Below are 56114 nucleotides of genomic sequence, written 5' to 3'. Positions count from 1 at the left end.
ATGCCGCGGCCCGACCGCCGTGCGGCCGTCGGCCAGCGGCACCGGCAGCCCGGTCAGCCGCTCGGGGTCGACACCCGCGAGCGAGCTGTAGAGCCGCCACCACCAGTCCGGCTCCCGCTCGACACCGGTGAGCCGGTCCACGGCCTCGCCCAGCGGGACGCGCGGGACCTCCAGCACCCGCAGCTCGGTGCGGCGTTCGAGTCCGGCGGGCAGCAGTCCGGGGAACAGCTCGGCCAGCACCTCGACCGTCGCCGCGCCCGCGCCCTCGACGATCTCGGCGTCGCGGGGGCGCAGCGCGTACGGCTCGTCCGGGCCGGGAGCCTCCTCCAGCCCCTCCCCGGGCTCCTCCCCGGCGCCGCCGCGGGAGACGGCGCTCGCCAGGAACGGGACCTCCGGGAGCCGCTCCAGCACCAGCGCGCGCAGCTCGCCGTCCAACTCGCCCGCGCCCAGCGGCCCGGGCACCAGGTCCACGGTGCTGGTGGCCACCGGCCGCCAGTCGCGCAGCAGCGCGGCGTAGGCGTCGGCGGCGCGGGCCAGCAGGAAGCGGGTCAGCGGGCCGGGCGCCACATGGCGCCGGGTGGGCTCCAGCGGGAAGGAGGCCAGCAGCAGCGCCGGGAAGCCCAGCGGCTCGTCGGTGGGGGTCGGCGCGTGCAGGCACGCGGCGGTGCGCGGCTTGCGGGGCGCGCCCTCGGCGTCCACCGGCACCGCCCAGGTCACCGTCCAGCCGGGCCGGGCCCGCTCCTCCACCGGCCGGTCGGCCAGCAGCTCGGGCCCGGCCAGGCCGCTGTCGCCCGCCAGCCGCCACCGGGTGGCGCCTACGGCGGAGTCCTCGATCCGGACGTAGGGACCCTCCTGATGCCGGGTCAGGGTGCGGACCGGGCCGTCGCCGGTCTCGATGACGACCTCGGCGAGCCCGGGCAGTGCCAGCAGCAGCGCGTCGTCCACGGCGGCCAGCAGCCGCCGGGTCAGCGACTCGGCCGCCTCGTCCCGCAGCGGGAGCAGGACGGCGGTGTCGTAGCCCACCGGGACGACGGAGGCGTCGTACGGGGCGGGCAGCGGCAGCCGCAGCAGCGGCACCTGCCCCTCGCGCCGGTCGAGTTCGGCCGCGAGTCCGGGTTCGGCGGCGGCCGCCTGCCGGGTCAGCTCGCGTGCCTCGGCCAGCGACCAGCGCACGCCCTCGGCGGCGTCCGGCGCGGCGGCGCGGGTGACGACGGCGGGTTCGTCGCTGACCGCGAGTACGGCGGAGAAGCCGACACCGAAGCGGCCCACCGCGCCCTCGTCGGCGGTGTCCCGCTTGGCGGAGGCGCGCAGCGTCGAGAGCGACTCGACGCCCGCGGCGTCCAGCGGCTGCCCGGTGTTGGCGGCGATCAGCGTGCCGTCCGCCAGGACCAGCCGGAGCCGGCCGTCCGCTCCGGCACGGGCCGCGGCGTCCGCGGCGTTCTGCGCCAGTTCCACGACCAGCCGGTCCCGGTAGCCGCCCAGCGCCAGGTCCTGCTCGGCGTTGGCGTCCTCCCGGAACCGGGCCGCGGACGCCGTCCACGCGTCCAGCACGCTCCGGCGCAACCCCTCGGTTCCGAACGTGTCCCTCACGCCACCGGCCTCCTCGGCACTCGCATCCCGTCCCCTTGTCCCGCTCCCCCGCTCGCGGAGGGGCGGGCGGACCCGCCGCCCCCAGCGGCGAGAGGGAAGGTTACGGCACGCGGGCGCGGGCCCCGCTCCGCGTCAGCACTCCGGCCGCAGCCGCGGAGCTGCGGGAGACCGGCCGTCGGCCCGGCTGCCGACCGGCTGCCGACGGTGGTCCGGGAACGGCCCGGCACCGGCCCGGCCCCACGCCCGGGGACCGTACGGCGGAGCGGCGAGGGCCTGCCTCAGCCCTGCTCCCGCCGGGCGGGCGCGGACTCCTCCGGGGACGGGTCCGACTCACGGCCCAGACCGAAGGGGTCGCTCACGGTCTCGTCGACGACAGGGGGCGGCGGCTGGGGGGTGCGAGGCATGACAGCCGCCTCAGAGTGGCCGCCGCAGCCGAAGGCGAGGGAGACGACGTGGCCGTCGGCGGGGCTGTACTCGTTGGCGCAGACTCCGAACGCCTGCCGCAGCGAGCCCGCCAGCGGCACCAGGAAACCGCAGCTCACACAGTTGGCGGGGGCCGCCTGCGCCATCGGTGTCTTGGGGCCGTAGGACTCCTCCCAGCGGTCGGCCGCCGCGTGCAGCCCGTACCGGGAGAGCACCCGCGGGCGCTCCATGCCGATCTCCTCGGCGACCCCGCCGATGGTGGCGCGGAAAGGGCCCCGCGCTTCGGGCTGCTCGTCGGCGACGGGCGAGTCGGGCGGCGGCTCGTCCGCACCCGAGTAGCCGGGCTCCAGCCTCAGATCCTCGGCGTCGGTCGGCAACAGGTCGCCGGGGCCCAGGTCGCCGGGGCGCAGCCGCTCGCTCCAGGGCACCCACTCCGGGGCCAGCAGCGCGTCCGGGCCCGGCATCAGGACGGACTCGTCGACGGTGACGTTCTTGGCACGGGAGGCCCGCGCCACGGTCACCGCCCAGCGCCAGCCCCGGTAGCCGGGTTCCCGCGCCTCGAAGAGGTGGGTGACCACCCGGTCCGCGCCCGGGTCGGCGACGGCCTCCAGCCACGGCCCGACGGAACCGGGCGCCGCCGCTTCCTCGGCCGCGGCCCTGGCCTGCTCCACGGCCTCGGCACACAGTCTGTCGGGGGCGCGCCGGCTCCGCGCGCCACGGCTCGTACTCCGCGTCGCGGCACTCATGCAGCACTCACAAGAATCGTCTCTCCTACGCCGTCGCGCCGTTGTCGGCGTGCGCTGCCCGTACGGCCACGAGTGGAGGGGCGGGGTCGGGGACGGAGCGGCACCGGATGGCCGCTGCGACGTCCGCGCCCGCGCTCAAAGGCCCTACGGTGCGCACCGTTCACCCACGCTACCCCACGGGGTCACCCGAACAATCCGCAGCCAGCCTTCCCCGCACGCACCGGGGACGGCCACAGGAGCCGGGAGCGGCCCGGAAGCGGACCGCAGCCGGGCCGGGAGGCGGCCGGGAGGAAGGGGAGAAGCAGTGAGAAAGGGGGAACTGAACGGCGTGTTTCGGGGCACACTGACGGCGTGCCTGTCGACAAGCCCGGCAAACCCCGCACACGCGGCGAACCCAGCGTCATGGGACGGGCGGCGCGCGCGCTGCGCCGCCCCCCGGCCGCGCTGGCCCGCCGCGTCCGGAGCGCCACGCACGCGGAGGGCGCGGGTGAATCCGGACTCGGCAAACTGATCGAACTGCACGCGGTCAACTCCGCGGGCGACATGCTCATCACCGTGGCGCTCGCCTCCACCGTCTTCTTCTCGGTCCCCACCGGCGAGGCCCGCGGACGGGTGGCGCTGTACCTGGCGGTGACGATGGCGCCGTTCGCGCTCCTCGCACCGGTGATCGGCCCGCTGCTGGACCGCGTCCCGCACGGGCGGCGCGCCGCGATGGCCGCGGCGATGCTGGCCAGGGCCCTGCTGGCGCTGACCATGGCGGGCGCCGTGGCGACCGGCGGGCTGGAGCTCTATCCGGCGGCGCTGGGGGTGCTGGTCTCCTCCAAGGCGTACGGGGTCATCCGCTCCGCCGTGGTGCCGCGGCTGCTCCCCCCGCGGATCTCCCTGGTCAAGGCCAACTCCCGGGTGACACTGGCCGGGTTGCTCGCCACCGGTCTGGCGGCACCGGCCGGCGCCGGGCTGCATCTGCTGGGCGAGCGGTGGCCGCTGTACGCCGCCTGCGCGGTGTTCCTCGCCGGGACCTTCCTGTCCTTCTCGCTCGCCCCCAAGGTCGACTCCGCGAAGGGCGAACGCCCGGCGCGGCTGGCCCCCGCGGCCGCGGTACTGCCCGTGCCCGGCGGCGCACCGGGGGGACACCGGTCCCCGGCACAGCTACCGCCCGGCCCTGAGCAGTCCGGCCCGGAGCAGCCCGCCGCAGAGCGGCCCGGCCAGGAGCGACCCGGTTCGGAGCGGTCGGAGCGGTCGGAGCGGTCCGGTTCGGAGCAGCGGTCGCGTCCCGGGCTGCGCACCGTCGGCGCCTCGGTGCTCAGCGCCCTGTTCGCGAACTCCGCGCTGCGCGCCCTCTCGGGGTTCCTCACCTTCTTCCTCGCCTTCCTGCTCCGCGAGCACCCGTTCGACGGACTCGGAGCCGCCGTCTCGCTCGGCCTGGCCGGGGTCGCGGCGGGCGGCGGCAACGCGCTGGGTACCGCCATCGGCGCCTGGCTGCGGGCCCGCGGCCCCGAGGTGATCATCACCTGCGTACTGTTCTGCGCCCTCGCGGCAGCGGTCGCCGCCGCCGCGCTGTACGGCACCGTCACGGTGACGCTCCTCGCCGCCACCGCCGGGATCGTGCAGGCCCTCGGCAAACTGTCGCTGGACGCGCTCATCCAGCGCGACGTCCCCGAGGAGGTCCGCACCTCGGCCTTCGCCCGCTCCGAGACGCTGATGCAGATGTCCTGGGTCGTCGGCGGCGCGCTGGCCATGGCGCTGCCGCTGGTCGGATGGCTGGGGATGACGGTCGCGGCCGCCGTGGTCGCCACCGGGGTGCTCACCGCCGTCCGCGGACTGCTGGGCGCGGCCCGGCGCGGAGCGGCCCGCCCGCGGGTCGCCTGACGCACCCGGCGCGCCGTTCCGGAGGGGCGCCGGACCCGGACCGGGCCGGAAGCCGCCCCGCCCCGTCCGGAAGGTGCCCGGCGCCCGCGCCCGGACACGCCGTCCGCACGACGCGCGCGGCACGCCGTACCCCCACGTCGCACAGCGGTACGGGCCCGATAGCCTGCCCGCATGAGCAAGCTCGCGCGGCAGGGCCGCATGTCGTCACAGTCGCCGCGGGGTGTACGCACCGCCGCCGCCCTCGGTGCCGCCTCGCTCGGCCTCGTCGCCCTCAGCGGGTGCGAGCAGCCGCGCCCGATGGCCACCGCGACGGTCGGCGGTGACTCGGTCTCCGCCGAGGCCTCCTGCTACAACGACGGGAAGACCATCCCGAAGGACGAGCTGCGCAAGTGCCTGAGCGAGGCACCCAGCAAGACGATCTCCGTCGACGCGGCCGAGAAGGTCCGGCTCGGCGTTCCCCCGGAGACGGCCGACGCCGGCTGGCAGATCTTCGCCGACGGCGAGCCGATGCTCTCCGAGACGCTGAAGAAGACCTACTACTCCTTCGTCGGCGAGGTGTTCTTCCAGCCGCGGTCCCAGCAGCCGGGTGAGAAGCCCTCGGGCCCGAAGAAGAGCATCAATCTGACCCTGGTGCAGACCTCCGGCGGCGACTTCAAGGGCGTCTGGCACTTCACCCTGAAGAACACGGCGGGCGAGTAGGCGGCCGTCCCCGCCCGACCGCCCCGGAAGGCCACCGAAGCCGCTCCGGGGCGCGGCTCACGGCGATCCATCCACCCAGGAGGCGGTGCAGTGCTGTCGGCGTTGTCGGCGTACCGGCGTGTGCTGGTGGTCGCGGCGGTCCCGGCGGAACGCGAGGCCGTCCTCGCCGCCACCGGGGACGCCCCGCAGCTCGACGTGCTCGCCGGCGGGGTGGGCCCGGCCGCGGCCGCTGCGGCGACCGCGACCGCGCTGGTGACCGCCGCCGAACGGGCGCACCCCTACGACCTGGTGGTGTCCACCGGTATCGGCGGCGGCTTCGCCGCGAACGGCGTGCAGGTCGGTGACACCGTGCTCGCCGACCGCATCGTCGCAGCCGACCTGGGCGCCCGGACCCCGGACGGCTTCGCCTCGGTGGCGGAGCTGGGGTTCGGCACCGCCGAGCACACCCCGCCCCCGCATCCGGTGCGGGCTGCGGCCGAGGCGACCGGGGCCCGCACCGGTGCCGTGCTCAGCGTCTCCACGGTCACCGGCACCCGGGAGCGCACCGAGGAGCTGCTGGCCCGGCATCCGGACGCGGCCGCGGAAGCGATGGAGGGCTTCGGCGTCGCACAGGCCGCGGCGGCGCACGCGGCGGCCCGCGGCACCGCGCTGCCGGTGCTCGAACTCCGTACCGTCTCCAACGCCGTCGGCCCCCGGGACCGGGCGGCCTGGCGCATCCCGGACGCGCTGGCGGCGCTCACCGCCGCATTCGGCAAGCTGGTCGCCTAGCACCGCACCGCAGCACTCCCGGCACCGCCCAGGCCGGCTCCCGGCACCGCACAGAAGGGCTTCCCCATGGACACGAACGCCACAGCAGCGCCGCTCTCCCTCGCCTTCTCGCCCTGCCCCAACGACACGTTCGTCTTCGACGCCTGGGTGCACGGGCGGGTGCCGGACGCGATGCCGCCCGAGGTGACGTTCGCGGACATCGACGTCACCAACGGCATGGCCGAGCGGGGCGAGCTGGACGCGCTGAAGGTCTCCTACGCGGTCCTGCCCTGGGTGTTGGAGGAGTACGCGCTGCTGCCCTGCGGCGGGGCGCTGGGCCGGGGCTGCGGGCCGCTCGTGCTCACCCGGCCCGGAGCCGCGGGCGGCGGCACGGCGGACGACGACGCAGTGGGCGACGGCGCGGTGGGCGCCGCGACGCTGAGCGGCAGACGGGTGGCGGTGCCGAGCGAGCGGTCGACGGCGTATCTGCTCTTCCGGCTGTGGGCCGCGGCCGAGGTGCCCGGCGGCGTGGGCGAGATCGTGGTGCTGCCGTTCCACGAGATCATGCCCGCGGTGCGGGACGGCAAGGTGGACGCGGGCCTGGTCATCCACGAGGCCCGGTTCACCTACCAGGACTACGGGCTGCACAGCCTCGCCGACCTGGGCGAGCACTGGGAGGCCACGACCGGGCTGCCGATCCCGCTGGGCGCGATCATCGCGAAGCGGTCGCTGGGCGCGCCGACGCTGCGCGCGCTGGCCGCGACGATCAGCGCCTCGGTGCGGGCGGCCTGGCAGGACCCCGCCGCCTCCCGGCCGTATGTGCTGGAGCACGCGCAGGAGATGGACCCGGCGGTGGCCGAGCAGCACATCGGCCTGTACGTCAACGAGTTCACCGCGGAACTGGGCCCGGACGGCTACGCCGCCGTGCGCGGGCTGCTCGAACGGGCAGCGGCCGAAGGCCTCGTACCGTCCGTGGCACCGGAGGCACTGGCCTTCCCGTGAAGCGGTTCGGCGGGACGGTGCCGCGGAGCGGTCCCAGGCCGTTCCGCGCTCCCAGGCCGTTCCGCGGAGCCAGGCCGTTCCGTGGGGCCAGGCCGCGAAGCCGACGCGGGCCGGGCGCGGGGTCCGCGCCCGGCAGGTCCCCGCACGGGACCGTCCGGGGCCGCCGGGTCAGACGTCGAGCTGGTCGGCGACCGCGCGCAGCATGCCCGCGATCTTCCGGCCGTGCTGCTTGTCGGGGTAGCGGCCGCGCTCCAGCGACTGCGAGACGCCGTCCAGCAGCGTCGTCAGGTCCTGCACGATGGAGGCCAGTTCGTCCGGCTTGCGGCGCTGCGCCGCCGCCACGGAGGGTGCCGGGTCCAGCAGGGTGACGGAGAGCGCCTGGTCGCCGCGCTGCCCGGCGACGACGCCGAACTCCACCCGCTGACCCGGTTTGAGCACCTCGACGCCGTCCGGGAGCACCGACGAGTGCACGAAGACGTCGTCGCCGTCGTCGCGGGAGAGAAAGCCGAAGCCCTTCTCGCTGTTGAACCACTTGACCTTGCCGGTAGGCACGTCTGTCCTCGTCCTCGTACTCGTCCGGATGCACCGGGCTGCGGCTGCTGGAAACTGGCTGGTCCTGCTGCGTCGGGGCGGTGTCCACGCCCCGAGATCTTCCCCGTACCCGACCCCCGATCCCCCGGAACAGCAGTCGGGCGGGCCGTAGGACCCGCCGCCACCAAGGTTAATGGCCCGGGGCACCGTGGCAAGGTGCCACCGGAGGCGGGGTGCCGTCGGGTGGCTCCCGGCCGGGATGGCTCCGGGCGGCCCGAGTGCCCGCTGGGTGGGCACTCGCTCCCGGACCTACCCTGTGTGGGTGAACACTGAAACTCCGGCCGCCGGTGATCTTCTCGTGCGTATCGGCGGAATCGTCTTTCTCGTCGGCGCGGTGGCCACCCTGGTCACGGTCGCCCCGCTGTTCCTGGGCACCGACCCGTTCCCGGCGCCCGCGTACTTCGTCTGCATGCTGATGGGCCTCGGGTTCCTGCTGGCGGCCGCCGGGGTGGTACGCACTGCGGTCGCACAGCGGCGCCGGGCCGCACGGCACGTCTGACACCGCGGGGGCATACCGCACGGCACCTCCGACATCGGCACACCGATCGGCACACCGCCGGGCGGCGGCAGCGCGCCGGGCCGCGTCAGCTCAGGTGCCCGGCGCCCGAGGGGTGCGGCGATCGGCCGCCGGGCGCCTCCCCGCGGGTGAACGCGGCGAGCCAGGACGGGAAGCCCCTCAGGTCCGGCAGCACCACGTCGGCGCCCGCCGCGGCCAGCTCGGCCTCGGGGCAGGGCCCGGTGGCGACCGCCACGGACCGCGCGCCCGCCGTCCGCGCGCCCCGCACATCGCCCACGTGGTCGCCCACATAGGCGGCGGCCCCGTGCGCGGTCAGCGCCTCCGCCTTGCCCTCCGCCCACAGCTCGCCGACCAGCACGTCGGGGGCGAGGCCGAGGTGGTCCAGGTGCAGCGCGGCGCTGGGCCGGTGCTTGGCGGTGACGACCAGCGTGCGCCCGCCCGCGGCCCGTACGGCGTCGAGCGCCGCGCGGGCGCCCGGCAGCGCGGTGGTCGGCGCGATGGCGTGGTCCGGGTAGAGGGCGCGGTAGCGCGCCGCCATCGCCGGGATCTCCTCCTCGGGGAACCAGTACGCCAGCTCCTGGGCGAGCGGCGGGCCGAGCCGGGTGACGACCAGGTCCGCGTCGATGCGCACGCCCGTCTCGGCCGCCAGCCGCCGCCAGGTGGCGTGGATGCCGGGGCGGGAGTCGATCAGCGTCATGTCGAGATCGAAGCCCACGGTGGGGCCGGTCCCGGTGTGCGGCGGCGCCGGGGCGGGTGGCGGGACGGGCGTATCCATACGGTCATTGTGCCCGGCGCGCGGCCCCGCGCTCGGACCCGCCCCTCGTCCACGACTGCCCGACCCCGGCCCTCGGGGGGGGGCGGCGCGGCCGGGTCCGTCCGACGCGGCGCCGGCCGTGGCCTGCCGGCCGGCGGCTCACGGCCCGCGGCTCACGGCCGATGACTCACGGCCGACGACTCACGACGAGGCAGGGGACTTGCTGGCCGTGGTGACCTGGCAGGAGTAGACGAACCGCTGGTTGTTGGAGTACGAGGCGTGCACCGAGACCGTGCGGTCGGCAGCGCCGCGCACCGTCACGGTCTTGAAGCTGGTGCCGACGGTGCGGGTCGCGATCGTGGAGCTGGGCGAGGAGCCCACCTTGAACCGGACGCTGAAGCTGTAGCGGAACGCCTGGTCTGCGGAGGCGTTCTGGATCTTCACCTGGTAGGTGATCCGGCCGCTCGACCGGGAGTAGTCGCAGCTCTCGCCGTCGACCTCGCCGATCGCGCTCGGGTTGTAGGTCGGCGGCGCGGACACGGTGGGCGTGGGGCTGCTGCCGCCGGTCAGGCCACCGGAGTCGGACCCGCTGCCGGAGCCTCCGCTGTAGCCGCCGCCCGAGCTGAGTCCGGGGCTGCCGGAGGGCGAGGGGAACGAGGGCGCGGACGGCGCCGACGGCACGTCGTCCAGATCCCCCAGGCCGCCGAACGCCTTGTCCTTCGGGTCGTCGGCGCAGCCCGCGAGGACGGCCGTACAGGCAAGGACGAGACTGGCGGCGCCGATGGCGCGGCGTGTACGCATGTGATCCCCCGGTGTGCGTGAGCGCGTGGACTGGACAGCCCCGTCCAAGCTTGTACTGGAACACCGTGCTGCCGTCATGGCCGTTGCGAGTTCATGACAGTCTCGGTGCACTGGGGCGGAAGAGTAACCGACGGGGAACGCCTCGGGCTCTCCTGCCGCCCAGGGACTTCCGCGCCCGGGCACCTTGGGTATTTTGGGCGTTCAGAGCTCAGCTCGGCCGACGCTTCACACACGTCGGCCGACGCTTCACACACGGGGGAACGATGAGTCAGCCCTGGCCGCCGCAACAGCCCATGCAGCCGATGCCGCCCGCGCCGTCCATGCAGCCGATGCAACCCATGCAGCCCGGCTATCCGTACCACCCCGGCGGGCCCGGCTTCCCGCCGCAGCGCAGCGGCAGCGGGGTCAAGGCGTTCCTGTTCGGCTGGCTCATCTCCGGCGCCGGAGCGACGGTGTTCGCCGTGCTGCTCCTCGCCAGCTACGAGGACCTCTCGAAGGTCGGCCTGCGGATCATGTACGTGGTCTTCGCGCTGGGGCTCGCCCTGCTCGTGGGCGGCGTGGCCGGCAAGGTGGGCGGGCCCAACCCCGCCGCGTACGTGGTCCCGTCCCTGTTCGCCATGGCCGCGGTCTTCCTGGGCACCACCAACGGCTTCGTGTTCGTGATCCTCAACGCGGGCGGCAGCGAGGTGTTCGAGTCGATGATGGAGAACGAGCCCGGCGCCCCGGCCGAGTTCTGGTGGAAGGGCCTCAAGGGCGGCATCGCGCTGCTCGGGCTCGCCGCCGCCGGGGGCGGCACCTTCGGGATGGCGTCCCTCGTCGGCCGGCGCCGCTGAACGGCCCGCCGCGCGCACACGTCCCCGAACCGCGGGCCGCCCCACCTCCGGAACGCCCCCGCGGGCGGCCGGGGTGGTGCTGGCAACACCCCACCGCCGGGTCCCAGCGCCCTCGTACGCCGCCTCCCCCGCTGGTTGCCTGATCTCCGGGCGGGCGACGGACCCGCCGGACGGCCGACTCGGGCGGCCGCAGGACAAGGGGGACGGACGATGCGCATCCGTACACGGACGACTCGCAGGGGGACCGCCGCGCTGACGGCGGCGGTACTCGTCGGGCTTGCCGGGGCCCAGTACGCGGATGCCGCCGGCACCGGGGACGGGCCGGACCGGCGGCACGGCGGCGACCGGCCGGGCACCAGCCGCACAGTGCTGCGGCACGACGTGGCGGCCGTCCGCACGGCGGGCGGCGGCAAGGTCAAGGTGCTGGCCGAGGTGCGCGACGGCCGCACCAGGGTGCGGGCCCGCGCCGGTTCCGGCAGGCCCGTACCGTGGAACGCCCGCTTCCGCGCGGCCAGCACCACCAAGACCTTCACCTCCGTGGTCCTGCTCCAACTCGCCGACGAGGGGAAGCTGTCGCTGGACGACACGGTGGAGAAGTGGCTGCCGGGCACGGTCGCGGGGAACGGCAACGACGGGTCCCGGATCACGGTCCGCGACCTGCTGCGGCAGACGAGCGGGCTGTACGACTACGTCGAGGATCCGGAACTGGCCGGGGTGCTGCGGGACTTCGACACCCACCGCTACGACGCCACCCCGGCGGCCTCCTACGTGGCCGTCGCGATGCGCCACCGGCCACTGTTCACCCCGCGCCCCGGCGGCACCCCGCGCTGGGCGTACTCGAACACCAACTACCTGCTGGCCGGGCTGATCGCCGAGAAGGCGGGCGGGCTCCCCTGGCGGGAGCAGGTCGAGCACCGCGTGATCGCGCCGCTGGGTCTCCGCGGCACCCGGGTCACCGGTGCGAACCCGTTCCTGCCGGGCCCGCACACCCGGGTCACCCTGCCGATTCCGGGCAAGGACGGCAAGCCGCTCGACGTGACCGAGCACAGCCTCCAGAACGGCGCCGACTCCGCCGTCATCAGCACCACCCGGGACCTCGACACCTTCTTCCGTGCCCTGATGACCGGCAAGCTGCTGCCCCGGGACCGGCTCGCCCAGATGAAGGAGACGGTGGAGCGGACCGACGACCCCGAGGACCGCGCCGCCTGGCCCGAGGGCGGCTACGGCCTGGGCCTGCGCGACAACCCGCTCTCCTGCGGGGGACGTTACCGGCACCACGAGGGCGACGGCTTCGGCTCCTACACCCGCACCGGGGTCACCGAGGACGGCCGCCGCGCGGTCACCGTCTCGATCACCAGCAACGGCGGCCTCCCCGACCAGGAACGGCTCAACACCGCCACCCGGAAGCTGGTCGACCACGCCCTGTGCGGCACGGACGGCTGACCGACGGCGCGGTCACCCCGCGGGGCGGCTGTCCTGCTCCGCGGGCCAGGGCAGCCGCCCCGCAGGCTCGGCCCTCCGCGCCCGGCGCGCGGGGCTCTCACTCCGGTACCGACCGCCGGGCGCGCCACACCAGATAGAGGGCACTGGCCACCGCCGCCAGGCGCAGCAGCACCGGAAAGGCGTCACCGATCGCACCGCTCAGGGCCTCGCTGCCCTCGGCGAGCGGTTCGCCCCACCGGCCGTCAGCGCGGCCCCACAGCCACACCCCCGTACCGGCCACCACCAGGCCGGGCATGCCCAGAGCAGCCCACTTGCCCTCGTTGCCGCTCAGCTTGGGCGACCACCAGGCCGCCAGCCATCCCAGGGCCAGCGGGATCAGGGAACCGAGCACGGCGCCCGCCACCAGCAGCACCACAGCGGCCCACTCGACCACTCCGCCCCGCCCGGGGCCGCCCTTGCCGCGCAGCCGCCGCCCCAGCAGCACGGCCACGCCCAGCCCGGGAGTGGTCGCCGGAGCCGGCTCGGCGGGCGGAGCACCCTGCGGGGCCACCGGGACCTGCCCGGCCGGCGCGGGCGCGCCCGGCGCCTCCGGGGCGTCCCCCGGCGGGGGCTTGAGGACCTCCGGCAGTTCGATCCCGCCGACGAAGCCGGGCACCGGCTCCCCGGCCGCCACGGCGTTGGTGCCGCCGGGACCGGTGCCGAACGGGCTGGGGTCGACCCGCCACCAGTCGGGGTCGGAGTCCTCGGGACCCAGTTCGTCGAGGCTCGCGAGGTGCGGCGAGGAGGCGCCGAACGCGGCGGTGGGGGTTCCGCCGCCGGTGCGCTGGGCGGGCAGCGAGGGCGCCGACGGCTCCGCTCCGGAGGTCCGCGGCACCTGCGGGCCCGCGCCGCTCCCGCCGTCCGCCGCCGCCTCGGACGGCGTCGGCGCCGCGGGCCGGGGGACCTCACCGCCGTTCGCGGAGGCCACCACGTCCTCGGGGCGGCCGAACCGGTCCAGGATCTTCCGCACGGCGGCCTTGGTCACCGCGCCGCCCTCCGCGGCCCGCGCCCGGTCGATCTCGCCGCGCAAACCGCCGACGAGCTTGGCCCGTTCGGCAGCGGTCATCCGCGTACTGTGCGCCAGGTCCCCGACCCGGCTCAGATAGTCGAAGACAAGCTGATCGCTCTCGATCCCCACCAAGTCCCCGCAGCCCACTAGCCCTTCAAGCCTTCCAGCCCTCCGCACAGACGGTACCGCGCGAACCCGCCCGGAAGGGAGTACCGACCGGTGCGGCGCCCGCCGTTCGGCGGAACGTCCCGCTCCGGTCCGAGGACGCGTTTCCGGGCGCCCGCAGCCCGCACTCCGGCAGCGGTGCCCCGCCTGGCGGCCACCGCGCAGCGCCCCGGCACCCCCGGCGCCCCTCAGCACGTCGCACCCCGGGTACCCGGTCGGCGGAGCCGCGGCGGAACGGGCGCTTCTGGGGCGACACGCGAAGGGGCGCGCCCCGGGAGGCGACACGCGAAGGGGCGCGCCCCCGGAGGGGACTCCGGGGCGGGACTCCGCGCTCCGGGAGCGACCCGCCGAGGGGCGCTCCGGGACGGGTGCCGGGCGGGCGCTCGAGGCAGGGGTGCCGCCGCGTGCCGCTACCGTGGGGAGGATGAGCAGTGAGCACAACGGGGGCTCTTCCTCACAGCCGGACGCAGCTCCGGGAGCGTCAGCGTCGTCCGGGCCCCGCACCCTCGCGGAGGACCTCCGCGCACGGGACGACAGCGCGCTCGCCGCGCTGCTGCGTGCCCGCCCCGACCTCCTCTCCCCCGTTCCGGGCGACCTCACCCAGCTCGCCACCCGGGCGGGTACCCGCGCCTCCGTCGTCCGCGCGTTGGAGCACCTGGACCGGTTCACGCTGCAGACGGCCGAAGCGCTGGCGGTAGCCCCCGGCGCTACCCCGCCGCACGGGGCGGTGCCCCAGGAGGGCGCGGCCGCGGCCGAGGCGGCGCTGGCCCGGCTGCTCCCCGGCGCGGAGGCGGCCGCACGGCTGCGCCCGGCGCTCGCCGAGCTGCGGGCCCGCGCCCTGGTGTGGGGCCCTCCGGAGCGGCCGCGGCTCGTCCGCACCGCACGGGAACTGCTCACCTCGCCCTCCCCCACCGGCCTGGGACCCACGCTCGCGGAGGCGGTGGCGGCGGCCGGACCGGCCAAGCCCGCGCCCTCCCGACTGCAGGAGATGCTGGCCGCGGCGGGACTGCCGGGCACGCACGACCCGGTCAGCGCGCTGGCCGCGCTGACGGCGCTGTTCGACGACCCCGACCGGATGACCGAGCTGCTCGCCGGGGCCCCCGAGGGGGCCGAGGCAGTGCTGCGGAAGCTGGAGTGGGGGCCGCCCTACGGCACGATCGACCTGGAGGCACCGCCACCGTCGGTCCGCTGGCTGCTGGACCGCGCCCTGCTGGTGCCGACCGGCGCCGAGCCGGGCGGCGGCTCCGGGGCGCCCGGCAGTGTCGTCCTGCCCCGGGAGGTCGCCCTGCACCTGCGCGGCGGCCGGGCGCACCGGGTGCTGGAGCCGACCGCGCCGCAGGTCGAGGTGGCGCGCACCTACGAGCCGACGACCGTGGACGCCACGGCGGCCGGGCAGGCGATGACCGCGGTGGCGACCGTCGAGGAGCTGTTGGGGCTCTGGGAGGCGGAGCCGCCGCCGGTGCTGCGCGCGGGCGGACTGGGCGTCCGCGACCTGAAGCGGACCGCCGCCGCGCTGGATGTGTCCGAACCGGCTGCCGCGGGCTGGATCGAGCTGGCGTACGTGGCCGGGCTGGTGGCCTCGGACGACGAGGCCGACGAGGTGTACGCGCCGACCCCCGCCTACGACGAGTGGCTCCGCGCCGCGCCCGCCGAGCGGTGGGCGGCACTCGCCGCGGCCTGGTACGCGGCGACCCGCACGGCCGGGCTGGTGGGCGAGCGGGACCCGCGGGGCCGGAACCTGGCGCCACTGGGGCCCGGACTGGACCGCGGCCCCGCCCCCGAGGTGCGGCAGCGCGCCCTCGCGCGGCTCGCCGAGCTGGCGCCCGGATCGGCCCCGGACCGGGACACGCTGCGCGACCGGCTGCGCTGGGAACGCCCTCTGCTCGGCAACCGGGCGGCGGCCCGCGCGGCCCAGCCCGCCGGACAGCCGTCGGGGCAGCCACCGGGGCAGCCTCCGGGGGCGGCGGCGGCCGGAGCGGGCGAGGGCGACGGCGGCCGGCAGTTGCGGTCCCGGCTGCTGGACTGGGCCCTGGACGAGGCGGAGACCCTGGGGGTGACCGGCCGGGGCGCCCTCGCCTCCTACGTACGCCCCCTGCTGGTCGCGGAACAGGACGGCGGGGCGGCGCACCGCGCGCCCGGAGCCACCGACGAGGCCGTACGGGCCGTCGCCGCGAAGCTCGCCCCGCACCTCCCCGAACCCCTGACCGAGGTCCTGCTGCAGGCGGACCTGACCGCCGTGGCGCCCGGGCCGCTGGAGCGCGAGCTGGCGGCGTTCCTGGCCGTGCTGGCGGACGTGGAGTCCAAGGGCGGCGCCACGGTCTACCGCTTCACGCCCGGTTCGGTGCGCCGCGCCCTGGACACCGGACGCACCGCCGCCGACCTGCACACCTTCCTCGCCCAGCACTCCAGTACGCCGGTGCCACAACCGCTGACCTACCTGGTCGACGACGTGGCCCGCCGCCACGGACAGGTCCGGGTGGGGGCCGCCTCCTCGTACGTACGCTGCGACGACGACGCCCTGCTCACCGAACTCCTCGCCGACCGCCGCTCGGCACCGCTGCGGCTGCGCAGGCTCGCCCCCACGGTGCTGGCCTCGCCCGCGCCGCCGGACCAGCTCCTGGCCAGACTGCGGGAGGCGGGATACGCACCCGCGGCCGAGTCCGCCGAGGGCGATGTGCTCCTGGCGCGCCCGGACGCGCACCGCGCACCGCCCCGCACCCCGCCCGAGCCGGTGCCGGAGGGCCCGCCCCCGCCCGACGGGTCGCTGCTGGCGGCCGCCGTCCGCGCCGTCCGGGCCGGCGACCACGCCGCCACCCTGGCCCACAAGCCGAAGGCCCCCACCACCGCACCGCCCGAGGGCGGCCCGCCACGCACGGTCATGGCCGAGACCCTCGCCACGATGCAGTCCGCCACCCTCTCCGGCACCCCGGTGTGGATCGGCTACGTCAACGCCGACGGCGCCGCCTCGCAGCGCGTCATCGCCCCCGTGAAGGTCGAGGGCGGCTTCGTCACCGGCTACGACCACACCGCGGAGGAGGTCCGCACCTACCCCCTGCACCGCATCACCGGTGTCGCGGAGGTGGCGGAGGGCTGACCGCCACTCGGCGGCGGGGCAGGGGCCGGCACGGGCTTCCCGCGTCCGGCGGGTGAGGCCGCGTCCGGCGGGTGAGGTGCGCAGCACAGGCGGGTGAGGTGCGCCGCACAGTGGGACCGGACCGTGGCCGGGCTGAGCCCCATGGACGTTCGGCCCGCAGAACCGGAACGTCGAAAGGGTGACGCGTGAACGGTGGCCCTGATCGTGCAGGCGATCAAGTGCGGTACACATACTAAGCTCCGTGCCACCCGAGCCACGTTCGCGGAGCACACGGCCTAGACGACTGGCGCTCGGCCCTCAATGGCTGGCGGTCGATGACCGGATATGCCGCCTGCCTGGACATCACGCGGTCAAGGGGGGATGCGAGTGCTTCCAGCGAAGGGCCGGTTCTTCCCCTCCGAGCCAGTACGACCGTTGGTCGTTGGTGATCTGCTTGCCGCCGATCCAGTAAGCGTGTGCGTCCCGCGTAACCGCCATGCGGACAGAGGTGATGTCGGGCTCTCCTGCCTGCTGCCAGGCGATGATCGTCTCTTCGATGGCGTCCCAGATGGCGACCGGGCCGCCCTGTCGGACGTTCCACTGGTCCCCGTCGGCAGTAAGGGCTGCGAACGCCTCCCGGCCGGTATCGAACAGATAAACCGTCTCTCGGCTGTCGCTGATCGCACGGACTAGCTGGGCGCCCGGGGCGGCGAGCTGGGCCAGGAAGGCGGGCATCCAGTCGTTCAGCGTGTCCGGGGACAGGCTGGCCTTCCGCTCGGTGTCGGCGTACGCGGCACGGGCCGCAAGGTCCCCTGAGAGCGGGACCACCGCCTCCGCGCGGGCGGGCATGAAGGAGGTACGGCCGATGATGCGTCCCTCCGCTGTCCCGTCGTCCTTCACTGTGAGCTTGGCCAGTCCGGTGCCGTAGGACCAAGAGCTGGGGCCGAGGGTGGCCAGGATGATGCCGCCGGGTTTGGTCTGCCTCACCCACGAATACGGGATACGGCGGAGTGCGCACGTGGCAATGGTGCGGTCGTAGGGTGCCCGGTGGGGGTGGCCCAGGAGCCCGTCCCCGGTGACGGTCCAGGTGGAGTATCCGGTGGCTTCCAGGGCATCGTCCGCCCGCCGTGCCACCTCGGGGTCCACTTCCACACTGGTGATGTTGTCCTCCCCCAGGCGGTGGCACAGCAGGGCTGTGGAGTAGCCGGTCCCGGTGCCGATTTCCAGGACGGTCATGTCCTCTTCCACGTCCAGGGCTTCGTTCATCCCGACCACGGTTGCGGGCATCGTGGAGGAGGAGGTGGGGAAGCCGGTCTGCGGTCCGTCTGCGGTGTCGGCCGTTACGTGGTCGTCCAGCTGGGTCACCCACGTTTCGTTCCGGTAGACGAGAGCCAGCCACTCCTCCTCGTTCGTGTCCGGGCTGATGGGTGTGTAGCGGAGGTGGCCGTCAGGGCCGGGAGCGTCCTTGAAGAAGAACCGGAGGAACTGTTCCCGGGGCACCTCTTCGACTGCCTTTCGCCACGCGGCGGTCTTCAGGACACCTCCCTGTTCCAGGAGGTCCGCCAGGCCGTGGCGGAGGGTGGTGGAGTCGGGACGGGTCACGTTGTGGCTCCTTGCTCCAAGAGATCAGCGAACGCGGCGGCGATGGGTAGTCCGGTCTCGTCTTCGAGCCAACCCCATTGGCCGTTCGGGTTCAGCTCCAGCCAGTGGAGGTCATCGTCACGGGTGATGCAGAGGTCGTAGCTGCCGGAGGCCAGGCCGAAGTGGTCAAGGTGCGCGGTCAGGGCCTTTTCCACTGCGGCGGGGAGGGTCATGGGGGTGTAGGTCAAGGCGCTGTAGTCCGCGCGCCAGTCCAACAGGTCGGAGTCGATACGGACGGCGAACACCTTCTGGCCGACCACGACCACCCGCACGTCCGCGACCTTGGGTACCTGGGCCTGGAAAAGGTGGGGTACCACGGTCACCCTCTCGTCCACGTCATCGACCGAAACTGGTTCGGTCCACGTGGTCAGACCCACACCGTTGGTCCGGCGGTAGGGGGTCCAGCGAAGCGTCTTGAAGACAACCGGGGCGTGTTCGGTGATGAAGGACCGGATGGCCTCCAGGTCGTTGGAGATCAGAGTGGGCGGGACCACGAGGCCCAGGCGTTGGGCAACGGCCAGTTGAAGGGGCTTGTGTTCGGCGGCACGGTTGCTCAGGGGGTGATTGACGTAGCGGCAGTTCGGCAGGGCGTAAAGCGTCCCGCCGAGTCCGTGGCGGACGTGGGCCTCCGCGTACCGAGCGTCTTGGGCGTCCAGATGCTCAAAATGGGGCCAGGTGGGACGGCGCCAGTACATGGCCCGCACCCCCTCCAGGTTGGCGATTCTGGAAGGGGTACGGAGAGTGCCGGCCGGGGTGGCCGAACCGGCGCCGAACCGGGCGGAGAGCGTAAGACGGTCGCCTGTCTCGGAAGGGTCGAACCGCACGACGGGGACACCGCGCTTGTTGAGTTCAGCAATCACCATGTCCGCGGTCACGTCGTCCACTTCGGTGACGACCGCGACCGGTTCAGCGCCGCTCATCAGTCCTGCTCGTCGTCCTGGTCGTGGTCGGTGTCGTTGCGGCTGTCCAGGTTGGTGGACTGCGGGCTGGTCTCGGTGCCCTTGGCAGTGCCGTGCTTGCCCATCTCCACGACGCCGCCGCGCTCGTCACGGAAGACGGTGACCTGGGTTGCGGGGTCCAGTTCGGCAGTGGCGTACCCGGGCTGGTAGGTACTCGGGTAGGGGCGCATGCGAGTGATGCCCCAGGGGATGAGGGGACGATCCAAGGCGGTAGCCGACATGAAGTGCCCTTCTCTTCGCGGCGCGGCGAAGCCGCCGCGCTCCAGTTGTCCATCCTTCGCGGTGGTACTACCCGCCTCCGCCGGACCTCCGATGGGAGTGGGAGAACCTCTCGGTGTCGTCGGCGGAGGCGGGGCGTTAACGGCCTGTCTCTGCCGGTGAGAGCGCACACCTTGGTATCCGGCAGGGACAGGGGTCTAGTGGCCGACTCGGACAGCTTGACCGATGACGAACCCGCACGATCCGCTGACGGCCACGATGAGCAGGGGACCGGCATACGCGGCCACACCGTGGTAGAGGCGCTTCACTGGGCACCGCCTCCGCCGGTCAAATGCTCGCCGTACAGCGGAGCCGGCTGGCCCACATGCTTGCGGTCTCCCGCGCTGTAGCGGACCTTCAAGCCGAACAGTCCGCCGCCCCACAACTCGTAGCCGTACTGATTGCAGAGCGCCACCAGCTCCTCCTTGAACTGGTCTGCATGAGGCCGGTGTTCCGGGTCGGGGGTTGCGTATCGCTCCCACTCAGCCATGGTTAGCTCCGTCGCCGGTGGGCGGTTGATCAGACAGAGAGAGGCGGGCGCGCATCCGGTCCAGGAGGTCCGCACGGCTCGCGTTCTGCTCCCTTACTGCCTGGTCGTCCTTGTCCACGATGCTTCCGCCGTTCGTCTTCCCGGACGGTCGGCGGAGGTGCTGGGGCCTGCTCACAGGACTTCCCTCCAGATCTGGAATGTCATGGCCGAGGGTCTTCTGCCGGGGCAGGAGGGGCGCCGTGGTCGGGGTGTCGGCGGAGCACCCCTCGGCAGTCCTCGGCCCGGGACGCGTCCCCAGCCTCTTCGGCTTGGGCCAGCCTCTTCTTCAGTTGCTGGCACGTCGGGCACTTCACGTCAGCCCCCGGCGTCGGGCGCGGTGGAGACGGGCCAGGGCGCGGAGCTGGTGCGCGTCCCGTGAGGTGCCGGAACGTAGTCGGCGGTATTGCGCTTCCCAGGCCAAGCCGCTGGGACGGTCCACCGTGACCAACTGGCCGACCACCTGTCGGGCGACAGCCACCATTTCCTTGTCGCGGTCGAAGACCACAGTCCCGGGGCGGATTTGGGCCGGGGAACGGAAGTACGCAGGGGCAGGTCTCTCGCGTGCGGCCGTCACTGGTCCGGCTTCCGCTGGTGGGAGTGTCCGGCGATCACGGCGTTGCAGCTCCGGACGGTGAGCGTGTGCCCGTCTGCTCGGGCGTCTTCCCTGTCTTTGGCGAGTAGTTCGCACACGTCGCACTCGGGTACGGGGACGGGCTCCAGCTTCGGGGTGCACTCGGCGGGAACCACGGGGGCCTCTTCACGAATGCTCACGGGACGCCTTCCTCAGCCCGGCCCTCACGCGCCGCAGGAGGGTCCGGTCCGGTGCGCAGTACGGATCGCCCCCGCCGGGCACGTCCACACGGGAGGGCGCCCAGGCATCAGGGGGGAGGCGTTTCCACTCCCACGCCAGGACTCGTTCGTCCCGGGGCGTCAACTGCATCGACGGACGCGGTTTCTGGGCACGGGTACCCATAGGAATCTCCTCTGCCGGACTGGTTGAGCAACGTTCCCCCCAGGAGCGCGCCGAGCGGCCACCACCGCGGGCTCACGCTGTGCGGTGGACTGGTCACAAGAGTGGGGCAGGACTCGGTACGCTGGCGAGCGTTCCAACTTCCAACCTGGGATTTGGCACTGGCGGCATATGCACAAGCCACTGACCGCCGAGAACAGCAACGCCGCAAGGTGCGACCAGAACTGTGGTCAGGGGGAGATATGAGCGCAGAGGCCCCGGAAGATGCGCAGGACCCGCGCCGCCGGTTCGCGGAAGAGTGTCGAAGCGAACGGGAGTTGTACCCGGGCAAGCCGCTGACACAGACCGACTTGGCCAAGATGACCCGCACGTCGAAGAGCACGCTTTCGCGCGTGGAGAGGTGCGAAGGACCTATCCCGGCGGCTCTTCCTCCGCTCTTGGACCAGGTGTTCAAAACGGACGGGAAGTTCAAGCGCCTCCACGAAGAGGCAATCGCTTCCTCGTTCCCATCCCTGTATCGACGACGGATGGCGTTGGAGCGCTCCTCCGTGGTCATCCGGGAGTGGTCCCCTACCATCGCCCCTGGTCTCTTTCAGACGCCTGACTACGCCCGCTACCTCGTCAAAGGTGGCTCCCCTCTCGCAGGTGAGGACGAGGTGGCGGGGTTCGTGGACAACCGGATCACACGGCAAGCGATCTTCGACAGCGAGACGCCACCCGATGTGCGCTTGGTGCTGTGCGAATCAGTCCTGCGTCGTCGTTTCTGCCCGTCGGACATCATGCGCAGCCAATTAAAAGCCCTGTTGGACGCAGGGGAGCGTCCCACGGTCCGGATTCAGATCCTCCCGCTTGACGCTCCGGCGCATCTGTTCATTGACTGGCCGGTCACGCTGCTCACCTCACCGAGCCAGGCTGTCTCGGCCTGTGTGGAGAACTACCGAACGGCGGGCATCGTTGAGGATTCCGCTTACGTACAGACGGCGTTGCGGACCTACGATGCACTCACCAGCGACGCGCTGTCGCCCAGGGAGAGTGCGCGCCTGATCGTAAAGCAGATGGAGACTCTGGCATGATGATCGGACCAGCCCAGTGGGTTAAGTCGAGCTACAGCAGCCCCGAGGGCGGCAACTGCCTGGAGTGGTCCCCCAGCGTGGCCCAGACGACGGGTGTCGTCCCTGTGCGGGACAGCAAGGACCCGGCGGGCGCTGTCCTGTCGTTCCCGTCTGACTCGTTCGCTCAATTCGTCGTGGGCGTCAAAGCCGGGGAGTTCCTTTTCTGACCACGGAGCGCTTCCGTCGGCCTAGCTGTGCGAGAGCAGCAGTACGGCCCCCTTGTCGCGTGACAAAGGGGGCCGTTTGCGTGCTGCTGGCCGGCCGTGCGCTTCAGCCGGAACGGATGCTGTCCTTTGATGCGGCTTGCGACGGTCACCACCGACAGCACGCCACTGCGAAAGGGAGCGTCGCCCGAGCACCTGCACGTGTGCCCCCGCAACCACCCACCTTCATCAGCCGTCGCTGAATACCAAAAGCGCGGTCTCGTCCACTTCCACGCAGTGATCCGTCTCGACGGCCCGGATGGAAGCGATAAGCACCTCCCGGCCAGTGCATCACTCGACGCACTGACGAACGCGGTCCTCAACGCACGCGGCCGTGTGCGCCTGACCGTGGATTCCACCACCCTGGGCGCCCTCCGCGATGTCCGCCGCGCCTGGCGAACCGCCCAGACGCGCGCCCAGCTCGGCCTCGCCGACCGGGACGAAACAACGCTCGTCGTGGAGTCCTCCTGGGCCTTCCTCGGCACCGGCTACGCCCCTGGCGAGGAACTGCTGGCTGCCACCGTCCGCGAACAACGCGCCCTTGCCCTCCAGCTCAAGCACGAAGGGGAAACAGGCTGATGAGCGGCGATGCTGACAGCCTTTCGGGACACTTCCATGTCCCTGGCGTCTCCAAAGCTCAGCGCCATTCGCTCTCGGTCTGGGCAGCGACGACCGATCTCTGACACGTCGGGGCGCAGGTTGCTCGGACCATGGGCGGCTCTCCCGTGGATTCCGGACATCAGCACCGCCAGCGGTTCGAGATCGTCACGGGGACTACGGCAGTTCGGGCTGTGCTCGACGGAGAGGCCGCCGTCAGTGCCCACATGATCGCCGCCAAGCCCTGTCGGCCTCCGCAACCGACCACTCGGCTCATCTTCCATCTCGCGGAGAGCTACGGCCTCGGTCACTTCCGTCTCGACTCCACGTCATGGGACTTTGCCGAGGGAGCCTCACGCATCGGTATGCCCTCGCTGCGACCACGGGAAAGGCGCTCTGTGACCTCGTCTTGGAACGGGTTGAGTTCACCACCCGTGACGGTCGCTCGCTGTCGTACCTGCGTCCCGTCCGCAAGATCGTGGGGGCCTGGGAGACGTAAGGCGAGACGTAGAGCCTCCGGCCGCAGCAGCACGAAGCCCCCGACGTAGAGCAGACCTCGACGGCGGGGACTTCGTCAGCTCGCGTGCGGCTTACCGGGCCTCTTCGGGCTCTCCGTCCGCGTCCGTGGCCTCCTTGCCACCGGCCGCAGCACAGGCGCATATGGCCCTCTTCGCCGAAGTAGACCGCCAGCCGCGACGTGTCCAACGTCTTGCCCAAACGGGTGGCGGGTGCGACCTCTACATACGCCCCGGCGTTGAGGAGCAGATCACGCCTTCCTGCCGTGTCCGACGCCTGCCACAGCTCGGCGTACGTCTGGCCCGTCGGCACCTCCTCCGCCCCGGTGGGTTTGGCGTCGCGCTGCTTGATCTTGAGTGAGGCAACCCGTTCTTCGAGCTGGCCGTACTGCGTGGCGAAGCGCTCGGCGCCCTCATCCCCCTTGAACAAACCGCGCTCGTAGCGGTCCTTCTCAAGATCACTCAGAGCTTCCTGCGCTTGCCGGATCTGAGGCCGGAAGTCCTCCCCCGCGTGCTCGATCAAGCGCGTCACAGGCAGGGCTCCGTATCGGCCTGTGAACTTCTCCACCACATGCTCCTCCATCGCCGCCGCCGCGATCGTCACGCCATAGCAGTCGATGCTTCCGCCACCTTGGCGCTTATTCAGCCGACCGATGCAGCGGTACCGGGTGCGCCCCTTGGCCATGAACGTGTACATGCGGTAGCCGCACAGTCCGCAGTGCACCACGCCGCGCAGGAGTGCCGTCCCCTCACGGCGCCGCTCGCCCGGGTTCGCCCGCCGCTTCAATTCGTCCTGCAACGCGTGCCATGTGTCCACGTCGAGGATCGGCGGACGGGTCACCAGGGGGAGGCCATCGGTCCGCAGGATCGGCTGTCCGTCTTCGATCACCTGTCCCAGCAACTGCGGGCTGACCAAGAGGCTCCGGAGCGTAGTCGTATACCACCGCTTGGAGTCGCTGCGCTTCCCCGTACCCCGTCGGGAGCTGTGGCCGGGCGGCGGAATTTCGGCGTGGGTGAGATCCGTTGTAATGGCCATAAGTGATTCCTTAGCCAAGACCCTCTGCACGATCTTGCGGACGGTTTCGGCTTCCTCCTGGTTGACCACGAGGATTCGACCGGCACCGTTGGGGTTGGGCGCAACCTGGTAGCCATAGGGGATACGCCCACCAGTCCACCGTCCGTCTCGGCGTAGATGCTCATGGGCGCTGGAGACGCGCATCCCAATCGTGTCGGACTCCAGTTCCGCGAAGACGGAAATCGCACCCTGACCATGGCCCGCCCCATGGAGGACGTGAGGTCGAGCGGCTCAGTCGTAGAGGCGAGAGCCACACCATGGTTCTCGGCAAGCTTCATGATCTCGGCGAAATCCACAGTTGACCGCGCCAACCGGTCGATCCTGTAGAAGACGATCACGTCGAACTCCGAGAGCCACCGCAAGATCCATTGCAGCCCTGTCCGGTCCAGCCCCCCGCGAGAAACCGGAAACGTCAATGTCCTCCTCGACAGCCAGAACATCCCAGCCTCGCGCGTCGCACAGAGACTCGCAGGCTGCGCGCTGGCGCTCAGGGGACGTAGACTCGTCCGTTTCGCGCGATAGGCGAACATAGATGGCGGCGCGCGTCCCTGGCCCGCTGACGGATACGCCCTTCCGGCGCCGGGCACGGGGCATGGCGGCCGGGGCCGTGCGGCTTGGTGTCGGTCACTCTGGAACCCTAACTGTGGAGGTATGCGTGTCCTGCTTGATTGTCCAGAGCGACAAGACGCTGCTGCTCGAAGTCGATCACGAGCTGGCCGAGGCGTGTCGGAGGGCCATCGCGCCGTTCGCGGAGCTGGAGCGGGCTCCGGAGCACATGCACACCTACCGGGTGACGCCGCTGGGGCTGTGGAACGCGCGGGCCGCCGGGCACGACGCCGAGCAGGTGGTGGACGCGCTGGTGGAGTACGCGCGCTACCCGGTGCCGCACGCGCTGCTGGTGGACATCGCCGAGACGATGGCCCGGTACGGCAGGCTCTCGCTCAGCAAGCACCCCACGCACGGCCTGGTGCTGACGAGCACCGACCGGCCGGTGCTGGAGGAGGTGCTGCGCTCGAAGAAGATCCAGCCGCTGGTGGGCGAGCGGATCGACCCGGACACCGTGGTCGTGCACCCGTCCGAGCGCGGGCAGATCAAGCAGACGCTGCTGAAGCTGGGCTGGCCCGCCGAGGACCTGGCCGGATACGTGGACGGCGAGGCACACCACATCGCGCTGGAGGAGGACGGCTGGTCGCTGCGCCCCTACCAGCAGCAGGCCGTGGAGGGCTTCTGGCACGGCGGCTCCGGCGTCGTCGTCCTGCCCTGCGGTGCCGGTAAGACGCTGGTGGGCGCCGGGGCGATGGCCAAGGCGCAGGCGACGACGCTGATCCTGGTCACCAACACGGTCTCGGCCCGCCAGTGGAAGCACGAGCTGGTGCGGCGCACCTCGCTGACCGAGGACGAGATCGGCGAGTACAGCGGGACGCGGAAGGAGATCCGCCCCGTCACCATCGCCACCTACCAGGTGATCACCACGAAGCGGAAGGGCGTCTACCCGCATCTGGAGCTGTTCGACTCCCGCGACTGGGGCCTGATCGTCTACGACGAGGTGCACCTGCTGCCGGCACCGGTCTTCAAGTTCACCGCCGACCTCCAGGCGCGCCGCCGCCTCGGGCTGACGGCGACGCTGGTGCGGGAGGACGGGCGCGAGTCCGACGTGTTCTCGCTCATCGGCCCCAAGCGGTTCGACGCGCCCTGGAAGGAGATCGAGAACCAGGGCTACATCGCCCCCGCCGACTGCGTCGAGGTCCGCGTCAGCCTCACCGACTCCGAACGGCTGGCCTACGCGACGGCCGAGCCGGAGGAGAAGTACCGCTTCTGCGCGACCACCGACTCCAAGCGCCGGGTGACCGAGGCACTGGTGCGGCGGCACGCGGGCCAGCAGACGCTGGTCATCGGCCAGTACATCGACCAGCTCGACGAGCTGGGCGAGCACATCGGGGCGCCGGTCATCAAGGGCGACACCACCAACGCGCAGCGCGAGAAGCTCTTCGACGCGTTCCGCGCGGGCGAGCTGAACTGCCTGGTCGTCTCGAAGGTCGCCAACTTCTCCATCGATCTGCCCGAGGCGACCGTGGCCATACAGGTCTCGGGGACCTTCGGCTCCCGGCAGGAGGAGGCCCAGCGGCTGGGCCGGGTACTGCGGCCGAAGGCGGACGGGCACGAGGCCCGCTTCTACTCCGTGGTCGCCCGCGACACCATCGACCAGGACTTCGCCGCCCACCGCCAGCGCTTCCTCGCCGAGCAGGGGTACGCCTACCGGATCGTGGACTCGGACGACCTGCTGGCCTCGGGCCCGGAGGGCACCGGAAGTGCGGGCAGCGGGGAGAACGCGGGCAACGCGGAGAAGCCGGACGGGGTGTAGGGCGCCCGGGGGCCGGGCGGAGACCCCCTGCTGCCGGTCCCGACACCGCGGCGGCGGGGCACCGCACGGGCGGGCCCCGCACAGGCGGTGGCTCCCGCGGTCTCAGCGGCCTTCCGGGGAGGGTGCCTCGGGGGGCTTCATCGCGACGCGGCCGTCCGGGGTGATCGCCGCCGTCTCGCCGGTACGCAGCCAGCCCTCGTGCAGCGGCGCCGCATCCTCGACGTACGAGGCGGTGATCCACGGGCCGCGCAGCAGCAGCTCGCCCTCGGACTGCCCGTCCCAGGGCAGCGGCATCTGGTCGGGCCCGGTGACGCCGTACTCGACCGAGGCGGGGAAGCGGTAGTGGCCGGCAGCGGGCCGGGCCACGCACGCCGGGGAGAGCGTCTCGGGCGCCCCCCAGGCCGCCGCCGCGCTGATGCCGTGCCGCCAGCGCAGCTCCTGCGCCAGCAGCGGCCCGCCGGGCTCCGCGCCGGGCCCGCCCACCACCACGGCCTCCCGCAGTGAGGACAGGTCCCGGGGATGGGCGGCCAGCTCCTCCAGCATGCCGTCCCACACGGCCGGGTCGGCGACCGCGAGCGTGGGCCGCTCCCGCTCCGCCATCTCGGCGAGCGGCGCGGGCTGGTCGTAGGTGCCGGGCAGCAGCAGCGAGGCGCCGCCGGCGAACGCGGCGTAGGGGAGCCCCCAGGCCAGCATCCGGGACATCGGCACGACGGGCAGCACCAGATCGTCCTCGCCGATGCCGTACGCCTGCGGGGTCTGCGCCTGGAGGGCGTGCAGGTAGAGGGCACGGTGGCTGTAGGCGATCCCGCGCGGCGCGGTGCCGTCCCCGGACACGGCGTGGCAGAGCACCGCCGCGTCGCGCTCGTCGATCGCGGGCCAGTCGTAGTGTCTGCGCCGGTCGGTGATCAGCTCCTCGTAGTCGTACACCTCGGCGCCGTAGGCCGTACCGCCGCTGACGACGGCCGCGGAGTCGCTGCCGCCCGCGACGATCACATGCCGCAGGTGGCCGAGCCGGGGCAGCACGGAGGCCAGCGGCGCGAGTCCCGTCGGGTCGGTGATCAGCACCTGCGCGTCGCCGCGCACCGCGGCCGCGACGAGCTGGTCGGCCGGCAGCCACGGGTCGAGGGTGTGCAGGACGGCGCCCATCGAGGGCACGGCCAGATACGCCTCCAGGTGGTCGGCGGTGTTGGCCATCAGCGTGGCGACGGTGTCCCCGGGCGCGACACCGAAGTCGTCGTGCAGGGCGGCGGCGAGCTGGACGGCGCGGACGCCTGTGTCGAGGAACGTGCGGCGGTCGGGCTCGGCGCCACCCGTGGTCCCCGTCCAGGTGGTCACCCGGGCGGTCCCGTGCGCGAACGCGCCGTGCACGAGGAGTCGGTTCACGGTCAGCGGGATGTCCTGCATGGTGCTTCGCACACCGGCCTCCTCGGGCCTCTTCACGCTCTGGTCGGCGGCCGTCCCGGCGCCTGTCGGCGGGGTGCCTGTCGGCGGGACCGGCCGGAGGGCTGTCGGTCGTACCCGTGCTGCCCCTGCCACCCGTCGGTCCTCCGGTCTCCGGGGGCTGCTCCAGCGGGGGCGTCGTCCCCGGCCCGGCCCGCCGGGGGGCTCTGCCGGGCGGACGGCCGGCTGGTCGATCCGGCCGCCCCTGCTGATTCTTGCCCGGCGGGAGCGCAGTGTCAGCGTTGCGGAGCGGTCCGGCGCCGCCGCGCCAGGCACCCGGGGGGCCGGACGGGTACGGTCCGGCCGGGCGGCACGGGGGCCGGACGGTGCGCGGGCGGGCGGCGACAGCACGGCTACGGCCCGCGGAGAGGCGGGGCGGGCGCGTACGGCACGGAGCCGGGCGCGTGCGGCACGGAGCCGGGCGCGTGCGGCGAGGAGCCCGGCGCGTACGGCACGGAGCCGGGCGCGTGCTGCGAGGAGACGGTTGCGTCCGGCGGGATGGCGGTTGCGTCCGGCGGGATGGCGGGTGCGTCCGGCGGGATGGCGGGTGCACCCGGCGAGGTGGCGGACGGAGCGCGGGGCGGGCCGCGAGGCCATGGGCCACGCTGCGGAGTCCGCGGGTGCGGCGGGTGCGGCGGAGGCGGGGCCCAGGGGCGGTTTCGCGGCGTGCGCGGGCCCGGTACGCGGGGCGCCGCTGCCAGTCACCCGTGCCGCCTCCTCGCCACCGGGAGGACGGGCCGTCCCGGATCGCCGTTGATTGCCGCCGGGCGTCGACCCTAATCGAGTCACCGCCCGGAGACCGAAACAGCTCCGCCCGCGCCGCCGCCGGACAGCACCCGGAATCCTCCGCTCCGGGGTGCCCGCTGCGGGTCGAGGACCCGAAAAAGAGATCGCCCACTCGTCGGCCGGTGGCTACAATCCCCGGTCTGCCCCCTCCGCGCCCCTCTCGGCGCGAGGCGCCCGCCGCACGGAAACCGGTCGGGCTCACGCGTGGACCCGTACCCGGATCCGTTGTCCGCGGGCGGTGCTGCGCAGACCTGTCCGTCCGTACGCCCGCGCCCGCGTGCCGAGCCCGTGCGTCCCGCTCCCTCCCGCCTCGTCCGCGCCGCGCGCCCGTCGGGCCGCAGGGGGCCGGCCACGCGTGCCCTGTGTGCGGCCCGCGGGCGCCCGTACTTCCCGGAGGCAGCCCGATGACCGACCGATCCGCACCCGGACCCGGCGACGTGCCCGAGTCCGTTGCCGAGACCCAGACTCAGACCCAGACCGAGACCGAGACCGTTACCGAGACCGAGACCGAGGCCGCAGCCGCGCCCGGCGACGGGCCCGGCGACCGGGAACCGCCCGGCGACGGCCCCGCGTCCGGCGGCCCGCTCGCGCGGGAGCGGGCCCATCTGGCGGCCTCGCGTGCCGCGCTCCGTGCCATGCGGGCCGACGCCGAGGCGCTCGACATCCGCGACGTGACCGCGAACTGGGTGAACGCCGAGGCGCTCGCCGCGGGGATCGAAGCCCGGATCGCGGCGCTGGCCGATCTCGCGCACACGCCGCTGTTCTTCGGCCGGCTCGATCACACGGACGGGCAGCTCTTCCACATCGGCCGGCGGCATGTGCACGACGCGGACGGCGACCCCATGGTCATCGACTGGCGGGCCCCGGTCTCGCAGCCCTTCTACCGCGCCTCCCCCACCGACCCGCAGGGCGTGGCGCTGCGGCGCCGCTTCGGGTACACGGGCGGTGAGCTGACCGCCTACGAGGACGAGCGGCTCACCGCGCCGCCGGGCACCGACGGACCGGAGCAGGACGGACCGGAGCAGGACGGACCGGAGCAGGGCGTGCCGGAACAGGGCGTGCCGGGGCAGGGCCGGGGCGCGCCGGGGGCGCGCCGGACCAGCGCGCTGCTCCAGGCCGAGATCGAGCGCCCCCGGGTGGGGCCCATGCGGGACATCGTCGCGACGATCCAGCCCGAGCAGGACGAGATCGTCCGGGCCGGGATCGACGGGACGGTGTGCGTGCAGGGCGCCCCGGGGACGGGCAAGACGGCGGTCGGTCTGCACCGCGTCGCCTACCTGCTGTACGCGCACCGCGAGCAACTGGCCCGCACCGGCACACTGGTGATCGGCCCGAACGACTCCTTCCTGCGCTACATCGAGCAGGTGCTGCCCGCGCTGGGCGAAGTGGCCGTGCGGCAGACGACGGTGGAGGCGCTGGTGGCGCGGCCCGACGTCCCCGTACGCGCGGTCGACGGCGCGGAGGCCGCCCGGGTCAAGGGCGACGCGCGGATGGCCCGGGTACTGCGCCGTGCGGTGCGCGCGGGCGTGCGTCCGCTTCCGGCGGAGCCGTGCGTGGTGGTGCGCGGCTCGCGGCGCTGGCGGATCCCCGCGCACGAGATCGCGGAGCTGGTCGAGGAGTTGCTGGGGCGCGGCCTGCGGTACGGGGCGGGCCGCGAGGCGCTGCCGCAGCGGATCGCGCACGCCGTGCTGGTGCGGATGGAGCGGGCCGGTGAGGCGCCCGACGACCGGGTGCAGGACGCGGTGGCGCGGAACGCCGCCGTGAAGGCGGTGGTGCGCCAGGTGTGGCCGCCCGTCGATCCGGCCAGGCTCGTGCTGCGGCTGCTGTCCGACGCGGAGTTCCTCGCCGCGCAGGCGGAGGGGCTGCTCACCGCCGAGGAGCAGCGGGCGATCCTGTGGGAGAAGGCGCCGCGCGGTGTCGGGAGCGCCCGCTGGTCGGCAGCGGACGCGGTGCTGGTGGACGAGGCCGCGGACGCCGTGCAGCGGACGCCCTCGCTGGGGCATGTGGTGCTGGACGAGGCCCAGGACCTCTCCGCGATGCAGTACCGCGCGGTGGGCCGGCGCTGTTCGACCGGGTCGGCGACGGTGCTGGGCGATCTGGCGCAGGGCACCACGCCGTGGGCGACCGAGAGCTGGGAGGCCGCCCTGGAGCATCTGGGGAAACCGGGCGCCGCGGTGGAGGAGTTGACCGAAGGGTTCCGGGTGCCGCGGGAGGTGATCGCGTACGCGTCTCGGCTGCTGCCCGGCATCGCGCCGTCGCTGCGGCCCGCGACCTCCGTGCGGGAGTCGCCGGGGGACTTCGCCGTGCGGCCCGTCCCCGGCGGCACGGACGAACCCGGCGCGGCGGCCGACCGGATGGTGGTGGACGCGTGCCGGGAGGCGCTGGAACGCGAGGGGTCGGTCGGGCTGATCGCAGCGGAGGACCGGCTCCCGGCGCTGCGCGAGGCGCTGCGCGCGGCGGGGCTCGGCTGGCTGTCACCCGGTGCGGAGACCAGCGCGGCGGCCCGGTTGACGCTCGTACCGGCCGCGTTGGCCAAGGGCCTGGAGTACGACTACGTGGTGCTGGACGAGCCCGCGGCGGTCGTGGCCGGGGAGCCGGACGAGCGGACGGGGCTGCGGCGGCTGTACGTCGCGCTGACCCGGGCGGTCTCCGGGCTCGTCGTGGTGCACGCCCGGCCGCTTCCGGAGGCGCTGGCGGCACCGGCGCCGACCGGGTACGGGGCGGTGGCCGAGTACGGGGCGGTGGCCGCGAGGTCGTAACGTAGCCGTAACGTAGTCGTTTGTCCCTTCACGTCCGAGCACGTCCAGGAGTCGCGCCGTGCACCATCTTTCTTACGGAGATGTCAAGACCGCAGCCGACCGGGTTGCCACCGGCGTACGCCCCGTCGCGGTCGCCCGCGCGGACGTCGGGGCAGGCGTCGGCGCTGCGGCGACCGGGGGCCCGTCCGGTGCCCCGGACTTCGAGCTGTTCCTCGCTCTGGAGTTCATGCAGCACACCGGGAGTTTCAAGGCCCGGGGCGCGCTCAACTTCCTGCTCGCGCACCGGGAGCGGGAGGAACTCCCCGCGGCGGGCGTCACCCTGGCCTCCGGCGGCAATGCGGGGCTCGCGTGCGCGTGGGCCGCGCGCGGGCTGGGCGTGCCCGCCACGGTCTTCCTGCCGGAGTCCGCGCCGCAGGTGAAGGTCGAGCGGCTGCGCGCGTACGGGGCCGACGTGCGGCTGGTCGGCACGGAGTACGCCGACGCCGCGACGGCCTGCGAGGCGTTCGCCGCGGACACCGGGGCGCTGGCGTCGCACGCGTACGACCATCCGCTCATCGCGGCGGGCGCCGGGACGCTGGTGGAGGAGATCCGCGCACACGTACCCCTCGTGGACACGGTGGTGGTATCGGTGGGCGGCGGCGGCCTGTTCGCCGGGGTCGCCGCGGCCGCGCAGCACCACGGGATCCGGGTGGTGGCCGTGGAACCCGAGCGGTGCCGGGCGCTGAACGCCGCGCTGGAGGCGGGGCGCGTCGTCGATGTGCCGGTGGACTCCGTCGCCGCCGACTCGCTGGGCGCCCGCCGGGCCTCCTCGATGGCGCTGGCCGCCGCGGGCACCCGCAATGTGCGGTCGGTGCTGGTGAGCGACGAGGCCGTGGTCTCGGCCCGCCGGGAACTGTGGGAGCGGTACCGGCTGGCGGTGGAGAACGGGGCGGCCACCGCGGTGTCCGCGATCCGGGGCGCCGTCGCCGCACCGGACGGGGCCGACGGGCAGAGCGCGCCCTACGTGCCGTCCCCCGGCGAGCGGGTGGTCGTCGTACTGTGCGGCGCCAACGCCGACCCGGCCGGGACGGCCCGCTGACCGTACGGTGATCGCGGCGGACGGCGCCCGACCGATACTCCGGCCGGGCGCCTCCGGCGCGCGCGTTCACGCATGTCCGCGCGAGGCCGGGCGAGTCGCAGGACGGCAGGCGTGTCGCAGGGCGGCAGGCGCGCGGCCGCGGCAGCCGGACGACGAGGGAGCGAGGACGGATGAGGCAGCAGGCAGTGGTCGGCCCGGCGGGGGCGGAAGCGTATCTGCGGTGGGCGGAACTGCCCGGCGAGGGCGAGGGCGTGCGGGTCTTCCTGCACGGCCTCGGGGCCAGTGCGACGTTCGACTGCTCGGAGGCCGCGGCGCACCCCGCGCTGCGGGCGACCGGGCACCGGTCGCTGCTGGTGGATCTGCTCGGCTTCGGCTGGAGCGACCGGCCCGCGGACTTCGGCTACACGCTGGAGGAGCACGCCGACACCGTCGCGGCCGTCCTGGACGCGGACGGAATCCGGGGCGCCGAACTCGTCGGGCACTCCATGGGTGGCGCTGTCGCGCTCGCACTGGCCGCGCGTCGGCCGGAGTTGGTGGGGGCGCTCACCCTCGCCGAGGCCAACCTGCGGCCGGGCGGCGGGGCGTGGAGCAGGAAGATCGCCGCGTGGCCGGAGGAGGAGTTCTGCACCCGGGGCATGGCGGAGTTCACGGCCGGTGAGAGCGACCCCGGCTATCTGGCCACCCTGCGGGCCGCCGACCCGCTCGCGATCCACCGCAGCGCGGTGGGCCTGGTACGCGGTATCTCGCCCGGTCTCGGGCAGGTGTTCGCGGAGTACGACGGGCCCAAGGCATTCCTCGTCGGGGAGTTGAGCCGCCCCTACCCGGAGGAGGACGACGCGGTGGAAGCGGGCGCGCACATGCTGACCGTCCCCGCGGCGGGGCACCCCATGCCCGTGGAGAATCCGGACGGCTTCGCGCGGGCGGTGGCCGAGGCGTCCGCCCGGGCGGCGGCTGCCTCCTGATCCACGGCCGGACGCCGAGCCCGTCGCGGGCAGCCGGACACCGGGCGGCACCGCATCCGGCTCCTGTACCGCGGAGGCGGAAAGGGACACGGTGCAGCAGCTCGCCCGTTCCGGCTCGGTGCCTCACCCGCGGCGTTCGCGTGCGTTGAGGTAGGAGTCCAGTTCGGCGGCGCCGGAGAGCAGTGCCCGGGCCCGGGTGGCCAGTCGGCCGTGCCAGTCGCGCAGCGCGCCCTCCAGCGGCTCCGGCCCGCCGGCCGCCCGCACCTGGGCGATCAGCGGAGCGATCCGCTCCAGCAGGTAGCCGCCCCGCCGGAGTTGGTGGGTGAGCCGGGCGTCCCGTATCGCGGCCTCGTCGTAGACGCGGTACCCGGTGTGCGGATCGCGGCGGGGGCTGACCAGGCCCGCGGCCTCCCATTTGCGCAGCGTCGCGGGCCGGATGCCGAGCTCTTCCGCCAGCGGCCCGATGAACCTGCCCCCGGCGCCCGCGGTCCCGGGCGCTCCGGTCGCTTCCGCCGCTCCGGCGGAGCAGCCCGACCCGGCGGAGCGGCCCGGCCGGTCGGAGCGCAGCTCCCGCAGGGCGCTCTCCACGGCCTGGAGGGTCCGCCGGTCGTCGAGGAGTTGGACATGGGTCTCGTCGACGAGGCGGAGCGCCTCCTCGACGGCGTCCTCGTTGACGGCGCGCAGGATCGAGGCCGCCGTCCGGTGGCCGTGGCCGGGCAGCAGGGCGAGGAAGGCACGCAGGGCCTGCGCGTGCAGCGGGGTGTAGGTGCGGTAGCCGTGATCGGTGCGGCCGGCGGGCGGCAGGATGCCGTCCGCCTCGTAGTTCCTGACCGCCTGCGTGGACAGACCGTGTCCGCGGGCCAGATCGACCGGCCTGAGTCGCCCCGTACTTTGAAGGTTTTGCCCCATGGATCTGACGATACCCCGGCAGTGTCGCGGAAAAGTTTCCACCGAAGGTTCAACGATACCGTTGAGGGCATGGCTACTGGCATCGAGGATGCGGCCCGCGCTGTCGAAGCGGCCGCCGTCATGGAACTGCTCCCGAACCGGCCCCGGCTGCTCGCCCTGGGCGAGCCCACCCACGGCGAGGACTCCCTGCTGGAGGTGCGCAACACGCTCTTCCGGCAACTCGTCGAGCAGGAGGGCTACCGGACGATCGCGCTGGAGAGCGACTGCCTGCGCGGCCAGCTCGTGGACGACTACGTCACCGCGGGCACGGGCACCCTCGACGACGTCATGGAGCACGGCTTCAGCCACGACCGCGGCACCTCCGCCGCCAACCGCGCACTCGTCCGCTGGATACGCGCCCACAACGACGGCCGCCCCGCATCCGAACAGGTCCGCTTCGCCGGAATCGACGGACCGCTGGAGATCACCGGCCCCGAGAGCCCCCGGCAGGCCCTCACCGCACTGCACGACTACCTCGCGGCCCACGGGGACGCGGACCTGCTCCCCTGCACCGCGGAGACACTCGACACCCTGCTCGGCACCGACGACCGCTGGACCCATCCCGACGCGATGCTGGACCCGGCCCGCTCCTTCGGGCGGAGCACCGAGGCCGGGGAGCTGCGGCTGCTCGCCGACGACCTGGTGGCGCTGCTGGACGAGCAGACTCCCCAGCTGATCGCGGCGACCTCGCGGGACGACTGGGACCGGGCCCGGCGGTACGCGCGGAGCGCCACCGGCCTGCTGCGCTACCACTCCTCGATGGCCGACACCTCGCCGCACCGGATGACGCGGCTGGTGGGGCTGCGGGACGCGATGATGGCCGAGAACCTCCTCGCCCTCGCCGCCCGCGGCCCGGTGCTGGTCCACGCGCACAACTCCCACCTCCAGCGCGCGAAGAGCACGATGCGGATGTGGCAGGGGCAGGTGGAGTGGTGGAGCGCCGGCGCGCTGGCGCAGGTCCGCCTCGGCGCGGAGTACGCCGTCCTGGCCACGGCCCTCGGCACGATCCGGCACCAGGGCGTCGACACCCCGCCGCCGGACACCCTCGAAGGGCTCCTCTACGCACTTCCGCAGGCCCCCTGCGTCGTCGACCCCGCCACGCTGGCCACCGCCCTCGGCGAACCCCGCCCCGCCCCCCGCGTCTCCCCCTGGTTCGGCTACGCCCCGCTCGCCCCGGCCCAGTTGGGCGAGATGGACGGAGTCGTGTTCGTCAGGGACGCCCAGAAGATGGACGCCGCGGGAGGCACCGACCCCGGAGGGCGGGGCCGGAGTTAGTTCCGGGCGGCGTCAGGGGCCGGACGGCGCGGGCGCGGGCGCGGGCGCGGGCGGGGGTGCGGCGCGGGCGGACGGGAGATCGGCCGTGTGCAGCGTGTCGCGCGCGTGGTGGCGCAGCCATGTGGGGGCGTGCCGGTGGAGGGTGTGCAGGGTGCCGCGGAGGCGGGTGGAGCTGCGGGTGGAGGTGACGTCGGTCAGCAGGTGCGCTGTGCGGGTCAGGAGGGGGGCGGCGTCCGGCCAGGCGTCCGCACGGACGTGGGCGGTCAGCCCGGCCACCGCGTGGTGGAGGGCGATCCGGCCCGTGGGCGCGGTGGCGCGGACCCGCTGGTCGAGCGCGTGGAACAGCGGGAGGGCGGCCCGCGGAGCGCCCAGTTCCAGCAGCATCTCGGCTTCGTGGCCGAGGACTTCGGTTCCGTCCACCCACCAGGTCCAGGCGGGGTCCCGCCGGGCGACGGAGTCCTGCAGCGCGCCCCGCGCCCGGCGCATCACCGTCCGGGCCCGGGTCCGCTCACCGGTCTGCGCGAGGGCGCGGGCCTGCCGTACCCGGGCCAGCAGCGCCACTCTCGGCGGCACCCGGGGGCGGGTCAGGAGCTCTTCGGTGACGGCCAGGGCCCGATCGGGGCGGTGGCCGTCGACGGCGTGCATGGCCAGCATGTCCAGCGCGAACCACTCCCGCGGGGCGTCCCCGGCGCGGACGGCCAGCGTGCGCGAGTCGGCGAAGGCGCGGCGGGCGGCGACCGGCCGGCCCGCGTCGAAGAGGAGCCAGCCCGCGATCTGGGCGAGTTCCGCCACCTCGGCCGTGCGCCCGCTGTCGGACGCCGGGCCCAGGCGCGCCCGTTCGGCCGTCCACAGGCGGTGGGCGACGGCCGCGACCGCGTCGCCGCCGTGCCGGTCCTCGTGGCGGAGCAGCGGACGGGCCGCGGCCACCGCGCTGCCTGTTCGCCGGTCGCCCATCCGGCCAGGGTACGCAGGGCACGCCGCACCGAACCCCGCACGCGCCCGGGAACGCGCCCGCGCGCCCCGTCGCGGAAGGGGGCAGCCCTCAGCGCAGGAACGCCGCCGCGACGCCCGCGTCCACCGGGATGTGCAGGCCCGTCGTGTGCGTCAGGTCGCCGCCGGTGAGGGCGAAGACGGCGGCCGCGACATGCTCGGGCAGGACCTCCCGGTTGAGCAGGGTGCGCCGGGCGTAGAAGGCGCCGAGCTCTTCCTCCGGCACTCCGTACACGGCGGCGCGGCGCGCTCCCCAGCCTCCGGCGAAGATCCCGGAGCCGCGGACGACGCCGTCCGGGTTGACGCCGTTGACCCGGATGCCGTGCTCGCCCAGTTCGGCGGCGAGCAGCCGCACCTGGTGGGACTGGTCGGCCTTGGTGGCGGCGTAGGCGACGTTGTTCGGGCCCGCGAAGACCGCGTTCTTCGAGGCGATGTAGACGATGTCGCCGTCCAGCCCCTGCGCGCACATCAGCCGGGCGGCTTCGCGGGAGACGAGGAAGGAGCCGCGGGCCATGATGTCGTGCTGGAGGTCCCAGTCGGCTGCGGTGGTCTCCAGGAGGGGTTTGGAGAGCGAGATCCCCGCGTTGTTGACGACGAGGTCGACGCCGCCGAACGCGAGCGCGGCGGCCCGGAAGGCGGTCTCGATCTGCTCCTCGGCGGTCACGTCGACGGTGACGGCGAGCGCCCTGTCGCTGCCGCCCAACTCGGCTGCGAAGGCATCCGCTTCGGGTCCGTCGCGGTCCGCGACGACCACGCAGGCGCCCTCGGCGGACAGTCTGCGCGCTGTGGCCCTGCCGATGCCGGAGGCGGCTCCGGTCACCAGCGCGACCCGGCCCGCCAGCGGCGGCGGCTGCGGCAGCCGCCGCAACTTGGCCTCCTCCAGCGCCCAGTACTCGATCCGGAACTTCTCCGCCTCCTCGATCGGCGTGTACGAGGAGACGGCTTCCGCGCCGCGCATCACCGTGACGGCGTTCAGATAGAACGCGCCCGCCACCCTCGCGGTCTGCTTGTCCCGGCCGAAGGAGAACATCCCGACACCGGGTACGAGGACGATCGCGGGGTCGGCGCCGCGCATCGGGGGCGAGTCGGCGGTGGCGTACCGGGCGTAGTAGGCGGCGTACTCCTCGCGGTAGGCGGCGTGCAGTGCGCGCAGCCGCTCGATCGTCTCGTCCAGCGGCGCGGTGGCCGGCAGGTCGAGGAGGAGCGGACGGATCTTGGTGCGCAGGAAGTGGTCCGGGCAGGAGGTGCCCAGTGCGGCGAGCCGCGGGTGTTCGGCGCGGGAGAGGAAGTCCAGCAGGGGTGCGGTGTCGGTGAAGTGGCCGACCTGCCGGAAGTCGGTGGACACCAGTCCGCGCAGCACGGGTGCCAGGGCGGCGGCCCGCGCGCGGCGTTCGGGTGCCGGGAGCGCCGCGTAGCCCTCGCCGAGGGTGGGGCCGAACGGTTCCGCTCCGCCGCGTCCGGCCAGGAACTGCTCGGCTGTGCGGATCATCCACAGCGAGTTGCGCTCGCACTCCTGGGCCGTGTCGCCCCATGCGGTGATCCCGTGCCCGCCGAGTACGACGCCGACCGCGTGCGGGTCGGTCTCCCGGACCGCGGCGATCTCCAGACCGAGTTGGAAGCCGGGGCGCCGCCAGGGGAGCCAGGCGACGCGGTCGCCGAAGCACTCCCGGGTCAGCCGTTCGCCGTCGGCGGCGCAGGCGAGGGCGATCCCGGAGTCGGGGTGCAGGTGGTCGACGTGTGCGGCGTCCACCAGGCCGTGCATGGCCGTGTCGATGGACGGGGCCGCGCCGCCTCTGCCGTGCAGGCAGTAGTCGAACGCCGGGACCATCTCGTCCTCGCGCTCCGCACCGGGGTAGGTGGCTTCGAGCGCGCGCAGCCGGTCCAGCCGCAGCACGGCCAGTCCCTCTTCGGTGAGCGTGCCGAGGTCCCCTCCCGACCCTTTGACCCACAGCAGTTCGACGGGCTGCCCGGTGACGGGATCCGTCGCGCTGCCCTTGGCCGAGGCGTTGCCCCCGGCGTAGTTGGTGTTGCGTGGATCGGCGCCGAGTGTACGGGCGCGCCGCAGCAGGGCGGCCACGGCGGGGTGCTGGGGCGTGGAGGGCATGCGCTTCCTTCGGTGGGTGCGGTCGGCCGCGGTGTGGGGCCCGGCGGGTCGAGGCGGGGGCGAGGCGGGTACCGAAGTGCGGGGGCGGAGGTGCGGAGCAGGCGTGCGGGGCGGGCGTGCGGGGCGGGCGGAACGCCGGCGTGGTCTGTGGCGAGGCAGGCGTGAACCGCCGGTTGGACCGGCGGCGCGGACCGCCGACGGGAAACAAGACGTGAAACGATTCAAAAGGCAAGCTAGAGGGGGTTGTTGGGGACTGTCAACGGGGTGGACTGCTACGCGGCCGGGGTCCAGTCGGCGATCAGGGCGAGCAGGCCGGGGAACCGCGCCTCCAGGTCCGCGATGCGCACCTGGTTGCGGCGGGAGGGCCCGTACTGGCGCTGCCTGACGAGGCCCGCCTCGCGCAGGGTGCGGAAGTGGTGGGTCAGCGAGGACTTGGGGCGCTCCAGTTCGAACCAGGTGCAGGTGTGGTCGAAGTCGACCGACTCCAGCAGCAGCTTGCGGACCACCCCGATCCGGAGCGGGTCGCTGAGCGCCGCCATCACCGCCTCCAGCCGGATCTCGTCCCGGCCGGGCTCGGGCAGCGGCTCGGGCACCTCGGCGCCGGGCGGGGGCGGCGGGATACGGAACTCCCGGTCGAGGGCCGTGTCACTCACGGGCTCCTCCTTCGACGGTCGGCGGATGGCGGATGGCGGTCGGCACGTTCAGCGGGCGGCGGGCACATGACGGCGGACGGTGGTGCGGGCGACCGCACTGCACTGCACGGCACTGCACGGCACTGCACGGCAGCACAGTAGTACGACTTGCATCGTACTACTCGCCACTGGTACGAATTCTCTCGTACTACTTGTACGAGTCGACTCGTACTCCCTTGTTCCCTCCCCTCCCCTGCCCAGGAGCTCCCGCATGTCCGCTTCCGCTCCGCCGGTCGCCTCCACCCCCCGACGGGGCTGGATGTGGCTGGCCGCCTGGCCCGTCGTCGCCGTACTCGCCCTCTCCAACGAACCCGCGCCGCTCTACGTCCTGTGGCAGGACCGGATCGGCTTCTCCGCAGCCGCCCTGACGGCGGTCTACGCCGCCTACATCGCCGGGCTGCTGGGCACCCTCACCGTCGCGGGCACCCTCTCCGACCGCTACGGCCGCAAGCCGGTGCTGCTCCCCGGTCTGCTGCTCGGCCTGCTGGCCTCGGCGCTGTTCGCCACGGCGCACTCGGTGCCCGCGCTGCTGGTGGCGCGGCTGCTGAGCGGGATCGCCGTCGGCGCGTTCCTCTCCGCCGGGATGGCGGCCGTCTCCGACCTCGCAGACCGCACGCAGAAGCGCACGGCCGGACTGATCGCCTCGTCCTCCATGGTCGGCGGCGCCGCCGTCGGTCCGCTGCTGGCCGGGCTGCTGTCCGAGCTGGTCCCCGGCCCCTCGGTCACCGTCTTCCTGGTCCAGATCGGCCTGCTGCTGGCCGCGTTCGCCGTGGTGGTCCGGATGCCGCTGCCGCCGCGGGCCGACCCGGCCACGCCCGGCGCCGCCCGGCGCCTGGTCCGCATCCCCTCCGCGCCGCGGGCCAACCGCGGCCAGCTCCTGCTGGGCCTGGGCGTCTTCGCACCCGCGATCGCGGCGACCGGCTTCGTACTCTCGCTCGGCCCCACGCTGCTCGCCGACCTGCTGCACACCCGCAGCCGGGTCCTCTCCGGCGCGACCATCTTCGTCCTGTTCGCCGCCGCGACGGGGGTCCAGTTCGCCGCACGCAGGCTGCGCGTGCGCACGGACCTGCTCACCGGCGCCGGACTGACCACGGCGAGCATGGCCGTGCTCGTCCTCGCCGTCCGCACCACCTCGGTCCCCGCGCTCGTCGCCTCCGCCGTCCTCGCCGGGCTGGGCCAGGGCCTGACCCAGCTCGGCGCCCTGACCATGCTCAGCTCCGACGTCCCGGCCGCCCGCCTGGCCGAGGCCAACGCCGCCCTCACCGCGGGCGGCTACCTGCTGGCCGGGGCGCTGCCGGTGGCCGCCGGGGCACTCAGCGACGCCACCTCCCTCGACACCGCCTCCGCCGTGTTCGGCGCCACCGTCATCGCCCTCGTCCTGGCGGGCGCGACCGCCGTGCTCCGCAGCGGCGCCACCGGCACGGGCACCTCCCGCGGGGGACGTACCGTCCGCGCCGCCCTCGGCGTGCAGGACGGCACGCAGGACGGCGCGGCGGACGGCTCGCGGGACGGAGCGCCGGGTGCGCGGGGCACCCGGGACAGGCAGGGCGGCCTCGTACGGGCCAGGCGCCGCCGACCGGCCGGGACGGTGCACAGGGCGGCCCCGGCCGCCACGGCCACCGCGACGGCCACGACCGCCACGGCCACCACGACCGCCACGACCGCCACGACCGCCACGACCGCCGAGGACGCGGCGGGCGCCTCGGATACGGCGACGGCCGACGCCGCCCGGACCGGCTCCGAGTAGTACGCCCCTGTTCCCGGACCGGCTCCGAGTAGTACGCCCCTGTTCCGGGACCGGCGCCGCGCAGGGACCCCGGCGCAGCGCGGCCACCCGCCCGGCTCCGAGTGGTCCGGCCCCTCGGCTGCGGTCTGCCGCCGCTCCCGCCGCGGCGCCGTCAGTCCCGGTCGAGGGCCTGGCGCCAGGTGCGGACGGCGGCGGGGTCGACCGGGCCGGTCCAGCCGCGGGGGCGGGCGGCGCTGCCGATGTGGAAGGCGTCGATGCCGGCCCGGCGCAGTCCGGCGACGTGGTCGAGCGAGAGCCCGCCCCCGACCAGCAGCCGGGGCCCGTAGCCCGGCTCCTCCGCGGCGGTGCGGGCCGCTTCGGCACAGAGCGTACGGAAACCGTCGGTCACCCCGTCCGGGGAGCCGGCGGTGAGATAGGTGTCCAGGCCGGGCGTGTCGGCAAGCTGCTTGCGGAGGGCGTCGCGATCGGCGGCCCGGTCCAGGGCGCGGTGGAAGGTCCACCGGCACCCCGGTACGGCGGCCGTGACGGCCTCGACAGCGCGCAGGTCCGCCTGCCCCGCCTCGTCGAGGAAGCCGAGGACGAACTCCTCTGCGCCCGCCGCGCGCAGCGCCGCTCCGCGTGCGCACAGCTCCTCGATCCCGGCGTCGCCCCCGGCGCTGAAGCCGTCGGCGAGCCGCAGCATCAACCGGAGCGGGATGCTGACGGCGTCCCGGACGGCGGTGTAGGTCTCCAGGGACGGGGTGAGCCCGTCGGCGGCCATGTCGGTGACCACCTCCAGGCGGTCCGCTCCCCCGACCTCCGCTGCGGCAGCGTCTTCCGCGCTGAGCGCGACCACCTCGAGAATTGGTCTAGACATGCGCAACAGAGTGCCATACGGCGGAAGGCGCTGGAAGACGGCACTCCCTCGGGACCACAATTGCCCGATGTCGACGACAGAGCCCCCACCCGCGTCCGGCCGACCGGGCGACGGAACGGCCCGACGACCGGCCGACGGAACGGCCCGGGAGCCCGCTGAAACCGCACGCCCGGCCCCGGGGGAAGCGGGGCCGGCCCCGGACGCCGCGCGCCCGGACCCCGGCCCGGCACCTTCCACTCCGGACACATCGCACCCGGACCCGGACCCGGGCACGGACACGGATCCGCACCCGGGCACGGGCACGGGCACGGCCCGTCCGGACCGGGACACGGCGCCCGCCGCCCGGGAGGCGGCACATCCGGAACTGCTCGACCGCTGGAACACGCTGCTGATCGAAGCCCGCGAAGGGGCCGACGGCCCCGACCCGGCGCCCTACGGCGAGGACCTGCTCGGCCGCTGGGCCGAACCCCACCGCCGCTACCACGGCACGGCACACCTGCGCACCGTGCTGGACCGCATCGAGGAACTCGCCGCGCAGCTTCCCCCGGAGGGGGAGGCCGGTCCCGGAACCGGCACACGTGCCGACGCGGGCCCCGACCTCGCCGCCGTGCGGCTGGCCGCGTGGTTCCACGACGCCGTCTACCGGCCCGACCGCAGCGAGAACGAGGAGCGCAGCGCCCGCCTGGCCGAACGCGCGCTGCCCGAGGCCGGGGTGCCGACGGCCCGCACCGCCGAGGTCGCCCGCCTCGTCCGCCTCACGGTCACCCATGACCCCGCCGGGGACGACCTCGACGGGGAACTGCTCTGCGACGCGGACCTCGCCGTCCTGGCGGGCACCCCCGAGCAGTACGCGCACTACGCCGCCGAGATCCGCCAGGAGTACGCCTTCGTCCCCGACGCCGCCTTCCGCGAGGGCCGCGCCGCCGTCCTGCGCCAACTCCTCGGCCTGCCCCACCTCTTCCGCACCGGCTACGCGCGCGACCGCTGGGAGCCCGCAGCCCGGCACAATCTGACGACGGAACTGGAACTGCTGGAGGCGTGACACGGGGAAGTCCCGACATCCCCGACCCACACCGCTACGAGGAGGAGCGCACTCTTGGAAGCGAAGGAAGAGCAGACGGAGACGGTCTGCAGGGTCTGCGGATTCGACGGCCAGGTCGTCTGGGAGGGCGGCTGGCCGACGGAGTGCATCTGCCCCTGCTGCGGCAACGAGTCCGACATCAGTGACAGCAGTGTCACCGGAGTGCGCGTCTACCGCGGGTACTGGGTGGGCAACGGCGCCCCCTGGCACGACGGGCTGGAGGAGCGCAGGCGGCGGGCCGCCGGCTGGGACCTGCTGAGGCAGCTGGCGAACATCCCGCCGCAGTGGCGCTGAACCGGCGGCCCGCCACGGCCCGCCCGAACACCGACCGGGACCGAGACCCGGACCGAGACCGGGACCGGGACCGAGACCGAGACCGAGACCGGGAACGGGACCGGGAACGGGACCGGGACCGGGACCGAGGCCGGGACCGGGCTCGGGGCCTGTTCCCACTCCCGCTCCGGCTCCGGAATGCGCAGGTGCGGCGGCAGGGTTGAAGGTGTCATGCCTGACGATCTCGTAGGGGGCCGTCCCTCCGCCGCCCGTGTCCCGCCGGCCGTCCATGTGCTGGGCCTGTCCGTCTTCGCGCTCGGGACCTCCGAGTTCATGCTCTCCGGCATCCTGCAACCGCTGGCCCGGGATCTGGATGTGTCGATCCCCCAGGCCGGACTGCTGGTGTCGGCGTTCGCGGTGGGCATGGTCGTGGGCGCACCGGTGCTGGCGGCGGCGACGTTGAAGCTGCCGCGGCGGACGACGCTGGTCGCGCTGCTGGCCGCCTTCATGCTGGGGCAGGTCGCCGGCGCGCTCGCGCCCGGCTACGAGGTGCTGTTCGCCTCCCGAGTGGTCAGCGCGCTCGCCTGCGCCGGGTTCTGGGCGGTCGGCGCAGCGGTCGCGGTCTCACTGGTGCCGGAGAACGCCCGGGCCCGGGCCATGGCGATCATGGTGGGCGGGCTGAGCGTCGCCAACATCGCGGGCGTACCGGCCGGATCGTTCCTCGGCCAGCAGGCGGGCTGGCGCTCCGCGTTCTGGGCGGTGGCCGCGCTCTCGGCGGTCGCACTGGTCGGGGTGCTCGCGTTGGTGCCCCGCACCCCGGTGCCGACCGGCGCGGAAGCCCCCGATCTCCGGCGGGAGCTGCGGATCTACCGGGACAAGCAGGTCTGGCTGGCGCTGCTGACCATCGCGCTGAACGCGGGCGCCGTCTTCGCCGTCTTCTCCTATCTGGCGCCGCTGCTCACCGACGTCGCCGGGCTGCCGGAGAGCTGGGTGCCCAGTGTGCTCGCACTGTTCGGGCTCGGCGGTCTGATCGGCACGATCATCGGCGGGCGGATCGCGGACGCGCACCTGTTCGGCACGATGTACGGCGGCATCGCGGCGTCGACCGCCGTGCTCGCGTTGCTGGCGCTGCTGGCCGAGTACCGCTGGGCCGTGGTCGGGCTGGCCCTGCTGCTCGGCGTCACCGCGTTCACGACGGCGCCCGCGCTGAACGCCCGGATGTTCAACGCCGCCGACGCGGCGCCCACGCTGGCCGGGGCCACGACGACGGCCTCGTTCAACATCGGCAACACGCTCGGACCCTGGCTCGGGGGCCTGGCCATCTCGGCGGGCTGGGGGTACCCGGCCGTGGCCTGGGTCGGCGCGGCCCTGGCGGCGGTCGCGGTGCTCGCGACGGCCGTCTCCGCGCGGGTGCACGCCCGCTCGCGCGTGGTCGCCGCGTCGTATCCGCGGGTGGAGAAGGAGCAGGCTCGGGCATAGAGGCCCGGTAAGCACGGCGGACGGCAGGCACAGCCGCGGGAGCACGAACGCGGGCCCGCCCGGCTCGGACTGTCCCGGAGCCGGCTTCGGCCCGGTCCCGGCTCCGGCCCCGCTTTCGGTCCAGCGTCAGCACGCGCAGACCGGCCCCGCGAAGCGGCTCGCAGACCGGCCGCGCAGAGCAGCCGCGCAGACCGGCCGCGCGGGTCAGCGCTTGCGGCGCCGGAGGCCTGCGGCGGTGAGCCGCTGCAGCAGTTCCTTGGAGCCGACCGGGACGGCTCCGGCGGCCACCGCGGTCTCGTACAGCGTCGAGGGCACGTCGTAGTGGTCGCGGTCGAAGGCGCGCGGCGGGCATCCGAGGCCCGCCGCGAACGCGTGCAGTTCCTCGTACGAGAGATCGCTGACCACGTGCGACCACATCCGGCCGTGCCCTGGCCAGATCGGCGGGTCGATGTAGACGGTCACCGGCAGGGCCCCGCGCCCACGCCCGCGTCCGGGCCCACGCCCGCGTCCGGGTCCACGCCCGGGTCCGGGTCCGGGTCCGCGCTCACAGCTTGCTGCCCAGCGAGCCCACCCGGGCCACCACCGTGGACGTGGCGGCGCACACCCAGTGCGGCTCCTCGCCCAGTTCGGGTTCGACGTCGAGCGCGTGCGGATCGGAGCCGACGCACACCGGGCAGACGGGCCAGCGCCCGTACCGTTCGAGCAGCGCGTCCTGCACGTCCTGGGCCACCAGGCCGTCCACGAACGCCGCGCCCTCCGGCCACTCGCCGACCCACCACCGGCGGTGCGAGACCGCCTCCTCGACCAGCGAGACGATGTCGGCGTGCGCGACGTCGCTCGCCTCCAGGTCGGCGAGGATCAGCGCGCGGGCCGCGTGCAGCGACCGTTCCAGCGGGTCCTGGCGGCGGTCGCCCGGCGGGGGCTCCTCGCGGGGCGCGTCGCGGCGCTCCCGCTCACGGGGCGCATCGGGGGAAGCGCCACCGTGCGCTCCCTCTTCCGGGGGTCCCGAGTCGGATGCGGGTTCCTTCGGTTCCATACCTCCATTGCACCACTGCGCGCGCGGAGGGATCACACGTTCGTGCCGCGTCGAGCATTGACGGGGTGCCGCTATGAAAATATCTTCCGTCTGTGAGCAGTGACCTGAAGGAAAATTTCGCCTTTCGTCCGAGGCGCCGGCCGGCCGGGCCGGGCACCCAGCCCCCGGCCCCCCGGTCAGCGGGCGATGCCGACAGCAGTGTCCCCTCCCGACCAGCCAACCGCCCGGGACCCACGGCCCTCGCGGCCAAGGTCCGCACGATGGCGCCCTCGATGACCCGCTCCATGCAGCGGGTCGCCGAGGCCGTCGCCCACGACCCGGCGGGGTGCGCCCAGCTCACCGTCACCGGGCTGGCCGAGCGCACCGGCACCAGCGAGGCCACCGTCGTCCGCACCTCCCGGCTGTTGGGCTACCCCGGCTACCGCGACCTGCGCCTCGCCCTCGCGGGGCTCGCGGCGCAGCAGGAGTCCGGCGCGGCCCCCGCCGTCACCGCGGACATCGCCGTCGACGATCCGATCGCCGACGTCGTCGCCAAGCTGGCGCTCGACGAACAGCAGACCCTCGCCGACACCGCGGCGGCGCTGGACGTCGCGCAGGTCGACGCGGCGGTCGCGGCGATGGCGGCGGCCCGGCGGATCGACGTGTACGGCGTCGGCGCCTCGGGGCTGGTCAGCCAGGACCTGGCACAGAAGCTGCTGCGCATCGGGATGGTGGCGCACAGCCATGTCGACCCCCATCTGGCCGTCACCAACGCCGTGCAGATGCGGGCGGGCGACGTCGCGCTGGCCATCACCCATTCGGGGCGGACGGTGGACGTCATCGAGCCGCTGCGGGTCGCCTTCGACCAGGGGGCGACGACCATCGCGATCACCGGCCGGCCGGACGGCGAGGTGGCCCAGTACGCCGACCACGTACTGACCACCTCGACGGCCCGCGAGAGTGAGCTGCGCCCGGCGGCGATGTCCAGCAGGACGAGCCAGCTCCTCGTCGTGGACTGCCTGTTCATAGGGGTCGCGCAGCGTACGTACGAGACGGCGGCGCCCGCGCTCTCCGCCTCCTACGAAGCGCTGGCGCACCGCCACTCCCCCAGGCAGCGCACCCGCTGACGCCCCCGGTCGGCCGGACCCGGCCGACCGGTCCGCGGGCCCCACGGCACGCCCGCCGCGCAGCACCGTTCCGGCTGCGCACCACCGGGCCCGCACCGTCGGCAGCCCGCTGCCGACGGCACCAGCCGACCGCCGACCAGCGGACCCACCGGCCGCACCCACCGCTCCGCGGCCGTCCGGGCCCGCCGCCCCGAGCCACAGAAAGCCGCTCCCCGATGACCACCTCGCAGTCACAGACCGCCGCGTCCAGGACCGGCGACCCGAACCGCACCACCGGCACGGCCGGCTCCGTCCCTCCGGCGGGCTCCGGCACCGGCCGCTCGCACCACGACGAGCTGCGCCGGCAGTTGGGCACCCTCACCACCGAGGCGTTCCGCAGCGAACTGGCGGAGATCGACCAGCTGCCCACGCTGGAGATCGCCAAGATCATGAACGACGAGGACAGCACCGTCCCCACCGCCGTCGCGGCGCAGCTGCCCGTGATCGCCGAGGCGATCGACGGCATCGCCGAGCGGATGGCGCGCGGCGGCCGCCTCCTCTACGCGGGCGCCGGTACGGCCGGGCGCATGGGGGTGCTGGACGCCAGTGAGTGCCCGCCGACCTTCAACACGGCTCCGGGGCAGGTCACCGGAGTGATCGCGGGTGGTCCCGGCGCGCTGGTGAACTCGGTCGAGGGCGCCGAGGACAGCGCCGAGGCGGCGGCGGACGAGCTGGCGGCGCTGAAGGTGACGGCGGACGACACCGTGGTCGGGATCTCCGCCTCCGGTCGCACGCCCTTCGCCGTCGGCGCCGTCGAGTACGCGCGCTCCCGCGGAGCGCTCACCGTCGGGCTGGCCTGCAACGCGGACTCGGCACTCGGCGCGGCCGCCGAGCACGGTATCGAGGTCGTCGTCGGGCCCGAACTGCTGACCGGTTCCACCCGGCTCAAGGCCGGTACGGCACAGAAGCTCGTACTCAACATGCTCTCCACCCTCACCATGATCCGGCTCGGCAAGACCTACGGAAACCTGATGGTGGACCTGCGCGCCTCGAACGAGAAGCTGCGCGCACGCTCGCGGCGCATCGTCGAGCTGGCGACCGGAGCGCCGGACGAGGAGATCGAGGCAGCGCTGACGGCCACCGACGGCGAGGTCAAGGCGGCGATCCTCACCATCCTCGGCGGCGTCCCGGCCCCGGCAGCGGAACGGCTGCTCCGCACCTCGCACGGACATCTGCGCGCCGCGCTCCGGTCCGCCGCCGCTGGACACGACGACGGGGACCGGGCCGACGACGGGACCCGGACCGACAACGGCGCCAGCAACGGCAACGGCACCGGAAGCCCCACCGGCGCAACCCCCGACCCCGGCACGCACACGGGGTAGCGGCGCGCCCCGGGCCGCCGCCCCCGATCCGCACCACACCGACCGAACGATCACCGACCGAACGATCAGAGAACCACTCGACCGAACGACCATGGCACCACTCGAAGAAGAGCGACCGCACCATGAGCACACACAGCACCCGCAGCACCCCTGAGGACAATCCCGGCAGACAGCTCGCCGAGGCGATCCTCCCCCTGGTGGGAGGCGCCGCGAACGTCACCTCCGTCAGCCACTGCATGACCCGGATGCGGCTCGGCCTGGCCGACCGCTCCCTCGTCCAGGACGGGCCCCTCAGGGCGCTCCCGGGCGTGCTGGGCGTAGTGGAGGACGACACGTACCAGATCGTGCTGGGCCCGGGCAAAGTCGCCCGGATCACGCCCGAGTTCGAGGCACTCGTGCAGGCGGCACAGGACCGGGCGGCGGCCCCGGAACCCGCCTCGTCGGGCGCCGGCAGAACGGCCGCCGACCTGGCGGCCGAGGGCGCCGCGCTCCGCGCCGCGCGCAAGGAGAAGAACGCGACGCCGGTGAAGCTGATGCTGCGGCGTATCGCCAACATCTTCGTCCCGCTCATCCCGGCGCTGATCGGCTGCGGCATCGTCGCCGGCCTCAACGGGCTGTTCACCAACGCGGGCTGGCTCCCGGCGCTCACCCCCGCACTGGCGGCGATCGCCAGCGGCTTCATGTCGCTGATCGCCGTGTTCGTCGGGCTGAACACCGCGCGGGAGTTCGGCGGGACACCGGTACTGGGCGGTGCCGCCGCGGCCGTCATCGTCTTCCCCGGGGTGGCGGACGTCTCGGCGTTCGGCCAGGAGCTGGCCCCGGGCCAGGGCGGCGTGCTGGGCGCGCTGTTCGCGGCGCTGCTGGCGGTGTACGTGGAGAAGGGCTGCCGCCGCTTCGTGCCGTCCGCCGTCGACGTGCTGGTCACGCCGACGGTGACGGTGCTGGTCGCAGGACTCGTCACGCTGTTCGGGCTGATGTACGTGTGCGGCGAGATCGCCACCGGGATCGGGCATCTGGCCGACTGGCTGCTCCAGCACGGCGGAGCCGTCGCCGGATTCGTACTGGGCGGACTGTTCCTGCCGCTGGTGATGCTGGGCCTGCACCAGGCGCTCATCCCCATCCATACGACGCTGATCGAGCAGAGCGGCTACACCGTGCTGCTGCCCATCCTCGCGATGGCGGGCGCCGGGCAGGTCGGCGCCGCGATCGCCATCTACCTGCGGCTGCACCGCAACACCTCGATCCGCAGCACCATCCGCTCGGCCCTCCCCGCGGGGTTCCTGGGCGTGGGGGAACCGCTGATCTACGGGGTCTCGCTGCCGCTGGGCCGCCCCTTCATCACGGCGTGCGTGGGCGGGGCCTTCGGAGGCGGGGTGGTGGGCCTCTTCTACCAGTTGGGCACCTCGGTCGGCTCCACCGCGATCGGCCCCTCCGGCTGGGCGCTCTTCCCCCTCCTCAAGGGCAACCACAGCCTGGGCGGCATCGCCCTGATCTACGCGCTCGGGCTGGCCGCCGGCTATCTGGTCGGCTTCATGGCCACCTACTTCTTCGGGTTCAGCAAGCAGATGCTGACCGAGCTGAACGCGCCCGCGGAGGGCGAGGCGCCCGTCGCCGAGGGCGGGCACTCGCCCGAACCGCCGCCGTCCGGCGCCCCCGCCCCCGGCCCGGACCCGGGGCCGGACCCGGGTCCGGCCCCCGCACCCGCGGGAGGCGGCGGCTCACTCGTCTGACGGGATCCCGGACCGCGCCCGCCGTCGCGGGACCCCGCGCGCGGAGGCGGGGGACGCAGCGCCGTCCCCCGCCTCCGCGACGGCGGACGACGGACGACGGACACGCCCCGCAGCAACGCCGCTGCGGGGCGGGCGGAGCGTCACCTCATGTCCGGATCTCCCTTGATCAGGGCGAACGGCGCACCGGCCGGGTCCCTGAGCATCGCGAGGCGGCCCACGCCGGGTACGTCCGTCGGCGGGATCAGCACCTTCGCACCGCCGCCGGTCGCCCGCGCGCACGTCGCGTCGCAGTCCTCGGTGGCGAAGTAGGGGTGCCACTCCGAGGTCGACCCGGCGCTCAGGTTCTCCTGCGGGAGCTGCATGATCCCGCCCTGCCCGGTGTCGCCCTCCGTACCGCCACCGGGCGCCGAGACCACCGAGTAGACCAGGTCGTCACCCATCGACATGTCCTCGTAGGTCCACGAGAACACCGCCGTGTAGAAGCGCTTCGCCGCCGCCGAGTCCGTCGTGTACAGCTCCGTCCAGCACAGCGTCTCCGGCTCCATGAGCACTTCCAGACCACCGGTGTCCTTCGGCTCCCACACGGCGAAGTCGGCGCCGGTTGGATCCGTGAACTGCGCCAGCCGGCCTGCCGTGAACACGTCCATCGGCGCGACTCGTACGGCGCCGCCCGCCTCCTCCACCCGGGCCCGCACCGCGTCCGCGTCCCGAGTGTGGAAGTACGTCATCCACGCTGCGCTGTCGCCGTCCTCCATCAGCGGGCCGACCGCGGCGGCGGTCCTTCCGCCGCGCTGGAAGAAGCCGTATCCCCCGGCCTCCGGACCCGCCGACTGGAACTGCCAGTCGAAGACGCTGGTGTAGAAGGCGACGGCGGCGTCCACATCGGGCACGCCGAGGTCCAGCCAGTCGGGAGTGCCGGGAACGAAGTCGGTCGTCAGCATGCGGAACCTCCGAAGTACGAGGCGTGTGCTGGATCCGGGGCGCTGCACCCGGCGGCCCGGGCGCGCGGCCGCCACCCGCCGTCGGACCGTGCGGCCGCAGCGGCGGAACGCACCCGCTCCTCGCAGCCACCCACCGCCTCAGGATGGCAGCACTCCGGCCGACTCGCCCCTCGGGACGCCCCGCACCCCCGCTCCGACCACTACGTGACGGCCGCTCGCCGCTCCGGCCACCACGTCACCGCTGCTCCCGGCGCAGCAGCACCCGGCCCAGCCCGGCCTGCGCCACCACCAGCCCCCGCACCATCGGAACCGCTGTGAGCAGGAAGAACACACCGAGCGCCGTGTTGAAGGCGATGTCGGGCCCGCGCCCGTCCAGCCCGAAGGCCAGATCCATCACCCCGTCCTCGTCACCGCGGGGGATCGACCAGGACCACAGTCCGTAGGTGAGCCCGCCGACGCCGCCCACCAGCCAGGTCAGCGTGACCGAGAAGGTCGCCACCCGCACCGGGAAGGCCAGCAGCGCGTGCACCAGATCCCGCCACGCCTGCGGGTCCGCCACCCCCTTCCACCGGCTGCCCCCGCCCCCGGCGCCCTCGGCCGCCGCGCCGCCCGGACGAGCGAGGAGCGGACGGCCGGTGACGGCGGCGATCTGCTCCGCCTCCACCCGGGCCAGAAAGCGGGCCATGGACAGCGTCCCGGCCAGCACCGGCAGACCGACGACGAGGATGAGCGTCGAGACGCCGAGCGCGAACCCGGTCACCATCAGCACGAAGGCGGCGATGCCCAGCGGCAGCCCGGAGAGCAGATAGCCCACCTCCCTGCCGAAACGTCCCCGCCGCCGGGGGAAGGAGTCCGGGCCCTGCTGCGCCTGCGTTGTCATCGTCGCCATGGATCCACTGTCGCCGGGCGGCGGAGCCGATCCCATACCGCTGGAGCCCGGATCCGGGGTGGTGCTGGCTACACCCCGGACCGGGCGGAGCCGGGCCGGCGGAGGGGCGATCGGCGTCCCCGACCACCCCTCCGGCCACCATTTCGCGGCCTGACGATCACCCCCGCCGCGTGGCCTTCCGCCTGGCCTTTCGTCCGGGCTTTCGTCGGGCTTTCGTCCGGGCTGCTTCGCCGAGCGCTTCGCTCAGCGGACGGTCACGGTCACCGGGGCGGAGGGCAGACCGGCGACCACCGTCCGGATCCGGTTCACCCCCCTGATACCGAGCTTGACGCGCATCGAGTAGTCCAGTGACCGGTTGACGACCGACGTGGCAGGCAGCGTCTTCCACGCGCCGTGCTGCATCTGCTGGAGACGCACGGTCGTCCCCGCCTTGATTCCGATCACCTTTCCGCGCAGCCGGAACTCCTCCCACTGCCGCACCTGTTCCCGGTCGGCAGTCACGGTGTTGGTCCTGACCGCCGCCGAGGGACTGCCGGGCCTGATCGGCGCCGTGCTCGCCGTCGCACTCCCGGTTCCGGGCCCGGCTCCGTTCTCGTTCCCCCCGTTACCGGTCCCGGGGCCGGTCGCGGCAGCGGTCGCGGCAGCCGCACCGATCAGGCCCACGGCCAGGACACCGGCAACGGCGGGACGGAGGCGGAATGTTGCGCTCATCGTATGCGGCCTCTTCTCGTGAGAGCGATGTCGTCCACCCGCAACAGCGGTGCAGTGGCGGGCAATTCAGGCATCCCCACCCGATGAGCCGAATACTCCACAGAACAGACGAGCGGACACACAAGGGAGCGGGCGGGTGGGAGGTGTGCTCTCCCACCCGCCCGCTCCGTGGCGCGCTGCCGGGGTGTGGCGGTGGCGTTGCGTTCGTGTCCGTCAGTAGGCGGAGTCGACGTTGTCCATGCTGCCGTAGCGGTCGGCGGCGTAGTTGCAGGCGGCGACGATGTTGGCGACGGGGTCGGTGAGGTCGTCGGGGGTGCCCTTGACGTGGTACTGGTCGAAGGTGGGCTGGATGACCTGGAGGAGTCCCTTGGAGGGGATGCCCTTCTGGGCGTTGATGTCCCAGTCGTTGACGGCGTTCGGGTCGCCGGCGGATTCGCGGATGATGTTGCGCTTGATGCCGTCGTAGCTGCCGGGGATGTCGTGCTTGGCCATGACGGCGCGGGCCTCGCGGATCCAGCCGTCCAGGTTGTCGGCGTACTTGGCCTTCGCCTTGCTCTTGCCGCTGTCCTTGCCGCTGTCCTTGGCCGTCTTGGCGGTCTTGGCCGTCTTGGCGGTCTTGGCGGCGTGGTCGGCCTGGGTGGTCAGGTGCTGGGCGGTGGTGGCGGCCTGGTGGGAGGCCGGGGAGGCGGCGTCGGGGGCGGCGGCGTGGGCGGTGCCGGTCAGGGCGGTGGCGGCGATACCGGCCGCGCCCAGGGCGGTCAGGCCGCTGACGGCCAGCCGGCGGGTGGGGCGGACGGTACTCAGAGCGGTGAGGGTGGTGCGCATGGGGGCAGGAACCTTTCGCGGGGGGACGTGGCGCCGCACCCGGCACGGGGGCTGCCGGTGGTCTGGTTGCGGCGTGGGGCCCACCGTGCGGGAGGCACCCCCCACCCCGGCAACCATGTGACCTACGACCCGGTTTAGTCCCCCGCGCCCGCCCGGGCCTCCCGTCCCCACACTCATCCCGAACCAGGCATTTCGGACATACGATTCTGGTTCGTACGTGACGTGGACCCTATGGGCGGCCTCACACCACCCACCCGTCCGCATCACCGAGGGTAAGGGCGTTCTTCGCGACGGTGAGGGACTCCTCGGAGGGGCCCTGGCCAGGGTTCTCGGTGGCGAGGGCCTGGTTGAGCGCGACGAAGGGGCGCATGCGCTCCTCGTACCGGAGCAGCGCGTCGGCCACCGACGCGGGGGACGCGCCCAGCTCGCGGGCGAGGACGTACGCACCGACCAGGGCGAGGCTGGTGCCCTGGCCGGAGAGCGGCGAGGGACAGTACCCGGCGTCGCCGACCAGCGCGACGCGGCCCCTCGTCCAGTGGTCCATGCGGACCTGCGCCATGGGCGCGAAGTAGAAGTCGGGGGCCGTGCGCATCGCGTCCAGCAGGGTGCCGGTGTCCCCGCCGAGAGCGGCCGTGTTCGCGGCCAGCAGCGCCTTCTGCTGCTCGGGATCGCGGTGGTCGTAGTCGAGCGGCGGCGACATGAAGCCGAGCGTGGCGCGCAACTCGGTGTTCCCGCGGACGGGGCCCGCACCCCGCGGCCGGGCCGGCGCCCGAGGACTGGCGGGCCCGGCTGGAGCTGGGCGCCCGGGCCCTGTGGCGCGTGCACCGGGACCATCCCTGGCTGGCCCAGATCGGTCCGCTCACCCGTCCGCTGCTGCTGCCCAACCTGCTGACGTACTCGGAGTGGATGCTCGGCGCCCTGGACGGCTGCGGCCTTGCCCCGGCGACCGCACTCGACCTGAACGCCCTGCTCTACAGCCATGTCCTGGGGCTGGCCATCCAGCGCGAGCGGGAGACCGCCGCCGAGAGCAGCACCGGTCTGACGGAGGACGATTGGATGGCGCAGCAGGCCGCCACCCTCGCGTCGCTGACGGCCTCCGGGGCCTATCCGACGTTCGCGCGCCTCCTCGACTCGCTCGGGGACGACGGCTACGACCTGCGTCTGGACGGGCTCTTCGAGACCGGGCTCGCCGCCATGCTCGACGGCGTGTCCCGGCTCGTCGAGGGGCGGTAATCCGTTCGCGCCCGCTTCCGGGCTTGGGCACCCTTGGTCCATGGAAGCCGACATCTGGCCGCTGTACGGGCTGCGTCTGGCAACTCCGCGCCTGGAGCTGCGCCTTCCCGACGACCGGACCCTCGCCGAGCTGGCGCGGGTCGCCTCCGGGGGTGTACACGACGACTCCGAGATGCCCTTCAGCGTCCCGTGGACCGCCGTACCCCCCGCCGACCGCGCCCGCGGCTGCTTCCAGCACGTTCTGGGCACCATCGCGGGCTGGCGGCCGGAAGAGTGGACGCTGAGCCTCGCCGTCCTGCACGACGGCCGGGTGATCGGACGACAGGATCTGAGCGGCACCGACTTCGCCGTCGTACGGGAGACGCAGACCGGCTCCTGGCTGGGCACCGAGCACCAGGGCCGGGGTTTCGGCACCGAGATGCGCGCCGCTGCACTGCATCTGGCGTTCGACGGGCTCGGAGCGCGCAGCAGCGTCTCGGCCGCGATGACGGACAACCCGCGCTCACGGCGGGTTTCGGAGAAACTGGGCTACCGGCCGGACGGCCTGCTGACCGAGTCCGTACTGGGGCGGGCCCGCACTCTCGAACGGCTCCGGCTCCAGCGGGCCGACTGGGAGGCGCACCGCGCGGTTCCGGTGGAGACCGCGGGACTCGGAGCCGCCGCTCTGGCACTCTTCGGGCTCCGCGCACCGGACCCCGCGCCGGTCGCGGAAGCAGCAGCACCGGACTGACGAACCCGAGCGAGAGGACCGCGTCATGACCACGCCGAGCAAGGGCCACACGATCACCGTCGAGGAGAGCACCGAACGCGTGCGCGTCGTCACCCGCGACGGCCGGGTACTGGCGGAGAGCAGCCGACCGCTGCTGCTGCGCGAGACCGGCTACCCGGTGCGGTACTACCTGCCGCCCGAGGACGTCCGCACCGACCTGCTCGCACCGTCCGACACCCGCACCCGCTGCCCCTTCAAGGGCACCGCCGCGTACTGGTCGCTGGCCGACGGTACGGCCCAGGACGTCGCCTGGTCCTACCCCGAACCCCACGACCAGGTGGCGGCCATCGAAAAGCACCTCTGCTTCCCGGACGTCCAGGTCAGCTGACGGCCGCAGGAGCCGATGCCGGCTGAGAGCCGGAACCCGGAGCCGACGCCGGGCCGGACAAGCCGGAAGGGGGGGGGGGGGGGGGGGGGGGGGGGGGGGCCGGCCGCGCGCCCCCCGGGGGGGGGGCCGGGGGGGGGGGGGGGGGGGGCGGGGCGGGCGCCGGGCCCAGACCGCCGCCCCCGCGCCGCCCCCG

50 protein-coding genes and 3 pseudogenes (1 of these 53 cut by a window edge) are annotated in these 56114 nt (G+C 73.8%); 27 read left to right on the top strand and 26 right to left on the bottom strand.

Features of this window, described 5'->3' with window-relative positions; translation table 11 throughout:
• Positions 1-1590: the start of a sacsin N-terminal ATP-binding-like domain-containing protein gene (locus tag ACFYNS_RS15025; protein ID WP_388603102.1), read on the bottom strand. The gene continues 1599 nt to the left of window position 1, outside the view; only the first 1590 of its 3189 coding nucleotides appear in the window; its start codon is at positions 1588-1590; its stop codon lies beyond the left edge, outside the window.
• 278 nt (positions 1591-1868) lie between these two features.
• On the bottom strand, positions 1869-2759 hold the full coding sequence (locus ACFYNS_RS15020) for a DUF3027 domain-containing protein (protein ID WP_360301124.1): 891 nt from the start codon (positions 2757-2759) through the stop codon (positions 1869-1871).
• A gap of 402 nt (positions 2760-3161) precedes the next feature.
• Between ACFYNS_RS15020 and ACFYNS_RS15015 the strand changes: the two genes are divergently transcribed.
• The 4 genes from ACFYNS_RS15015 to ACFYNS_RS15000 all read left to right on the top strand — a co-directional run bounded on the left by ACFYNS_RS15015 (position 3162) and on the right by ACFYNS_RS15000 (position 7076).
• Entirely contained in the window at positions 3162-4628 is a 1467-nt protein-coding gene (locus ACFYNS_RS15015; RefSeq protein WP_388603269.1) for an MFS transporter, read from the top strand.
• A gap of 171 nt (positions 4629-4799) precedes the next feature.
• Complete coding sequence (locus ACFYNS_RS15010) at positions 4800-5327, top strand: DUF2771 domain-containing protein (protein WP_360301127.1); 528 nt, start codon at positions 4800-4802, stop codon at positions 5325-5327.
• Between the two features lie 90 nt (positions 5328-5417).
• The gene (locus tag ACFYNS_RS15005; protein ID WP_360301130.1) at positions 5418-6095 is read left to right on the top strand and encodes a futalosine hydrolase; all 678 of its coding nucleotides are present in this window, start codon (positions 5418-5420) and stop codon (positions 6093-6095) included.
• A gap of 66 nt (positions 6096-6161) precedes the next feature.
• Entirely contained in the window at positions 6162-7076 is a 915-nt protein-coding gene (locus tag ACFYNS_RS15000; RefSeq protein WP_388603097.1) for a 1,4-dihydroxy-6-naphthoate synthase, read from the top strand.
• Between the two features lie 168 nt (positions 7077-7244).
• Here ACFYNS_RS15000 and ACFYNS_RS14995 read toward each other — a convergent pair whose 3' ends face one another.
• Positions 7245-7628 (bottom strand): cold-shock protein, encoded by a 384-nt coding sequence (locus ACFYNS_RS14995; protein WP_388603094.1) that lies wholly within the window; start codon positions 7626-7628, stop codon positions 7245-7247.
• Between the two features lie 301 nt (positions 7629-7929).
• On the opposite strand from ACFYNS_RS14995, the gene ACFYNS_RS14990 reads away from it, so the two are divergent.
• Positions 7930-8166 (top strand): hypothetical protein, encoded by a 237-nt coding sequence (locus ACFYNS_RS14990; RefSeq protein ID WP_360301137.1) that lies wholly within the window; start codon positions 7930-7932, stop codon positions 8164-8166.
• Between the two features lie 85 nt (positions 8167-8251).
• On the opposite strand, the gene ACFYNS_RS14985 is transcribed toward ACFYNS_RS14990, so the two are convergent.
• The gene (locus ACFYNS_RS14985; RefSeq protein WP_388603091.1) at positions 8252-8959 is read right to left on the bottom strand and encodes an HAD family hydrolase; all 708 of its coding nucleotides are present in this window, start codon (positions 8957-8959) and stop codon (positions 8252-8254) included.
• A 180-nt stretch (positions 8960-9139) separates the two neighbouring features.
• On the bottom strand, positions 9140-9739 hold the full coding sequence (locus tag ACFYNS_RS14980; RefSeq protein WP_360300101.1) for a hypothetical protein: 600 nt from the start codon (positions 9737-9739) through the stop codon (positions 9140-9142).
• A gap of 263 nt (positions 9740-10002) precedes the next feature.
• Between ACFYNS_RS14980 and ACFYNS_RS14975 the strand changes: the two genes are divergently transcribed.
• Both ACFYNS_RS14975 and ACFYNS_RS14970 read left to right on the top strand, forming a co-directional pair.
• On the top strand, positions 10003-10572 hold the full coding sequence (locus ACFYNS_RS14975) for a hypothetical protein (protein WP_360300104.1): 570 nt from the start codon (positions 10003-10005) through the stop codon (positions 10570-10572).
• A gap of 210 nt (positions 10573-10782) precedes the next feature.
• Positions 10783-12015: a serine hydrolase domain-containing protein gene (locus tag ACFYNS_RS14970; protein ID WP_388603088.1), complete on the top strand. Its 1233-nt coding sequence runs from the start codon at positions 10783-10785 to the stop codon at positions 12013-12015.
• A 97-nt stretch (positions 12016-12112) separates the two neighbouring features.
• Here ACFYNS_RS14970 and ACFYNS_RS14965 read toward each other — a convergent pair whose 3' ends face one another.
• Positions 12113-13192, bottom strand: coding sequence for a hypothetical protein (locus ACFYNS_RS14965; protein ID WP_388603086.1), 1080 nt, complete (start codon positions 13190-13192; stop codon positions 12113-12115).
• Positions 13193-13652: 460 nt separating this feature from the next.
• On the opposite strand from ACFYNS_RS14965, the gene ACFYNS_RS14960 reads away from it, so the two are divergent.
• Positions 13653-16322, top strand: a complete 2670-nt coding sequence (locus ACFYNS_RS14960) for a helicase-associated domain-containing protein (protein ID WP_388603084.1) — start codon at positions 13653-13655, stop codon at positions 16320-16322.
• Between the two features lie 342 nt (positions 16323-16664).
• Here ACFYNS_RS14960 and tgmC read toward each other — a convergent pair whose 3' ends face one another.
• From tgmC to ACFYNS_RS14935, 5 genes are all read right to left on the bottom strand, one after another.
• A complete protein-coding gene (tgmC, locus tag ACFYNS_RS14955) occupies positions 16665-17903 on the bottom strand; it encodes an ATP-grasp peptide maturase system methyltransferase (protein ID WP_388603082.1) in 1239 nt (412 codons plus the stop codon).
• Positions 17900-18862, bottom strand: a complete 963-nt coding sequence (tgmB, locus tag ACFYNS_RS14950; protein WP_388603080.1) for an ATP-grasp ribosomal peptide maturase — start codon at positions 18860-18862, stop codon at positions 17900-17902. The genes tgmC and tgmB overlap by 4 nt, the downstream gene beginning before the upstream one ends.
• On the bottom strand, positions 18862-19107 hold the full coding sequence (tgmA, locus tag ACFYNS_RS14945; RefSeq protein WP_388603076.1) for a putative ATP-grasp-modified RiPP: 246 nt from the start codon (positions 19105-19107) through the stop codon (positions 18862-18864). Before tgmA ends, tgmB begins: the two co-directional genes overlap by 1 nt.
• A gap of 317 nt (positions 19108-19424) precedes the next feature.
• Positions 19425-19649, bottom strand: a complete 225-nt coding sequence (locus tag ACFYNS_RS14940; RefSeq protein ID WP_388603073.1) for a hypothetical protein — start codon at positions 19647-19649, stop codon at positions 19425-19427.
• 609 nt (positions 19650-20258) lie between these two features.
• Complete coding sequence (locus ACFYNS_RS14935; protein ID WP_388603070.1) at positions 20259-20459, bottom strand: hypothetical protein; 201 nt, start codon at positions 20457-20459, stop codon at positions 20259-20261.
• Between the two features lie 441 nt (positions 20460-20900).
• Here ACFYNS_RS14935 and ACFYNS_RS14930 point away from each other — a divergent pair, with 441 nt between their 5' ends.
• From ACFYNS_RS14930 to ACFYNS_RS14915, 4 genes and pseudogenes are all read left to right on the top strand, one after another.
• A complete protein-coding gene (locus ACFYNS_RS14930) occupies positions 20901-21731 on the top strand; it encodes a Scr1 family TA system antitoxin-like transcriptional regulator (RefSeq protein WP_388603068.1) in 831 nt (276 codons plus the stop codon).
• Positions 21728-21937, top strand: coding sequence for a DUF397 domain-containing protein (locus ACFYNS_RS14925; RefSeq protein WP_388603065.1), 210 nt, complete (start codon positions 21728-21730; stop codon positions 21935-21937). Before ACFYNS_RS14930 ends, ACFYNS_RS14925 begins: the two co-directional genes overlap by 4 nt.
• Positions 21938-22066: 129 nt before the next feature.
• Positions 22067-22312 (top strand): annotated as a pseudogene (locus ACFYNS_RS14920) (replication initiator); the annotation flags it as partial.
• 9 nt (positions 22313-22321) lie between these two features.
• Positions 22322-22552 carry a replication initiator gene (locus tag ACFYNS_RS14915; protein WP_388603282.1) on the top strand — a complete coding sequence of 77 codons (231 nt, stop codon included), beginning with the start codon at positions 22322-22324 and terminating at the stop codon, positions 22550-22552.
• A gap of 291 nt (positions 22553-22843) precedes the next feature.
• Here ACFYNS_RS14915 and ACFYNS_RS14910 read toward each other — a convergent pair whose 3' ends face one another.
• Together ACFYNS_RS14910 and ACFYNS_RS14905 are read right to left on the bottom strand one after the other, a co-directional pair.
• Positions 22844-24304, bottom strand: coding sequence for a recombinase family protein (locus ACFYNS_RS14910; RefSeq protein WP_388603063.1), 1461 nt, complete (start codon positions 24302-24304; stop codon positions 22844-22846).
• Between the two features lie 53 nt (positions 24305-24357).
• Positions 24358-24754: pseudogene (locus ACFYNS_RS14905) on the bottom strand (recombinase family protein); the annotation flags it as partial.
• A 61-nt stretch (positions 24755-24815) separates the two neighbouring features.
• Here ACFYNS_RS14905 and ACFYNS_RS14900 point away from each other — a divergent pair.
• Entirely contained in the window at positions 24816-26522 is a 1707-nt protein-coding gene (locus ACFYNS_RS14900) for a DNA repair helicase XPB (protein WP_388603060.1), read from the top strand.
• Between the two features lie 102 nt (positions 26523-26624).
• Here the strand turns inward: ACFYNS_RS14900 and ACFYNS_RS14895 are convergent, their stop codons facing one another.
• The gene (locus ACFYNS_RS14895) at positions 26625-27938 is read right to left on the bottom strand and encodes an AMP-binding protein (protein WP_360300119.1); all 1314 of its coding nucleotides are present in this window, start codon (positions 27936-27938) and stop codon (positions 26625-26627) included.
• A 1214-nt stretch (positions 27939-29152) separates the two neighbouring features.
• Here ACFYNS_RS14895 and ACFYNS_RS14890 point away from each other — a divergent pair.
• The 3 genes from ACFYNS_RS14890 to ACFYNS_RS14880 all read left to right on the top strand — a co-directional run bounded on the left by ACFYNS_RS14890 (position 29153) and on the right by ACFYNS_RS14880 (position 33547).
• Positions 29153-31507, top strand: coding sequence for a HelD family protein (locus tag ACFYNS_RS14890; protein WP_388603057.1), 2355 nt, complete (start codon positions 29153-29155; stop codon positions 31505-31507).
• A 58-nt stretch (positions 31508-31565) separates the two neighbouring features.
• Positions 31566-32585: a serine/threonine dehydratase gene (locus ACFYNS_RS14885; protein ID WP_388603054.1), complete on the top strand. Its 1020-nt coding sequence runs from the start codon at positions 31566-31568 to the stop codon at positions 32583-32585.
• A 170-nt stretch (positions 32586-32755) separates the two neighbouring features.
• Positions 32756-33547 carry an alpha/beta fold hydrolase gene (locus ACFYNS_RS14880; protein WP_360303555.1) on the top strand — a complete coding sequence of 264 codons (792 nt, stop codon included), beginning with the start codon at positions 32756-32758 and terminating at the stop codon, positions 33545-33547.
• A 123-nt stretch (positions 33548-33670) separates the two neighbouring features.
• Here ACFYNS_RS14880 and ACFYNS_RS14875 read toward each other — a convergent pair whose 3' ends face one another.
• Entirely contained in the window at positions 33671-34456 is a 786-nt protein-coding gene (locus ACFYNS_RS14875; RefSeq protein WP_388603051.1) for a TioE family transcriptional regulator, read from the bottom strand.
• A gap of 69 nt (positions 34457-34525) precedes the next feature.
• Here ACFYNS_RS14875 and ACFYNS_RS14870 point away from each other — a divergent pair, with 69 nt between their 5' ends.
• A complete protein-coding gene (locus ACFYNS_RS14870; RefSeq protein ID WP_388603048.1) occupies positions 34526-35770 on the top strand; it encodes an erythromycin esterase family protein in 1245 nt (414 codons plus the stop codon).
• Between the two features lie 12 nt (positions 35771-35782).
• Here the strand turns inward: ACFYNS_RS14870 and ACFYNS_RS14865 are convergent, their stop codons facing one another.
• The 3 genes from ACFYNS_RS14865 to ACFYNS_RS14855 form a co-directional block, all read right to left on the bottom strand.
• Entirely contained in the window at positions 35783-36724 is a 942-nt protein-coding gene (locus ACFYNS_RS14865; protein WP_388603045.1) for an XRE family transcriptional regulator, read from the bottom strand.
• 88 nt (positions 36725-36812) lie between these two features.
• The gene (locus ACFYNS_RS14860; RefSeq protein ID WP_388603043.1) at positions 36813-38864 is read right to left on the bottom strand and encodes a bifunctional aldolase/short-chain dehydrogenase; all 2052 of its coding nucleotides are present in this window, start codon (positions 38862-38864) and stop codon (positions 36813-36815) included.
• A gap of 272 nt (positions 38865-39136) precedes the next feature.
• On the bottom strand, positions 39137-39517 hold the full coding sequence (locus ACFYNS_RS14855) for an ArsR family transcriptional regulator (protein WP_360298028.1): 381 nt from the start codon (positions 39515-39517) through the stop codon (positions 39137-39139).
• A 250-nt stretch (positions 39518-39767) separates the two neighbouring features.
• On the opposite strand from ACFYNS_RS14855, the gene ACFYNS_RS14850 reads away from it, so the two are divergent.
• Positions 39768-41303, top strand: coding sequence for an MFS transporter (locus ACFYNS_RS14850; protein ID WP_388603041.1), 1536 nt, complete (start codon positions 39768-39770; stop codon positions 41301-41303).
• Between the two features lie 151 nt (positions 41304-41454).
• Here ACFYNS_RS14850 and ACFYNS_RS14845 read toward each other — a convergent pair whose 3' ends face one another.
• Positions 41455-42159 (bottom strand): copper homeostasis protein CutC, encoded by a 705-nt coding sequence (locus ACFYNS_RS14845; RefSeq protein WP_360298022.1) that lies wholly within the window; start codon positions 42157-42159, stop codon positions 41455-41457.
• Positions 42160-42523: 364 nt separating this feature from the next.
• Here ACFYNS_RS14845 and ACFYNS_RS14840 point away from each other — a divergent pair, with 364 nt between their 5' ends.
• From ACFYNS_RS14840 to ACFYNS_RS14830, 3 genes are all read left to right on the top strand, one after another.
• Positions 42524-43201, top strand: a complete 678-nt coding sequence (locus tag ACFYNS_RS14840) for a hypothetical protein (protein ID WP_388603266.1) — start codon at positions 42524-42526, stop codon at positions 43199-43201.
• Positions 43202-43255: 54 nt separating this feature from the next.
• The gene (locus ACFYNS_RS14835; RefSeq protein ID WP_360298019.1) at positions 43256-43534 is read left to right on the top strand and encodes a hypothetical protein; all 279 of its coding nucleotides are present in this window, start codon (positions 43256-43258) and stop codon (positions 43532-43534) included.
• A gap of 210 nt (positions 43535-43744) precedes the next feature.
• Complete coding sequence (locus ACFYNS_RS14830) at positions 43745-44992, top strand: Cmx/CmrA family chloramphenicol efflux MFS transporter (protein ID WP_360298016.1); 1248 nt, start codon at positions 43745-43747, stop codon at positions 44990-44992.
• A gap of 204 nt (positions 44993-45196) precedes the next feature.
• Here ACFYNS_RS14830 and ACFYNS_RS14825 read toward each other — a convergent pair whose 3' ends face one another.
• Together ACFYNS_RS14825 and ACFYNS_RS14820 are read right to left on the bottom strand one after the other, a co-directional pair.
• Entirely contained in the window at positions 45197-45454 is a 258-nt protein-coding gene (locus tag ACFYNS_RS14825; RefSeq protein WP_360298013.1) for a DUF4031 domain-containing protein, read from the bottom strand.
• Between the two features lie 82 nt (positions 45455-45536).
• The gene (locus ACFYNS_RS14820; protein WP_075002729.1) at positions 45537-45884 is read right to left on the bottom strand and encodes a hypothetical protein; all 348 of its coding nucleotides are present in this window, start codon (positions 45882-45884) and stop codon (positions 45537-45539) included.
• Between the two features lie 236 nt (positions 45885-46120).
• Between ACFYNS_RS14820 and ACFYNS_RS14815 the strand changes: the two genes are divergently transcribed.
• The 3 genes from ACFYNS_RS14815 to ACFYNS_RS14805 all read left to right on the top strand — a co-directional run bounded on the left by ACFYNS_RS14815 (position 46121) and on the right by ACFYNS_RS14805 (position 50225).
• Positions 46121-47134: a MurR/RpiR family transcriptional regulator gene (locus ACFYNS_RS14815; protein ID WP_388603039.1), complete on the top strand. Its 1014-nt coding sequence runs from the start codon at positions 46121-46123 to the stop codon at positions 47132-47134.
• Between the two features lie 215 nt (positions 47135-47349).
• A complete protein-coding gene (gene murQ, locus ACFYNS_RS14810; protein WP_388603037.1) occupies positions 47350-48495 on the top strand; it encodes an N-acetylmuramic acid 6-phosphate etherase in 1146 nt (381 codons plus the stop codon).
• Positions 48496-48617: 122 nt separating this feature from the next.
• Complete coding sequence (locus ACFYNS_RS14805; RefSeq protein ID WP_388603035.1) at positions 48618-50225, top strand: PTS transporter subunit EIIC; 1608 nt, start codon at positions 48618-48620, stop codon at positions 50223-50225.
• Positions 50226-50365: 140 nt separating this feature from the next.
• Here the strand turns inward: ACFYNS_RS14805 and ACFYNS_RS14800 are convergent, their stop codons facing one another.
• The 5 genes from ACFYNS_RS14800 to ACFYNS_RS14780 all read right to left on the bottom strand — a co-directional run bounded on the left by ACFYNS_RS14800 (position 50366) and on the right by ACFYNS_RS14780 (position 54291).
• Entirely contained in the window at positions 50366-51166 is an 801-nt protein-coding gene (locus ACFYNS_RS14800) for a VOC family protein (protein WP_360299855.1), read from the bottom strand.
• 235 nt (positions 51167-51401) lie between these two features.
• On the bottom strand, positions 51402-52055 hold the full coding sequence (locus tag ACFYNS_RS14795; RefSeq protein WP_360299857.1) for a sensor domain-containing protein: 654 nt from the start codon (positions 52053-52055) through the stop codon (positions 51402-51404).
• Between the two features lie 243 nt (positions 52056-52298).
• Positions 52299-52556 (bottom strand): hypothetical protein, encoded by a 258-nt coding sequence (locus ACFYNS_RS14790; RefSeq protein ID WP_388603034.1) that lies wholly within the window; start codon positions 52554-52556, stop codon positions 52299-52301.
• Positions 52557-52979: 423 nt separating this feature from the next.
• A complete protein-coding gene (locus ACFYNS_RS14785; RefSeq protein WP_388603032.1) occupies positions 52980-53591 on the bottom strand; it encodes a transglycosylase SLT domain-containing protein in 612 nt (203 codons plus the stop codon).
• A gap of 241 nt (positions 53592-53832) precedes the next feature.
• Positions 53833-54291 carry an FAD-dependent monooxygenase gene (locus tag ACFYNS_RS14780; RefSeq protein WP_388603029.1) on the bottom strand — a complete coding sequence of 153 codons (459 nt, stop codon included), beginning with the start codon at positions 54289-54291 and terminating at the stop codon, positions 53833-53835.
• A 74-nt stretch (positions 54292-54365) separates the two neighbouring features.
• Between ACFYNS_RS14780 and ACFYNS_RS14775 the strand changes: the two are divergent.
• From ACFYNS_RS14775 to ACFYNS_RS14765, 3 genes and pseudogenes are all read left to right on the top strand, one after another.
• Positions 54366-54824: pseudogene (locus tag ACFYNS_RS14775) on the top strand (TetR/AcrR family transcriptional regulator C-terminal domain-containing protein); the annotation flags it as partial.
• Positions 54825-54864: 40 nt separating this feature from the next.
• Positions 54865-55554, top strand: a complete 690-nt coding sequence (locus ACFYNS_RS14770) for a GNAT family N-acetyltransferase (RefSeq protein ID WP_388603027.1) — start codon at positions 54865-54867, stop codon at positions 55552-55554.
• A gap of 25 nt (positions 55555-55579) precedes the next feature.
• Complete coding sequence (locus ACFYNS_RS14765; protein ID WP_360303755.1) at positions 55580-55921, top strand: DUF427 domain-containing protein; 342 nt, start codon at positions 55580-55582, stop codon at positions 55919-55921.
• The last annotated feature ends 193 nt before the right edge of the window (positions 55922-56114 follow it).

It is taken from the genome of Streptomyces sp. NPDC006925 (assembly GCF_042869575.1).
GTDB lineage: Bacteria > Actinomycetota > Actinomycetes > Streptomycetales > Streptomycetaceae > Streptomyces.
Note: the sequence above shows the minus strand (reverse complement) of the source record. Positions and strands in the feature narration are given on the sequence as shown.

Excerpts from the sequence above, each read along its gene's own strand:
- ACFYNS_RS15020 (WP_360301124.1), bottom strand. The coding sequence starts at position 2,759 with ATGAGTGCCGCGACGCGGAGTACGAGCCGTGGCGCGCGGAGCCGGCGC.
- ACFYNS_RS15015 (WP_388603269.1), top strand. The coding sequence starts at position 3,162 with ATGGGACGGGCGGCGCGCGCGCTGCGCCGCCCCCCGGCCGCGCTGGCC.
- ACFYNS_RS15010 (WP_360301127.1), top strand. The coding sequence starts at position 4,800 with ATGAGCAAGCTCGCGCGGCAGGGCCGCATGTCGTCACAGTCGCCGCGG.
- ACFYNS_RS15000 (WP_388603097.1), top strand. The coding sequence starts at position 6,162 with ATGGACACGAACGCCACAGCAGCGCCGCTCTCCCTCGCCTTCTCGCCC.
- ACFYNS_RS14985 (WP_388603091.1), bottom strand. The coding sequence starts at position 8,959 with ATGGATACGCCCGTCCCGCCACCCGCCCCGGCGCCGCCGCACACCGGG.
- ACFYNS_RS14980 (WP_360300101.1), bottom strand. The coding sequence starts at position 9,739 with ATGCGTACACGCCGCGCCATCGGCGCCGCCAGTCTCGTCCTTGCCTGT.
- ACFYNS_RS14975 (WP_360300104.1), top strand. The coding sequence starts at position 10,003 with ATGAGTCAGCCCTGGCCGCCGCAACAGCCCATGCAGCCGATGCCGCCC.
- ACFYNS_RS14970 (WP_388603088.1), top strand. The coding sequence starts at position 10,783 with ATGCGCATCCGTACACGGACGACTCGCAGGGGGACCGCCGCGCTGACG.
- ACFYNS_RS14960 (WP_388603084.1), top strand. The coding sequence starts at position 13,653 with ATGAGCAGTGAGCACAACGGGGGCTCTTCCTCACAGCCGGACGCAGCT.
- tgmB (WP_388603080.1), bottom strand. The coding sequence starts at position 18,862 with ATGAGCGGCGCTGAACCGGTCGCGGTCGTCACCGAAGTGGACGACGTG.
- ACFYNS_RS14940 (WP_388603073.1), bottom strand. The coding sequence starts at position 19,649 with ATGGCTGAGTGGGAGCGATACGCAACCCCCGACCCGGAACACCGGCCT.
- ACFYNS_RS14930 (WP_388603068.1), top strand. The coding sequence starts at position 20,901 with ATGAGCGCAGAGGCCCCGGAAGATGCGCAGGACCCGCGCCGCCGGTTC.
- ACFYNS_RS14925 (WP_388603065.1), top strand. The coding sequence starts at position 21,728 with ATGATGATCGGACCAGCCCAGTGGGTTAAGTCGAGCTACAGCAGCCCC.
- ACFYNS_RS14910 (WP_388603063.1), bottom strand. The coding sequence starts at position 24,304 with ATGCGCGTCTCCAGCGCCCATGAGCATCTACGCCGAGACGGACGGTGG.
- ACFYNS_RS14890 (WP_388603057.1), top strand. The coding sequence starts at position 29,153 with ATGACCGACCGATCCGCACCCGGACCCGGCGACGTGCCCGAGTCCGTT.
- ACFYNS_RS14880 (WP_360303555.1), top strand. The coding sequence starts at position 32,756 with ATGAGGCAGCAGGCAGTGGTCGGCCCGGCGGGGGCGGAAGCGTATCTG.
- ACFYNS_RS14875 (WP_388603051.1), bottom strand. The coding sequence starts at position 34,456 with ATGGGGCAAAACCTTCAAAGTACGGGGCGACTCAGGCCGGTCGATCTG.
- ACFYNS_RS14870 (WP_388603048.1), top strand. The coding sequence starts at position 34,526 with ATGGCTACTGGCATCGAGGATGCGGCCCGCGCTGTCGAAGCGGCCGCC.
- ACFYNS_RS14865 (WP_388603045.1), bottom strand. The coding sequence starts at position 36,724 with ATGGGCGACCGGCGAACAGGCAGCGCGGTGGCCGCGGCCCGTCCGCTG.
- ACFYNS_RS14860 (WP_388603043.1), bottom strand. The coding sequence starts at position 38,864 with ATGCCCTCCACGCCCCAGCACCCCGCCGTGGCCGCCCTGCTGCGGCGC.
- ACFYNS_RS14850 (WP_388603041.1), top strand. The coding sequence starts at position 39,768 with ATGTCCGCTTCCGCTCCGCCGGTCGCCTCCACCCCCCGACGGGGCTGG.
- ACFYNS_RS14845 (WP_360298022.1), bottom strand. The coding sequence starts at position 42,159 with ATGTCTAGACCAATTCTCGAGGTGGTCGCGCTCAGCGCGGAAGACGCT.
- ACFYNS_RS14830 (WP_360298016.1), top strand. The coding sequence starts at position 43,745 with ATGCCTGACGATCTCGTAGGGGGCCGTCCCTCCGCCGCCCGTGTCCCG.
- murQ (WP_388603037.1), top strand. The coding sequence starts at position 47,350 with ATGACCACCTCGCAGTCACAGACCGCCGCGTCCAGGACCGGCGACCCG.
- ACFYNS_RS14805 (WP_388603035.1), top strand. The coding sequence starts at position 48,618 with ATGAGCACACACAGCACCCGCAGCACCCCTGAGGACAATCCCGGCAGA.
- ACFYNS_RS14800 (WP_360299855.1), bottom strand. The coding sequence starts at position 51,166 with ATGCTGACGACCGACTTCGTTCCCGGCACTCCCGACTGGCTGGACCTC.
- ACFYNS_RS14795 (WP_360299857.1), bottom strand. The coding sequence starts at position 52,055 with ATGGCGACGATGACAACGCAGGCGCAGCAGGGCCCGGACTCCTTCCCC.
- ACFYNS_RS14785 (WP_388603032.1), bottom strand. The coding sequence starts at position 53,591 with ATGCGCACCACCCTCACCGCTCTGAGTACCGTCCGCCCCACCCGCCGG.
- ACFYNS_RS14780 (WP_388603029.1), bottom strand. The coding sequence starts at position 54,291 with ATGTCGCCGCCGCTCGACTACGACCACCGCGATCCCGAGCAGCAGAAG.
- ACFYNS_RS14770 (WP_388603027.1), top strand. The coding sequence starts at position 54,865 with ATGGAAGCCGACATCTGGCCGCTGTACGGGCTGCGTCTGGCAACTCCG.
- ACFYNS_RS14765 (WP_360303755.1), top strand. The coding sequence starts at position 55,580 with ATGACCACGCCGAGCAAGGGCCACACGATCACCGTCGAGGAGAGCACC.